Genomic DNA, 55,552 nt, shown 5'->3' with positions numbered 1-55,552 from the left:
CAGACGCTCGCACAACGGCTTCAGCAAATCGACGCTGCGGCCCTCATGGCCAATATGCCGCGGCAGCACATCATCCGGCGTGGTCGCCTTGCCCAGATCGTGCGTCAGCGCGGCAAAGCGCACCGTCAACGCATAGCCGCGCGCGGCCGCATAGTCGAGCACCATCATCACGTGCACGCCGGTATCGACTTCGGGATGGTAATCAGCGCGCTGCGGCACGCCATACAGCGCATCGACTTCCGGCAGAATCCGCGCAAGCGCGCCGCACGCGCGCAGCAGTTCGAACATCCGCGACGGCTTCTTCTCCATCAGCCCGCGCGACACCTCTTGCCACACCCGCTCCGGCACCAGCGCATCGACCTCGCCCGCGTCGACCATCTTGCGCATCAGCACCATCGTCTCGGGCGCCACGGTGAAATCAGTAAAGCGCGCCGCAAACCGCGCGACACGCAGAATCCGCACCGGGTCTTCGAGAAACGCATCGCTGACATGGCGGAACACGCGCGCCTGCAAATCCGCCTGGCCGTTGAACGGATCGATCACCGGCCCGCTCTGTTTGCCGTCGGGCCGCACCTCTTGAGCCATCGCATTGACCGTCAGGTCGCGGCGCGCGAGGTCTTCTTCGAGCGTGACATCCGGCGAGTAGTAAAACTGGAAGCCGTGATAACCGGCGGCCGTCTTGCGCTCGGTGCGCGCGAGCGCGTACTCCTCGCGCGTAACCGGGTGCAGGAACACCGGGAAATCCTTGCCCACCGGCTTGAAGCCCTGTGCGGCCATCTGCTCCGGCGTCGCACCGACCACCACGTAATCGCGATCCTGCACCGGCATGCCGAGTAGTCCGTCGCGGATCGCACCGCCTACAACGTAGATATTCATGCGCAGATTTCGTACTTGTCGATCTGGTGCGGCTCGGCGAGCGCGTCGGCAATCCAGGCGGCCACAGCGGGTGCCGCGGTGACGCGTTGCGCGTAAGCCGCAGCTTCAGCCGACAGCGCCGGCTGCCACGTGTTGAAGCGCATCACGACCGGCGCATACATCGCATCGGCAATGCTGAACTCGCCAAACAGGAATGGGCCGCCGTGTGCGGCGAGGCAGTCGCGCCACAGTTCGTCGATGCGCGCGATATCGGCCAGTGCGCCGGGCGTCGCGCCCTTGCCCGGAAACGACGCGCGGATGTTCATCCACATGTTCGAGCGCAGGTCCATGAAACCCGAGTGCATCTCGGCGCTGATGCTGCGCGCGCGGGCGCGAGCGGATGCATTGCGTGGCCACAGCGGATACTGCGGGAAGCGCTCGGCAAGCGTTTCGGAGATCGCGAGCGAATCCCAGATCGACTGGCCGTCGTCGGTGATCAGGCACGGCACGCGGCCTGACGGCGAATGCTTGAGGATCGATGCAAGCGTATCTGCCTGCGCGAGCTGCACCACGATCTCTTCGAACGGGATGCCGAAGTGCTTCAGCAACACCCATGGCCGCATCGACCACGACGAATAGTTCTTGTCTCCGATAACGAGTTTCATGCCTGAACGAGAGAAAGAGTTAAAGGAACGATGCTCGACAACCCGCGCTAACTACGTGCGTTACAGCCCGCGCTGACCACTCGCGTTAGCGGCCCGCGTTGGCGCGGAACGCATTGAACCGCGAACGTTGCGACGCGCCAGTCAGATAGACCGGTGCGATAGTTTCGATGCTGGCGGGTTCGATATCGAGCTCTGGCGCGATCGGCCCGGTCATCACGGCGTCGACTTTCATCGAATCGAGATTGTCGCGCGAGATCACCGGTTCGCCAGGCGCCATTTCAAAGGTCAGCGCCTGCAGCCGCGCCAGCACATCGGGCAAACGGATGATGCGCGCGTCCTTGCCGATCACGCTGCCGCAATACTTCACCAGTTGCTCGAGCGTATAAACCGACGGACCACCCAACTCGTAGACCCGTCCGTTCGCCGCATCGAGATCGAGCACGCTGACAATCGCCTTCGCCACATCGCCGACGAACACCGGCTGGAATTTCGCATCGGGCATCGCGAGCGGGATCATCGGGAACACGCGCTGCAAGAACGCGAACTTGTTCAGAAAGTCGTCCTCCGGTCCGAACACGACCGATGGCCGGAACACAGTAGTGGCCAGCGTCGACGCACGCACCGCCTTCTCACCATCGCCCTTCGAGCGCAGATACATGCTGGGCCCACTCGGGTCGGCATTCAACGCGCTGACGTGAATCAGCCGATGCACGCCCTTGCCTTCGCAAGCCGCAACGATTTTGGTCGGCAATTCGACATGCATCTTCGCAAACTCGGGACCATACGGATTGCCGCGCCGGCCATTCAGCGTGCCGACCAGATTGATCACCGCGTCCGCATTCTCGATAAAGCTTGCAAGCTGCACCGGATCGAACACGTCGGTATCGATCACGTCGATGGGCAGCAGTGTCAGATGTCGCGCGTTATAACGGCGGCGCGTCGCCACGCGCACCTTCTTGCCGACTTCGACAAGCGCATTGATGAGATGACTGCCGATAAACCCGGAACCGCCGATCACCGCAACGGTTTGATGTCGCATTTCGGACTCCCAGTTGGAAGCCGCGGCAACGGCTGGCTGACGGAATGAACACCGGATCGAGCACCGCCGCATCGTGCATAAGCAGCACGCGCGGCGGCGGCGCGCTGTTACGGTGCGATGTAACCCAGACGCGCCTTCAGCGATTGCGGACGGCCTTCGAACAACGCCGCATAGTAGACCGTGTTGGACAGCACGTTTTTCACGTAGTCGCGGGTTTCCTGGAACGGAATCGCTTCGGCGAAAATCGCGCCTTCGACCGGATGCTGCAACGATTGCCGCCAGTTGCGCGGCCGGCCCGGACCCGCGTTGTAGCCGGCGGTTGCAAGCACAGCGGACCCGTCGAATTCATTGTAGATCATCGACAGGTAGTTCGTGCCGAGCAGGATGTTGGTGTTGATGTCGTTCATCTGCTCGCGCGAGATCGGGCCCAGGCCGATCTTCTTCGCGACCAGCTGCGCGGTGCCGGGCATCAGCTGCATCAGGCCGCTTGCGCCGACTTCCGAGCGCGCATTCATGATGAAGCGCGATTCCTGGCGGATCAGACCATACGCCCATTCGACGTCGAGCCCGTTCGATTGCGCATCGCGCTCGACGATATCGCGGAACGGCGACAGGTAACGCAGCGAAAAGTCGTGCTCGGTCTTCGTGCGATCGGCGGTGTTCACCGCGCGGTCGTACAGCTCGATACGGCGCGCGTACTCGGCGGCCGCCAGCAGCTGACGATCGGTCATCGTACGCAGCGGCCAGTTCCACTCGCGGTTACCTTCCAGCCGCAGATTCAGCTGATAGAAACGCTGCGCCAACGCAAAGCCCGGCGTGTTCGCTGCCTGCTGCACTTCGGCATCGGTCACGGCGGTCTTCGGCGGCACGACGATTTTCTGGCCGAGCTCTTCGCTTGCAAGCTGCCCGTAGTAGTTGAAGTTCTGCGCGATCTGCGCGAATTCCTGGTTGGCTTGTGCGGTGTCGTTGGCCTGCTTCAGTGCGCGTGCATGCCAGTACACCCACGACGGCTGACTGCGCAGCGCCGGCGGCATCTGTTCGATCGACCAGCGCACCATCGTCCAGTCGCCGGCCAAAAGCGCGGTGCGCGTGCGCCATTCGTAAGCCGGCGTCGACAGCGGCGCGTTCGCCGACAGCCGGTACCAGTCCACCGCGCCGGGCATCTGCTTTGCCGCCGCCTGATACGCAATCGTGCCCCAACCGATCGCGCGCTCCGGTGTGGTCAGCGATGGTGCGAGCGAACCGAACGTCGCAGCCGCCATCGCCGGATCGTTGCGCGCCATCCGCGTAATCGCGAGCAATGCAAGCTGATGCGATTGCGGATCTGCGCCGACACCGCGCGCGAGCAACAGCGGCGGCGTAGTCGTAGCCTGGTTGAACAGGTCCGGGTCGGGCCGCTGGTTGCCGAGCCCATCGAGCAGTTTCGACCCGACGCCGGTCTGGTTCTGCTCGTAAGCAAGGCGGATCTGCTGCCACACGTCGTCGTTGCTGAACTGCTGGTTGATCGCAAGCGCGGTGATCAGGTCGACGCAGCCGTCGCCGTAGTTACGCGGCTCGACCAGCAGCGCGCGCGCCGCATCCACGACGTTCTCGCCGCGCGCCGCACGCGATTCGAGCGCGTAGCACTTCACCTGCGTGTCGTCGTTCAGCACGAAGCGCGCGTATTGATCGTCGAAATTGCGCCAGTCGTGGCGCGCGCCGAGTACGGTCAGGTAATCGTTGCGCAGACGGTCCGCGATGGCCTGGCCGTCGTACTTCTGCAGGAACGCGAGCACCGGCGCGTCCGGCGCATCGAGCCGCGCATGGCCCGACGAATCGAACAGCTGCGGCTTCAGCTGGAAGTATTCGATATACGACGGCGCCGGATAATCCGGAATCATCGCGGCAAGTTGCGCGGCACGCACCGGGTCGTTATTGCGCGAGGCCTCGCGCAATTGCACAAAGGTCTGGTCGGCGTTGGTGAGTTGGGAAAGCGGGACAGGCTTGACGGCGGACGCCGTGCTGCAAGCGACCAGCGCCGTAGCGGCCAGCGCCAGACCAACCGCGCGATATACTCGAAATAGGCGTGTGGACATCGTTGTTTCTGGAGCGCGAATTGAACGAAAGCATAGCACGCAACCCTGTCGCGAAATCGAAAAAGGAGCTGCGCCGTGCGCTGCTGGAAACGCGTCTGCAAGCGGCGCGCGAGCCGCTTGCGAACGAGGCTTTGCAGCGGCGTGTAAGCGAGGTTCTACGGCGTTGCGCGCCGCGTTGCGTGGGCTTTTACTGGCCGCTCGACGGCGAGTTCGATGTGCGTGGCGCGCTGTCTGACTGGCTTGCCGAGGACGCTTCGCGCGTGGCCTGTCTGCCGGTGATTACCGCGCGTGGCGCACCGCTGGAGTTTCATGCGTGGTCGCCGCAGATGCCGATGCGCGTCGGTGAGCATCGGATTCAGGAGCCGGCATCGGGGCAGGTCGTGATGCCCGATCTCGTGCTGGTGCCGTGCGTCGGATTCGATGATGAGGCGTATCGGCTTGGTTACGGCGGCGGTTATTACGACCGCACGTTTGCGCAATGGCGCGCGGCGGGCGCTGCACTGCCCCACGCGATCGGCATCGCATACGAAGCGTGCCGCATCGGAGATTTGCAGCGGGAAGCGCACGATATCCCGCTCGACACGATCATCACCGATGCCGGCGGCTACCCACGCGACGCGTGACACGTGACGCGTCAAACCAAGGCACGCACACGCTACAACGAAGCCGCCGCCCGCGCCGCCGTGTCGTACAAGCCCGACGCATTGCGCATCAACTGCGCGGCCTCGCCGATCTGCTGGTTAGTCAGGCCGCTTTCCTTCAGCGTCGCGATCAGACAGCTTTCGCGCACCTCGCGGTATTTCAGGCATAGTGCCCGGCCGGCCTCGGTTGCCGAGAAGAACACTTCCTTGCCGGTTTTTTCGCTTTTTACATACCCTCTAGCTACCAGCTTTTTCAGCGCGTAAGTGGCCACGTGCGTGTCTTCGATGTTGAGCACGAAGCAGATGTCAGCCAGTTTCTTGCGGCGTTCGCGATGGCTGACATGATGCAGCAACGACACTTCGATCGCGGTCATGTCTTTTTCGCCTGCTGCGGACATGCAGCGCACCATCCACCGGTTGAACGCGTTGCCGGCCATGATCAGTGCGTATTCGAGCTCAGAAAGCTCTGCACTTTGCTCGGAAACGAGATGTTCCGATGAGACGATTTTGGTTGGATGACGCGACATGAACAAAGCTCTCGGAAGCTGCTGACCGGTAATTTGATGAGTGTGCGCAGTGTACGACAGCCGTCAGCAACTGAAAGCCTGGCACAAACTCTTATTAGGAAATTGTCGAGAAATTAATGAGAATGTACGCTGTCTCAAAAGCGTGAATGCTGCGGGTGCAACGCTTGCGAGCCCGACCTCCGATCATCGACGAGACACATGAGTCCATCGAAGAGCCCCACCCCAAGCCCGCCGCGCATCTACACGCTCGGCGATTCGGCGCTCGTCTGCGAGTTGCCGCCGCCCGCCACGCTGGCTTGCCAGCAGCGCGTCTGGGCCACTGCGCAAGCGGCACGCGACTGGCCGCATGTGCTGGAAGTCGTGCCCGGTATGAATAACCTGACGCTGGTCCTCGATCCGCTTGCCGCCGATCGCGAGGCGCTGGCCGAACAGTTGCGCGCCGCATGGGACACCGCCGGCGCCGCGTCCACCGCGGGGCGCGACATCGAGATTCCTGTCCACTACGGCGGCAAACACGGCCCAGACCTGGATGCGGTCGCGGCTCACACCGGCCTCACCGCCGACGAAGTGATCCAGCGCCACGCACAGGGCAAATACATCGTGTTCTTTCTCGGCTTCCAGCCTGGCTTCGCTTATATGGGTGGTCTCGAAGCCGCGCTGCATACGCCGCGCCGTTCGGAGCCGCGCGTCGAAGTGCCGGCCGGCTCGGTCGGCATCGGCGGCGCGCAGACCGGCATCTATCCGGCCGTGTCGCCCGGCGGCTGGCAACTGATCGGCCGCACCGACGTGCCGCTGTTCGACCCGACAAGCACGCCGCCGACGCTGCTGCAACCCGGCGACCGCGTCCATTTCACGATCGCGGAGAGCCACGCATGATCGACGTGATCCGCGCAGGCTTGCTGAGCTCCGTGCAAGACCTCGGCCGCTATGGCTTCCGTCATCTTGGCGTCGCGCAAGTCGGCGCGCTCGACCCGTTGTCGCTCGAAGTAGGCAACCGTCTGGTCGGCAACCGGCCTGACGTAGCAGGTATTGAAATCACCTTCGGACCAACCGTGCTGCGCTTCCTGCGTGCGACGCGCATTGCGATCACCGGCACCGAGTTCGGCGCAACGCTCGACGACAAACCCGTCTATTCGTGGTGGAGCCTGCCGGTGCAAGCCGGCCAGCAACTGACGCTGAACGCCGCCAAACGCGGCATGCGCGGCTATGTGTGCGTCGCGGGCGGCGTCGACGTGCTGCCGATGCTGGGCTCGCGCAGCACCGATCTGGGCGCCGGCTTCGGTGGCCTCGGCGGCCGCGCGCTGCGCGACGGCGACCGGCTGCCGATTGGCGTGCCGCCGCCGCGTGCACGCTCGAGCGGCTTTAGCCCCGACGCGCCCGAATTCGGCGTGAAGGCGCCCGCATGGTGCAAGTTCATCCTCGTCGACGAACCGGTGCGGCGCGGCCGGCACGCGACGGGTATCGCATGGGCGCCGCCGATCCGCGTGCTGCGCGGCCCCGAATACGACAATTTCACCGATGCCGCGCACGAAGCGTTCTGGTCCGACGAGTGGCTGGTCACGCCGAACAGCAACCGGATGGGCTATCGCCTCGCCGGCACGCCGCTCGAGCGCAAGCAGAAGAGCGACCTGCTGTCGCACGGTGTGCTGCCCGGCACGATCCAGGTGCCGCCGAACGGCCAGCCGATCATCCTGATGAGCGACGCGCAGACCACCGGCGGCTATCCGAAGATCGGCGCAGTGATTCGCGCGGACCTGTGGAAGCTCGCGCAGATTCGCCTGAACGGTGCGGTGCGTTTCATCCCGACCACCGAACGCGAAGCGCACAACGCGCTGGTCGAGGAACGCAAATACCTGCGGCAAATCGATGTGGCGATCGCCATGCATGACGAACGCTGCGCGCGCGAGATGGCGCCCGCGGCGGTGTAATACCTGGGAGGAAGGAGGAACACGATGGAAATCGACCTGAATGCGGATCTCGGCGAAGGCTGTGGTTCCGACGAAGCGCTGCTCGATCTGGTCAGCTCGGCCAACATCGCGTGCGGCTGGCACGCGGGCGGGCCGAACGCGATGCGCGAGTGTGTGCGCTGGGCGGTGCAAAAAGGCGTGTCGATCGGCGCGCATCCGAGCTTCAACGATCCGGAGAATTTCGGACGCAAGGAGATGGATGTGCCGCCGGCGGATATTTATGCCGGTGTGTTGTATCAGCTTGGCGCGCTGTCGGCGATTGCGCAGGCTGAAGGCGGGCGTATCGCACATGTGAAGCCGCATGGCGCGTTGTACAACCAGGCGACGCGCGATGCGGGTATCGCCGATGCGATTGCGTCGGCGGTGCATGACTTCGATCCGTCGGTGGCGGTGTTTGCGCTGGCTAACAGCGGGCTGGTGACGGCTACGCGTAACGCGGGGCTGGTGGCCGTGGAGGAAGTATTCGCGGATCGCGGCTACCGTGCGGATGGCTCGCTGGTGCCGCGTAAGGAGCCGGGCGCGCTGCTGGATGATGAAGACGAAGTGCTCGAACGCACGCTGATGATGGTACGCGACAAGCGCGTGCAAGCGGTCGATGGCCAGTGGGTGCCGATCAACGCTCAGACCATCTGCCTGCACGGCGATGGTCCGCATGCGCTGGCGTTTGCGCGGCGCATCCGTAGCGCGCTGCAGGACGCGGGGATTGGTGTGCACGCGGCGGTCAGCGGGCGGGATTGACGTCTACAGCGTGCTGCCGATGCGCTGGACTCGTCCGCCGTTGCAACATCCCGCGGTAGCAATAGCAGTCGCAGCAATCCGAAGTTGAAATTGAAGTCACAGTTGCATCGATCACCACCAAGCGGTCTCCAAGAACCGCAATAAGAAGAACGGCGCGTGTCACGTCACGCACACCGGCCGCGCCGCAAATTCATCCGCTTCAAGCAAACCACAAGCGGACCATAAGCGGCACCCATGCCGTATTCATTTGGAGATTCTGATGCAGTCAACCATAAGTCTGTGGCCGCTGATCGGAGTGGCCGTGATCATCGTCGGCTTTTTATTACGGTTTAACCCGATGCTGATCGTCGCAGTCGCCGCCGTTGTCACGCCGCTCGTCGCGCACTTCCCGCCGGACAAAATCCTCGCCGCTATCGGCAGCGGCTTCATCAAGACCCGCAATATCCCGTTAATCATCCTGCTGCCACTCGCGGTCATCGGCCTGCTCGAACGTCACGGCCTGCGCGAGCGTGCGCAAACATGGATCGCCACCATCAAGGCAGCCACCGCCGGTCGCCTGCTGATCGTCTATCTGCTGGTGCGCGAGTTGACCGCGGCAGTCGGCCTGACCGGCCTCGGCGGTCATCCGCAGATGGTGCGTCCGCTGATCGCACCGATGGCCGAAGGCGCAACCGAAAACCGCTTCGGCAAACTGAGCGATGCGGTGCGCTACCGGCTGCGCGCGTTCAGCGCCGCCACCGACAACGTCGGCCTGTTCTTCGGCGAAGACATCTTTGTCGCGTTCGGCGCGATCGTGCTGATGGTTACGTTCCTGAAGGAAGCCGGCATCACCGTCGAACCGATGCATGTCGCGGTAGCGGGCATTCCAACAGCGATCTGCGCGTTTCTGATTCACGGCTTCCGGTTGTATCTGCTCGACCGCAAGCTCGATCGCGAACTCGGGCGCGAGCGCTTGAATGCCGATCAAGGCCAGCGCGCCACCACGCGCGACACGCACGCCGCTCAATCCACCACAGGAGGCGAAGCATGACGCTGACCGTCAACTACCTGTTCTGGCTGCTCGGCATCGTGCTGCTGGTGGTCGGCGGCATGATCGTCACCGACCGCGAGCATCCGCGCCGCTTCGCCGCAGGCGGCTTCTGGATTCTCTATGCACTGATCTTCCTCGTCGGCGACCGGCTACCGCCGGCCGTCGTCGGTGTGCTGGTGATCGCGATGGCGCTGATCGCCGGCTTCGGCGGCGTAACCGCCGGCAAGCCCAAGGTACTGCCCGAAGGCATACGCAAAGCCTCCGCACACAGCCTCGGCAACAGGCTGTTCTTCCCCGCGCTGACGATTCCGCTCGTCACCGTCGTCATCACGCTGGCGGGGCGCTACCTGGTATTCGGCGGCGTGCCGCTCGTCGAGCAGAAGAACGTCACGCTGATCGGCTTCGGCCTCGGCTGCGTGATCGCCCTTGCGTACGCATGCGTGATCACGCGCGACAGCGTCGGCCAGTCGATGAAGGAAGCGCGGCGACTGGTAGACGCGCTGTCGTGGGCCGCCGTGCTGCCGCAGATGCTCGGCATGCTCGGCCTCGTGTTCTCCGACGCGGGCGTCGGCAAGGCCGTCGCGCACGTCACCACCGAATACATCAGCCTCGACTACCGGCTGATCGCAGTCGCGACGTACTGCATCGGCATGGCGCTGTTCACGATGGTGATGGGCAACGGCTTCGCCGCGTTTCCGGTGATGACGGGAGGCGTCGGCGTGCCGATCCTGATCAACGTGTTTCACGGCAACCCGGCGGTGATGGTCGCGATCGGCATGTTCTCCGGCTACTGCGGTGCGCTGATGACGCCGATGGCTGCGAACTTCAACATGGTGCCGGCCGCGCTGCTCGAACTGCCGGACCGGAACATGGTGATCAAGGTGCAGATTCCGACTGCGCTGACGTTGCTGGTTGTGAACATCCTGCTGCTGAACTGGCTGATGTTCCTGTAGCGCGATACACGGGCTCGGCGTCTTTGTGCGAGAGCGTCAGCCGCAGCGACGATCGCACTATCAGAGGCCGGCCGAAAATTAGGATATGTCTGATCGCAGCGCAATGCGCTCGCACATAACCTGACGGGCATCCGAAATCCAGGCGCCGGCAGCCAGTCGCCGGCACGCCACCCGACCTGCGCGATGCCCGATTCCACCGTTTCCGATACCCCTAACGCCACGCACGCCGCTCACGCGCGCCCCTCTGTCCAACCGCCCTCTGCCGTCACCTTGGCCTTCGCGCTCGAAGCGCACCGCGCGGGCCGCCTCGACGAAGCCGAACCGCTGTACCGCGAAGCCCTCGCGATCGTTCCCAATCATCCTCAAGCGCTGCACTACTACGGCGTACTGCGCCATCAACGCGGCGACCACGCGCACGCGTCGATGCTGCTGAACCGCGCGCTGACGCTCGAAGAATCGGACGCGGATTGCTGGAGCAACCGCGGCCTCGTCGCTGCGGCAAGCGGGCAGGATGTGCTTGCGCGGCAATGCTACCGGCGCGCGCTCGCGCTGAAGCCGGACTTCGCCGATGCACACAACAACCTCGGAGTCGCACTGCAAGCGGAAGGTGAATTCGACGAAGCAATCGAACACTACCGCGCCGCGCTGTCGATCGACCCAACGCTCGTCGACGCCCATACCAATCTCGGCACCGCGCTCAACAAGCTCGGCCGCCACGCCGACGCATACGCCTGCTATCGCACGGCGCTCGCCCTCGATCCGCAATCGGCTAACGCGCACTTCAGCGCCGGCAATGCGCAGCAGGCACGCGGCGAGCATGCTTCCGCGATCGAACACTTCCGCCATGCAATCGCGCTGGCGCCGGGCTTCGCCGATGCACACGTGAATCTCGGCACCGCGCTTGGCAAACTCGGCGAATATGCGGCGGCCGAGCAGCACTACCGGCAAGCCATCGCGCTCAAGGGCAATGCGACGAACCTCGTGTGCCTCGGCGCGTCGCTTGGCGCGCAAGGCCGTCACGATGAAGAGGAGGCGTTCTATCGGCACGCACTGGAGCTCGAACCCGAGCAGCCGGATGCGCATCAGAATCTCGCGTGGCTGTATCTGAAGCGCGGCGACTACCGCGCAGGTTGGGCCGAATATGCGCAACGCTGGCGCGCCGCCGATTACGAAGCGATCGCCGTCGAAGGCATTCCCGAATGGCGTGGCGAGCGCCTCACCGGCAAGACGATCCTGCTGGTGCGCGAACAGGGGTTCGGCGATCAGTTCCAGTTTCTGCGCTACGCGCGCGTGCTTGCCGAGCGCGGTGCGATTGTCGATGTGTGTGTGCGCGCTCCGTTGCTCGACATTGCGCAGCGCGTGCCGGGCGCGCGCCGCGTGTGGTCCGGCACGCCGGGCGGCGACTACGACTACTGGATCTCGCTGATGAGCGTGCCGGCCTGCGTCGGCACCGAACTGCACACGATTCCCGCTGACGTGCCGTATCTGTTTGCCGATGCGGCCAAGGTCGAGCACTGGCGCGAACGCGTCACCGCAGCGGCCGCCGGCACGCGAGGCAAGATCGGCCTCGTGTGGGCCGGCAGCCCGACCTTCGGCAACGACCGCTACCGTTCGATGCCGCTCGCCGCGCTCGCACCGCTGTGCGAAATGCGAGACATCGCGTGGTTCAACCTGCAGAAAGGCGCGGCGCACGCGCAACTCGCGGCGTTACCCGAACCGCTGCGCCCACATGATTTCACCGCTGACTTGAATGACTTTGCGGATACCGCCGCGCTGATCGCGAATCTCGATCTGGTGATCACCGTGGATACCGCGCTCGCGCATCTGGCCGGCGCGCTCGGCAAGCCCGTGTGGGTCTTGCTGCCAGCCAATTCCGACTGGCGCTGGCTGCAGGATCGCAGCGATTCGCCGTGGTATCCGAGCGCGCGGCTGTTCCGTCAAGGCACGCTCGGCGACTGGGCGCCGGTCGTGGCCGACGTACTCGGCGCGTTGCAGCAGCATGCATAGCTGCCAGCGCCACGCTACAAGTTGAATTGCGCCCACACCGGCGCGTGATCCGAACTGAAACGCTTGACCGAAGATATCTCCGATTTATCCAGCGTCATACCCCAGGTCGTTTCAACGGTCACGAGCGTGTTGTCGCCGCCTGCGGAAAGCAATTCGAGATCGCGATAAAAGATCGCATCGTAGGGATTGTCGCTGCCGTACGGCTGAACCCGCAGGCTGGTGTCGTTGCTGCATGCGAGCGCCAGATCCGGTTGCAGCGCGGTCTTGACGATACCGGTATCCATGTTGAAATCGCCGCACAGGATAAGCGGGAATCCGATCAACGAAGCGACGATCTTGATGTAACCAATTTCTTTCACATCCATTTCACTCGGGTTCGGCGCGTGATAGACCATCACGACGAACGGCGTCGGATTGGTTACACCGACGCGCGCGAACGGCATCACGCAGGGAACGCGGTTCTTGAACGCCAACGTGGACTGAGTCGTATCCTGGTACACGAGTGTGGGCTGTCCGTACGCCTGCACCCGGCTGCTGCGCCACATAAACGCGTACAGTTCGCCCTTGTTCTGCTCCTTGACCGCATTGCCGCCGCTGAACGCAACCTGCCATTCGTCACCCAGCAGTTGCGCCAGTTGAGCGACGACCAGCGCGCCCTGACTATCGTTGTAGCCCTGATCGAACTGCACCTGCTTCACCGAAGGCCTGACTTCCAGCACCACCAGAATATCAATCGACCGGCTTTCGACAATCTCCTTGATCTGATGCAGCCGCGCAAACTGGCCATCCTCCTCCTTGCTGGGATTGAAATTGAACTGCTTGATGTTCCAGCTCATGACGTTCATTTCGCTCTTCTCCCAGACGATGGCTTGCCCATCAGGATGGTTTCAAGGTGCGCCGCACCGAGCGAATCGTAACTCAGCTCGGCTCGACCACGAACCCGCGCTGCCGCAACAACTGCAGCACGCCATTCGGCCCGCCCAGATGCAACGCGCCGATCGCGACGAACACCGGCTTGTTCGGCGCCGCGATCGCGATCATCCGGGCGACGAAGCGCCGGTTACGGTCGTAAAGAATCTTGTTGTCGATCGACGCCGAAATCCGCTTGTCGCGCGCGAGCTTCTCGGATTTCGCCACTTCCCACGCGGAGATCGCATCGGCATCGCCGACTCGCCATAGCCGGTGCAACGTTTGCACGTCGGCGACGTTTTCAGCCGGCGTCTGCACCAGATCCTGCGCGAGCATTTCGCGCTGCTGCGCGAGCGTGAGCCCAGTGAACGCGCGCATCTGCTCGGCAAGCGTCTCGAGCCCGACGATCTTGCCGCGCTGACGCAAGTAGACGTTCTGCAATTGCGCCTCTGTGCCGTACTCGGTTTGCAGGCCGGCGCTCAGCGAATCGTAGGTTTCGACCAGCAGCGAAGCGAGCCACGGCCGCATCTTGCGGATCTCGTCGAGCGCGGCCGGATTGCCACGCAGACGCATCGACAGCTTGCGCCACAGCGGGTCGGGCAACAGCCGCGGCAGACACGGATAGTTGCACACGCCGTACTTCGATACGTCGTCCTGCGACACCAGCAGATCGTCCGGCGACAGCTCGAGCGCGAGCGTAGGCGACGCAGCGAGCGCCGCGAGAATCGGCGGGCGAAATGGTTGAGCAGCGGGGTAGTCGACGGGATCGCCGACGTGCAGCGTGCCGAGTACGTAGATGGTGGTGGTGCCGCGCGTGGCGACATAGAACGGCATGCGGGCCGGTTCCGGCCGCACCGGTCCGCCGGTGGTGGTAGCGCGCGACGCGCCCGAAGCACCCGACGCGCCGGGCGCGGCCGGCGGTGCGGAGCGCGTCTTCGGCGCAGGCTGGGCGGGTGAGGCCGGCGGATGCGGTAACGGCAGCGTCGGGCGGCCGACCTGCGCATGGATATCCGCCGCCGCGTCCGCCGCCCATGCCGCGGGTAGCAACGGCAACGACGGCAACGACGGCGGCAACGGTGTCAAACCACATAACCCCGCAGCCAGCACCGCACACGCGAACCACCGCACCCGCGCCCGCCATCCGGCGAGCACGCGCGCAACGGCCTGCGTGGACACGACAGCCAACTCCGGCCCGCGCGCCACAGCCTGCATGAACACGACAGCCAGCTCCGCCCCGCGCGCCGGGCAGCGCGCCGCCGGCGCTTCAGGCCGGCGCGTCCCCGACCTCCTCGGCACGGTGACACGACACCTGACGGCCATCCACTTCACGCAGCTTCGGTTCCTCCTGCCGGCACCGCTCGATCGCATACGGACAACGCTGATGGAAAGTGCATCCCGACGGTGGATTCAGCGGCGACGGCATTTCGCCTTGCAGCTTGATCTGGATACGTCGGTCCGCTTCGAAGATCGACGGCGTCGCGGACATCAACGCGCGCGTGTACGGATGCCGCGGCCGTTCGAAGATGGTCTTATTGTCGCCGAGTTCAGCGACGCCGCCGAAATACATCACCATCACGTCGTCGGCGATATGCTCGACCACCGACAGATTGTGCGAGATGAATACGTAACTCGTCTTGTACTGTTCCTGCAGATCCATAAACAGATTGAGAATCTGCGCCTGGATCGACACGTCGAGTGCGGACACCGGTTCATCGGCGACCACGATCTGCGGATCGAGAATCATCGCCCGCGCAATCGCCACGCGCTGCCGCTGGCCGCCGGAGAACATGTGCGGGTAACGCTTCGCATGTTCGGGCCGCAGGCCGACGGTGCGCATCATATGGGCGATGCGTTCGGCGCGTTCGGCTGCGCTTAGTTGCGTGTTGATCGCGAGCGGTTCGCCGAGCGTCTGCTCGACGGTCTTGCGCGGATTCAGCGAGGCAAACGGATTCTGGAACACCATCTGCACGCGCCGGCGCAATGCAGCGATCCGCTCGCGATTGGCGCCGGCCACGTCCTCGCCGTCGATCAGCAGACGTCCGGCAGTGGGTGGTTCGATCATCGTCAGCTGGCGGGCGAGCGTCGATTTGCCGCAACCGGATTCGCCGACCACGGCAAGCGTACGGCCGCGTTCCAGCGCAAACGACACGCCGTTCAACGCCTTCACCGTGCCGTGGCCGAACATGCCGCGCTTCACCTCGTAATGCCGCGCCAGCTGATCGGCAACCAGCACGTGGTCGCCCGGCGTATGGGCCGTCGGGCGCCGTGTTTCGGGTACTGCGTTCATCGGGCGCCTCCGTGTCGAATGGCGTCGGCGGTGAGGTTCAGCGGCTTGATGCAGCGAACCCCGGCCGCTTCGTCATGATTCTGCAATCCGGCGAGCGGCGGCCGCGCCTTCATGCAGTCGTCCACCACGTACTTGCAGCGCGGCGCGAACAGGCAGCCTTTGGGCCGGTCGTCGCGCCCCGGCACCATGCCGGGCAGCGCGGCAAGTCGCACCGCGCCGACGTTGTGCTCGGGAATCGCTGCGAGCAGCGCTTCCGTGTACGGGTGATGCGGCGCCGCGAAGATATCGGGCACGCGGTTGGTTTCGATGATCTCGCCCGCATACATCACCGCGACGCGCTGCGCGACTTCCGAAACCACCGCGAGATCGTGCGAGATCAGCACCAGCGCCATGCCGCGTTCCTTCTGCAATTGCACCAGCAGTTGCATGATCTGCGCCTGGATCGTCACGTCGAGCGCGGTAGTCGGCTCGTCGGCGATCAGCAGCTTCGGATTGCAGGCCACCGCCATCGCGATCATCACGCGCTGGTTCATGCCGCCCGACATCTGATGCGGAAACGAACCAATGCGGTTCTTCGCATCCGGAATGCCGACCTGGTCGAGCAGCCCGAGTGCGCGCCGCTGCAATGCATCGCCGCGCAAACCTTCGTGCAGCTTCAGCACTTCCTTGATCTGATAGCCGACGGTGTAGCTCGGGTTCAGGCTCGTCAGCGCGTCCTGAAACACCATCGCGACGTCCTTGCCGATAATCTTGCGACGCGCGCTCGCGCTCGCTTTCAGCAGGTCCTTGCCGTCGAAGCGGATCTCGTCCGCGGTCACTTTGCCGGGTGCGTCGATCAGGCCCATCAGCGCCATCATCGTCACGCTCTTGCCCGAGCCCGATTCGCCGACCACGCCGAGCACCTCGCCGGGCGCGACGCTCAGGTTGATCCGGTCGACCGCGGGCACACCGCCGAAATTCACCGCCAGATTGCGGATGGTCAATAGATCGCTCATGTCAGGCCAGCCGTTTCAGTTTGGGATCGAGTGCGTCGCGCAGCCCGTCGCCGAGCAGGTTGATCGCAAGCACCGAGATCAGGATGGCAAGACCAGGCATCGTGACGATCCACCATGCGCTGTCGATGTAGTCGCGTGCCGAGGCGAGCATCGCGCCCCACTCGGCGAGCGGCGGCTGGACGCCGAGGCCCAGAAAACCGAGCGCGGCCGCATCGAGAATCGCCGACGAGAAGCCGAGCGTGGCCTGCACGATCAATGGCGCGGTGCAGTTCGGCAGCACCTGCGAGAACATCAGCCGCGGCACGCTGGCGCCGGCCACGCGCGAGGCCATCACGTATTCCTTGTGCAGTTCGCCGAGTGCCGAGGCGCGCGTCAGGCGCACATAGCCGGGCAGTGCAACGATTGCGATTGCCAGCATCGTGTTGATCAGGCCCGGGCCGATGATCGCTACCACCGCGACTGCGAGCAGCAGCGACGGCAGCGCGAGCAGCACGTCCATCACACGCATGATCGGTGTGTCGGCCCACTTGCCGAAGAACGCGGCGATCAGGCCGAGCACGACGCCCGGAATCAGCGCCAGCACCACCGATACGCAGCCGATCCACATCGACAACCGCGCGCCGTACATCAGCCGCGAAAGAATGTCGCGGCCGGCTTCGTCGGTGCCGAGCAGGAATTTCGCGTTGCCGCCGTCGAGCCACGCGGGCGGAATCTTGACGAAGTCGCGGTATTGCTCGATCGGGCTGTGTGGCGCGATCAGCGGCGCGAAGATCGCGATCAGGATCAGCGCCAGCACGATGATGCCCGCGCCTACCGCACCGCGGTTGCGGGAGAAGTTGGTCCAGAATTCGCGGGCGGCGAGTGCTCGGCCGCTTGGCGGGGTGACCGCCTGGGGGACTGTATTTTGTAGGTCGGCCATCATGCCTCCCGCCGAGCCGCCTCAAGGGAGGCATGCGCCCCCTCGGGGGGCAGCGAACGAATGTGAGCGTGGGGGTACATTTTTTACCTCGTATGGCGAATGCGTGGGTTCAACACGCCGTACAACAGATCGACGACGAGGTTCACAACGATTACCAGCGTTGCGATCAGCAAAATACCGCCCTGCACGACCGGGTAATCGCGCCGGCTGATCGCATCGATCAACCACTTACCGATGCCCGGCCACGAGAACAATGTCTCGGTCAGCACTGCACCCGCAAGCAACGTACCGATCTGCAGCCCGATCACAGTGACCACCGGAATCAGCGCATTACGCAGCGCATGCACAACGATCACCCGCGCCGGCGACATACCCTTCGCGCGCGCGGTCCGGATGTAATCCTCGCGCAGCACTTCGAGCATCGACGAACGCGTCATCCGCGCAATCACCGCCAGCGGAATCGTACCGAGCACGATGGCCGGCAAAATCAGATGGCTAACCGCCGACGTAAACGAGCCTTCATCGGTACCCGGCAGCAGCGAGTCGATCAGCATGAAGCCGGTGACGTGCGGAATGTCGTATTCAACCGCAATGCGGCCCGACACCGGCGTCCAACCGAGCTTCACCGAGAACAGCATGATCAGTATCAAGCCCCACCAGAAAATCGGCATCGAATAACCGGTGAGCGCGGTGCCCATCACGCCGTGATCGACCGCGGTGCCGCGCTTTAACGCAGCGAACACCCCCGCAGGCAAACCGACGATCAACGCGAACGCCATCGCGCAGATCGACAACTCGACGGTAGCCGGAAACCGCGCAAGGAATTCATCCATCACGCCGGTATTCGTGATGATCGACATGCCGAGGTTGCCGTGCAACGCCCGGCCGACGTAATGCACATACTGCATCGGCAGCGGCTCGTCGAGCCCGAGGCGGTGTAAAGCCGCGGCATGCAAGGCCGGATCGACGCCGCGCTCGCCCATCATCACTTCGATGGGGTCGCCGGGGATCAGGTGGATAAGCGCGAACGCAAGAATCGTAATGCCGATGAAAGTCGGTATCACCATCCCGATGCGGCGCAAAGCGAAGCGGAACATGGATCGTCCCTATGGTCTGGATGGAAAAAACGCAACCGGCGACAAGGGCTTGTGGCCCCGTCGCCGGACAATTTTCGACCAGTCTTATAACCGTGCGAAAAACTTACTGCGCAATGAGCTATCGAAACGCCCGGCCTGTTACTTCAGGCCGACGCCGTCGAACCGCGTATAACCGAGCGATTCGATGCGCATGTCGGTTACCTTGTTGCTGGTCGGTTGATAAACCGTCGAGTGTGCGATCGGCGAGAACGGCAGTTGTTCCGCAAAGATCTGCTGCGCCTGCACATACAGCTTGGTGCGAGCGTCCTGACCGTTGGTTTCGCGGCCCTTCTTGATCAGATCGTCGAACGGCTTGTAGCACCACTTCGAGAAGTTGTTGCCGTTCACCGCGTCGCAGCCGAGCAGCGTGCCGAGCCAGTTGTCCGGATCGCCATTGTCGCCGGTCCAGCCGATCAGCATCGTATCGTCTTCACCCGCATGCGCACGCTTGATGTACTCGCCCCACTCGTACGTAACGATCTTCGCCTTCACGCCGATCTTGGCCCAGTCCGCCTGAATCATTTCCGCCATCAGACGGCCATTCGGGTTATACGGACGTTGAACCGGCATCGCCCACAGCGTGATTTCGAAGCCGCTCGGGAAACCCGCCTTGGCGAGCAGCGCCTTGGCCTTTTCCGGATCGTAGCTGGCTACTTTCAGCGACTTGTCATAGGACCACTGGGTCGGCGGCATCGGGTTGGTCGCGGCCTGGCCGGCGCCCTGATACACCGAATCGACGATCGCTTTCTTGTTGATCGCCATATCCAGCGCCTGGCGCACTTCGACCTTGTCGAGCGGCTTGTGCGTGACGTTATACGCGAGGTAGCCGAGGTTGAAACCGGCCTGCGACGGCATCGACAGATTGCTGTCGGCCTTCAGCGGCGCAATGTCGGCCGGGCTCGGATAGCTCATCACCTGGCATTCGTTGCGCTTGAGCTTCTGCACGCGCACGCTGGCGTCCGGCGTGATCGAGAAGATCAGCTTCGACACCTTCACCGTATTCGGCTTCCAGTAGTCCGGATTGCCGTCGTAACGGATCGTCGCGTCTTTGGTATAGCTGCGGAAAATGAACGGGCCCGTGCCGACCGGCTTCTGGTTGATGTCGGCGGCCTTGCCGTCCTTCAGCAACTGGTCTGCATACTCGGACGACAGGATCGATGCATACTCCATCGCCATGTTCTGGATGAACGGGGCATTCACTTCAGCCAGCGTGAATTTCACCGTGTACGGGTCGACTTTTTCGATCTTGGTGATCAGCTTGTCGAGGCCCATGTCGGTGAAGTACGGGAACTGCACCGGGTAAGCTTTATGGAACGGCTGGTTCGGATCCAGCATGCGCTGGAAACTGAACACCACATCGTCCGCGTTGAATTCGCGGGTCGGCTTGAAGTATGCGGTGGTCTGGAATTTGACGCCGTGGCGCAGATGGAACGTATAGGTCTTGCCATCCGGCGACACGTCCCACTTCTCGGCGAGGCCCGGTTCGACCTTGGTGCTGCCGCGTTCGAACTCAACCAGACGATTGAAGATCGTGAAGGTGTTCGCGGTAAAGTCCGTACCCGTCGTGTATTGCGCCGGATCAAAACCCGCCGGGCTGCCTTCTGAGCAGTAAACCAGGGTTTTGTTTGGAATATCGGCAGCGTTCGCCAGTTGGGCACCCGCTATCGACGCCGCTGCGACGGCCCCCAGCGTCGTGAGCCGGAGCGCGCGCAACAGGTTGTTTTGTTTCATGTTTCCTCCGAGTTATAACCGGTCAAAACCAGCGTAGCGCGATATTACTGAGCTTTGCTGGCCCCCACAAGCGGACGAAATTCCGTGTGGTGCAAATGAGGAAACACGTATAGGAGAAAGGCGGCGGCGGGGGCGGGCTTAAGGGCTTAGGGTCGCTCGCAGGCCGCCGCCGTTGTTCTACAGTTTGAGACGCTCGCAGATTGTTTTGGTACCCGCAGCGTTATTGAGCGTGTAGAAATGCAAACCCGGCACGCCCGCATCGACCAGACGCCGGCACAGGTCGGTCACCACGTCGAGGCCGAACGCACGAATCGCTTCGCGATCGTCGCCAAAGCTTTCCAGCCGGCGTGCAATCCAGCGCGGCACTTCGGCACCGCACATTTCCGAAAAGCGCATCAGCTGCGAGAAGTTCGTGATCGGCATGATGCCAGGCACGATCGGCACGTCGACACCGAGCTTGCGCGCATCGTCGACAAAGCGGAAATACGCATCCGCATTGAAGAAGTACTGCGTGATCGCCGAGTTCGCGCCAGCCTGCACCTTGCGCGCGAAGTTCTCGAGATCGTGTTTCGGCGAGCGCGACTGCGGATGGTATTCCGGGTACGCGGCCACTTCGATACTGAACCAGTCGCCGAATTCGGCGCGAATGAAGCTGACCAGTTCCGACGCGTAGCGCAGTTCGCCGACTTCGCCCATGCCCGAAGGCAGATCGCCGCGCAACGCGACGATATGGCGAATGCCGTGCGAGCGATACTCGCTCAGGATCGCGCGCAGGCTGGCCCGCGACGAGCCGATGCACGATACATGCGGCGCGGCCTCGAGACCTTCGGCCGCCATTTCGACGACCGTATCGAGCGTGCCTTGTTGCGTCGAGCCGCCGGCGCCGAACGTGCAGGACACGAATTTCGGCTTCAGCGGGACCAGTTGCGCGCGCGTGGCGCGCAGTTTTTCGACGCCTTCCTGCGTTTTAGGCGGGAAGAATTCGAATGAGAGTTCGATGGGGTTCATGATCCGATGGACATCGACGGACGGCCGCTTGCACTAGCCGAACGTGCGATTGCCGAGAATAAGCGCGGACAGCAGCCACGACACGATGCTATACAGAATCGAGCCGAAGAACGCCGACCAGAAACCGGACACTTCGAAGCCTTTCAGCAGCGATGCGCACAGCCAGAAGCACAGCGCATTGACCACCAGAATGAAGAGCCCGAGCGTGAGAATCGTGACGGGCAGCGTCAGCAGAATCAGCACCGGCCGCAACACCGTGTTGATGAGCCCGAGCACCACCGCGACGATCAACGCCGTACCGAAACTGCGGATATGGATTGACGGAACGAGGTACGTGATGATCAACAGCGCGAGCGCGTTGATCAGCCAGGTCAACAGCAGGGACATGAGAGGCTCCTTTGGGCGTGCAATCCGGTTCGACGTAATAGCGCAACAGCAGCGTACACCGCGTATGCGACACGAGGCGATACGAGACGGCCATGCCGCCCCGTGCGCTGCGCGAGCCGCGCTGCCGCGCGGCGGCGCGCTTTAGTAGCGGTAGTGATTCGGCTTGAACGGGCCGTTCTTGTCGACGCCGATGTAGCCGGCCTGCTCGGTCGACAGCACCGTCAGGTTCACACCAATGCGCGCAAGGTGCAGACGCGCCACCTTCTCGTCGAGCTGCTTCGGCAGTACGTACACCTTGTTCTCGTACTTGCCGCCCTGCGTGAACAGTTCGATCTGCGCGAGCGTCTGGTTGGTGAACGAGTTCGACATCACGAACGACGGGTGGCCGGTCGCGCAGCCGAGGTTCACGAGACGCCCCTCAGCCAGCAGGATCACGCGCTTGCCGTCCGGGAAAATGATGTGGTCGACTTGCGGCTTGATGTTTTCCCACTCGTACTGGCGCGTCGATGCGACGTCGATTTCCGAATCGAAGTGACCGATGTTGCAGACGATCGCGTTGTGGCGCATCGCCTTCATGTGGTCGTGGCCGATCACGTGATAGTTGCCGGTCGCCGTCACGAAGATGTCGGCCTTGTCGGCCGCGTATTCCATCGTCACGACGCGGTAGCCTTCCATCGCTGCCTGCAGTGCGCAGATCGGATCGATTTCGGTGACCCACACCGTCGCGCCCAGACCGCGCAGCGATTGCGCGCAGCCCTTGCCCACGTCGCCATAGCCGGCCACCACCGCGATCTTGCCGGCGATCATCACGTCGGTCGCACGCTTGATGCCGTCCACCAGCGATTCGCGGCAGCCGTACAGGTTGTCGAACTTCGACTTCGTCACCGAATCGTTGACGTTGATCGCCGGGAACGGCAGGCGCCCTTCCTTTTCCATCTGATACAGACGGTGCACGCCGGTGGTGGTTTCTTCGGTCACGCCCTTGATGTGCGCGAGACGCGTCGAGTACCACGTCGGATCGGCGTCCAGATGTTGCGCGATCGACTTGTACAGTGCGGTTTCTTCTTCGTTGGTCGGCTTGCTGATGACCGAGCGGTCTTTTTCAGCCTTCGAACCGAGGATCAGCAGCAGCGTTGCGTCGCCGCCGTCGTCGAGAATCATGTTGGCGAACTCGCCGTTCGGCCATTCGAAAATGCGGTGCGAGAACTCCCAGTATTCGTCGAGCGACTCGCCCTTGAATGCGAACACCGGCGTGCCGCCATTGGCGATCGCGGCAGCTGCATGGTCTTGCGTCGAGAAGATGTTGCACGACGCCCAGCGCACGTCGGCGCCGAGGGCCTTCAGCGTTTCGATCAGCACGCCGGTCTGGATCGTCATGTGCAGCGAACCTGCGATGCGCGCGCCTTTCAGCGGCTGCTGCACCTTGTATTCGTCGCGGATCTGCACGAGACCGGGCATTTCGGTCTCGGCGATGTTGAGTTCCTTGCGGCCCCAGCTGGCCAGCGACAGGTCCGCTACGACGAAATCTTTCGAGCTATTGGAATCGTAAACTGCGGCGTTCATCACGCCCTCCTTTGTAAAAAATAGAAGATGACGTGAGCGCGGTTCGATGGGGCAGCCGGAAGCACACAGCGCATTCGGGCCAACCAATTGACCATCTCCGAGCCTGGCGGGCCGGGCCCGTCGCAACGCTCCTCGAAGACGAGCGCCGATTGTAGCAAATCACGTTGAAGCTTGGCACCGGGGATTTTCGGCGGGTGTAACTGGGGGGTTACACGGCGGGAACGGGTTTATGTGCGCGGTGTGGGTGGGGGGCTGGGTGTGCCCGGTGCGGCCGATGTGTCCGGTGCGTTCGGTGCGTCCGGTGCGTTCGGTGCGGCGGCCGGCGCGTCGAACGCACGCAGCGCTGCAACGCCGGCCACCGCGCGCGCGGCGCATCGCTGCGACAGCGCCGCCATTTGCTCGAACAACCGCGCCGGCAGCGCCTGCATACCCATCGAAATACGGAAGTAACGCTCCGCGTGGATTCCCGGGTGGTAATGCATCCGCACACGCTTTGCATCGGCAAGACGCGGATTGCCGAATGCGCTGCGCAGCGCGAGCGCCAGCGGACCGTCTTCGCCGCCATGGCGTCGAAAAAACTCATCGGGCGGAAAACCGCCGAGCGCCGCGAAGGCCTCACGGCGGATCACGAGACTGCTCGGCACGGTGTTCGACAACTGCGCGCCAAGCGAAGCGAACAAAGGATGCGCAGCGATCTGCGGCGGGAAATCCGCGAATTCGACGTCGAGCCGCACCGACGCCTGGCGCGGATGCTGGCCTAGAAACGTGCTCGTTGCGGCAAGGGCGCCGGGTAGATATTCGTCGTCGGCATCGAGGAACGCGACGAGCGGCTGCGTGGCGTGCTGCGCTGCCCAATTGCGCGCACGGGCCGCGCCGCCGTTCAACGGCATCGGCAGCAATTCGATGCGAGCGTCGTGCTGCGCGTAATGGCGGACCACATTGGACGACGCGTCGGTGGAAGCGTCGTCGGCCACCAGAATCTGCGCGGCCTCGGGCTGTGCAATGCAACTGTCGAGCGCGCGCGCCAGCGTATGCGCCGCGTTGTAGCAGGGAATGACGACGGTGACGGTAAGCATCGCGTTTCGATCAGGGCCTGAGAGCAGAGCGAGCCGCTGATCATAGGCGGGACGATCGCAAACGCATCCTGAAAATGTGCGCGAACGGTTGAGGCTAGTCGCGTCAGCGTTGCAGCTCGAGCTTGCTTAGCGCCGTGCGTCGCACGTCGCGCATCGGCCCGCGCATCAATTCGCCCGCAACGCCATCAATTCGTCCGCGACGCGCAGCGATTTGCAACGCGCGCCGCCGCGACGTCAAATCGGCAGCAAATCGAGCATCGGCGCGATCAGCACCATCACGACGCCGGCAATCATCATCGTCAGGCTGGACACCACGCCCTCCTCGCTGCCCAGTTCGCGCGCCTTTGCGGTGCCCACGCCATGCGCCGCCGCGCCGAACAGCGCGCCGCGCGCGAGGCGCGAACGCAGCGGCAACACCGCCAGCACCAGCTCGCCGAACAACATGCCGCACACGCCCGTGGCGATCACGAACAACGCGGTGAGGTCCTTCGGCGCGTGAATCTTGTCGCTGACGGCCAACGCGAACGGCGTCGAAATGGAGCGCGTCATCAGGCTGCGCTGCAGGTCCGGCGAAAGATGCAGCAACTTCGCCAGCACCAGCGAACCACCGACGGCGACCACAATGCCCACCGTCACGCCAACCATCAACGACAGCCAGTGCCGCGCGATCAGCTCGCGGTATTCATAGATCGGCACCGCGAACGCAACCGTCGCCGGCCCGAGCAGCCACATCAGCCAGCGCGTGTCCCGAAAGTAGACCGGATACGGAATATGCGCGAACGCGACCACCAGCACCAACACGATCGGCACCGCGACCAGCGGTGTGAACCACGGCGTCTTGACGCGCGCATACAGCGCCTTCGACGCGAAGTACAGCGTGACGGTCAGCACGAAGCAGCCTGCCGCGATCAACCGCGACGCGTCATCGGCGAACAGCGACGCATAGAAGCCGCTCATCAGAACACCCGCGGTCGCGCCGCCGCACGCCGCTCAGCGAGCTGGGCCGGATGCAGTTCAACCGGCACGCGGCGCAGCGCGAGATGCCGTTCGAGACGCGACGCCTGCTCGACTGCAAACGCCACCGCCACCATCACCATCAGCGTGCCGCCCGCGACGACCAGCGCGAGCCGCCAGCCGTCTTCGCGAAACAGCCCGCCGTACTGGACCGCAGCCACCGCGGCGGGAATGAAAAACAGCAGCAGTTCCGACAGCAGCCAGTCCGCGCCCGCCTTCACAAAGCGCGGCGCCACGCCGCCGCACAACAACAGCACCAGCAGCAGGCCCAGCCCGACCACCCCACCCGGCACCGGCAGCCCAATGCTGCGCACCGCGAAATCGGCGACAAACCACACGCCTGCCAGCACCGCGCATTGCGCGACGATGCGAAGCCCGCGAGCAACCGGCTGCAGCGCGCCCGAACGTGCACTCAAGGCAAGCTTTCTAGCGGTAAGGTTCATCGTTGTGGCTCCTGGTGACATGCAGTGGAGCCGAGTATAGGGTTTCCCCCAATATAAATATAATGACTTAAAACCATTAAAATCATTCCAGATTGGAATCCCGGAGCTGTCATGGAACTGCGCGCCCTTCGTTACTTCGTCGAAGTTGTCCGGCAGCGGAGTTTCACCGCGGCCGCCGAGCAGTTGTTCGTCACGCAGCCGACCATCAGCAAGATGGTCAAATCGCTCGAGGACGAGATCGGCTCGCCGCTGCTGCTGCGCGATGGCCGCCAGATGGTGCTCACCGATGCCGGCCGCATCGTTTATCAGCGCGGCCTGGACGTGCTGGCGGCGCACGCGCAGCTGCAGGCGGAACTGGACGACCTCAGCACGCTAGGCCGCGGCCAGCTGACGATCGGCATTCCGCCGATGGGTGGTGCGCTGTTCACGCCGGCCATCGCAGGCTTCCGGCAGCGTTATCCGAAGGTCGAGCTGAAGCTGATCGAACAGGGTTCGCGCGCGGTGGAAACCGCGCTGCTCGATGGCGAAATGGAGCTCGGCGGCGTGCTGCTGCCGGTCGATCCGGACACCATCGACACCTTGCCGATGACCCGCCAGCGCCTGTGGCTGGTAGCGCGCGCCGGCTCGCGCTGGGACCCCGTGCAGCAGGTAACGCTCGCGGATCTCGCGCAGGAGCCGTTCGTGTTTTATGGCAAAAGCCTCGCGCTCAACGACATCGTGCTGAACGCGTGCAGCAACGCCGGCTTCGCGCCGACCATCGTCAGCCGCAGCGAGCATTGGGATTTCATGGTGGCGCTGGTGCTGGCGGGCGTCGGCATTGCGCTACTGCCGGCGCCGTATTGCCGGCATCTCGACAGCACGCAGTTCACCTGCCGGCCAGTGGTGGAACCGGAGATTCTGTGGGAGATCGCGGTGGGTTGGCGGCGCAACGGCTACCTGTCGCATGCGGCACGCGCGTGGCTCGACGTGGCGCGCGAATCGCTGCGTGGGCAGAGCGGCGACGATTTCATGAATGCGCCGGCGCTTGGCATTGTGATGGGCGGTAGCGCGACGCCGCCGCGATGAATTCCGCCGCGCGCTCGGCGATCATCACCGTTGGCGCATTGGTATTGCCGCCGATCAACGTCGGCATCACCGAAGCGTCGACCACCCGCAACCCTTCCACGCCACGCACGCGCAGCAGCGGATCGACTACCGAGCCCGTATCGCCCCCCATCCGGCACGTGCCCACCGGGTGATAAATCGTGTCCGCGTGCGCAGCGATCGCCGCGCGCAATTCGGCATCGCTGTGGCCCGCCCGCGTGTAGAGTTCGCGCCCGCCGCACAGCGCCAGCGACGGCGCATCGAGAATGCGCCGCGCGAGATGCGCCCCCTCGACCAGCAGGTCGAGATCGCGCGCATCGCTCAGATAGCGAGGGTCGATCACCGGCGCCACACGCGCGTCTTTGCTCGCGAGCGTCACCGAACCGCGGCTATGCGGCCGCAGCACGCACACATGCAGCGAATAGCCATGCCCCCAATGCAAGCGGCGGTTGTGATCGTCGACCATTGCGGTGCAAAAGTGCATCTGCAGATCGGGCCGCGCGAGCGTCGGCCGGCTGCGCAGGAACGCGCCGGCTTCCGCGACATTGCTCGTCATCATGCCGCGCCCATGCCGCATGAATGCGAACAACTGCGGCACCATCTTCGCGAAGCCGCGCAGCGAATAACCGTTGAGTTGCGTCGAGCGCACGCGCTTGTTGATCGTGAAATCGATGTGGTCGATCAGATTGCTGCCCACTTGCGGCGCGTCATGCAACACCGGCACGCCATGTTCGCGCAGATGCGCCGCCGGGCCGATGCCCGAACACATCAGCAGTTGCGGCGAGTTGAACGCGCCGGCGGCCAGCACGACCTCCGCGCGCGCTTCGATGGTGTCGACGCGCCCGTTGCGCACTACTTCAACGCCGGTCGCGCGCTTGCCCGCGAACACCACCCGCAGCACCGTCAGATCGGCGAGCAGATGCAGGTTCGGCCGCGCACTGCCATACAGGTAGGCCTGCGCCACACTGCAACGCCGGCCTTCGCGCTGCGTGACCTGATAGAAACCGACGCCCTCCTGCCGAGGCCCATTGAAGTCGCTATTCGGCGCAAAACCCGCTTCAATCGCCGCACGCACGAAGCGTTGCGAAAACGGATTGCGAAACCGCAGATCGGCCACCGCGAGCGGCCCATCCGCGCCATGCAGCGCATCCGCGCCGCGCTCGTTGCCTTCGGCACGGCGGAAATACGGCAGCACGTCGGCCCAGCTCCATCCGCTGCAGCCGAGCTGCGCCCATTCGTCGTAGTCGAGCGGATGACCGCGCGTGTACACCATCGCGTTGATCGCACTCGAACCGCCGAAACCGCGGCCGCGCGGCTGGTAGCCGCGCCGTCCGGCCAGCGCAGGTTGCGGCGCGGTTTCATAGCCGTAGTTGGTGGCGAGTTTGAAAGGCACGGCCGCCGCCACGCCGAGCGGCATGTTGACCAGCAGATTGCCTTCGGTATGCGGCCCGGCCTCGAGCAGCGCGATGGTCGCATCCGGGCACGATTGCGCGAGGCGCCCGGCCAGCGCCGCGCCACCCGAACCCGCCCCGACGATCACGTAGTCGTATTGCACCCTGCTCCTCCTGTAACGCGCGCGCCGCGCTTCGCGGCCCGTGTGTCGTGCATACTGGGGCACGGCGTTTTTTTGCGCATTGTAGGGACGCAGCGCCCGCGCATACAGGCCCGCGCAAGAGCGAAACCTCTAAACGGAACCGCTGCAGCGCCCCTATGATGAATGGCGCCGCGCGGGCCGCCGGCATGGCGCGCGCACCATTCAAACAGCGCGTTTCGCGCCACGCCGTACCGCATCGCATCGGCGCCCCGCGCTCAAACGGCAGGCGGTACAAACGGAGTGGTACAGCCGCAGCGATGCAAGCGAAGCCGTACCCCTTCCGGCACACGTCCGCAGACGGAGACAGCAAATGGAAAGTTTCGCCCCCGGCGTCACGCACGAGGTGAGCAACCAGGTGCCGCTGCTTACCGGCTACAACCTGTTTTCGAGCGATCCGGCGCTGGTCGCCGCGCTCGAGCGCGAAGGCGCCGGCTGGCACCGCGCGGCGCTGCAGCGCGACGGCGCGGCGCTCACCGAACCCGACGTGCTGGCGCTCGCCGATCTGGCCAACCGCCATAGCCCCGAACTGTTCACACACAACCCGCGCGGCGAGCGTATCGACGCGCTGGAGTTTCATCCCGCGTGGCATACGCTGATCGCGCAACTGCGCGGCGCCGGCCTGCAGGCATTGCCGTTTTCCGATCCTCAGCCGGGCGCGATGGTCGCACGGTGCGCGGCTTATCTGCTGCATGCGCAACTCGAATCGGGCGCGCTGTGTCCAGTGACAATGACCTTCGCCAGTATTCCGGTGCTGCAGCGCGAGCCCGCGTTGTTCGCCACGTTGCGCGACAAGCTTTACGCCCGCACGCACGATCCGCGCGACGTGCCTCTCGCCGACAAGCAATCGGCGATGATCGGCATGGGCATGACCGAAAAGCAAGGCGGCTCGGACGTGCGCAGCAACCGCACGCGCGCGGTCGCCGCCAATGGCAACAGCGCAGGCCGCGGCGGCGAGTACCGCTTGCTCGGCCACAAGTGGTTCTTCTCCGCGCCGCAGTGCGACGCGCATCTGGTGCTCGCACGCACCGATGACGTCGAAGGCGTGTCGTGTTTCTTCGTGCCGCGCTTCACGCCGGACGGCGGCAAGAACGCGGTGCGCGTGCAGCGTCTGAAAAACAAGCTCGGCAACCGTTCGAACGCGAGCAGCGAAGTGGAATTCTTCGACGCCTACGGCGTGATGATCGGCGACGAAGGCCGTGGCGTGCCGACCATCATCGAAATGGCGAACTACACGCGGCTCGATTGCGCGCTCGGCAGCGCCGGCCTGATGCGCGCGGCGCTGGTGCAGGCGATCCACCATGCGCGGCATCGCAGCGCATTCGGCCGCCTGCTCGCGGAGCAGCCGCTGATGCGCAACGTGCTGGCCGACCTCGCGCTCGAATCGGAAGCCGCCACGGTGCTGACCCTGCGCGTCGCGCGCGCGTTCGAAGACACCGCCGGCGCAGCGGAAGAACGCGCGTGGCGACGGCTCATCACCCCCGCGGCGAAATACTGGATCTGCAAGCGCGCCCTCGAATTCACCGGCGAAGCGATGGAAGTGTGGGGCGGCAACGGCTACGTCGAAGAAGGCCCGATGGCGCGCTTCTATCGCGAGGCGCCGGTCAATTCGATCTGGGAAGGCTCCGGCAACGTGATGTGCCTGGACGTGCTGCGCGCGCTCGAACGCGAACCGGAAGCCGCGCAGGCGCTGCTCGGCGCATGGCGCGCGGTGGCGCAAGGCCATGCGCCGCTCACCGCGGCGCTCGACAGGCTGCTGGCGCTGCTCGGGGCTCCAGCGGAACAACGCGAAGCGTCCGCGCGCCGCATCGCGCAGCAACTCGTGCTGATCGCGCAAGCGGTGCTGCTGGTGCAACATGCGCCGGCGCTGGTCGCCGATGCGTTCATTGCGACGCGGCTCGCCGACGGTTCCGGCGACCACGGCCGCGTATACGGCACGCTACCCGCCACCTTCGACCACGCGGCACTGGTCGAGCGCGCATTTGCAGGCTGACCCGGCACAGCCGCCGCCATCAGCCGCGCCACGCGCTTGCGGCGGGCAGCTGACGGCCACAACAAAACCAGGGGAACGGCGATGAAAAACGATCTGCCCGGCACGACCGCACTCGAACTCGATACGCTGCTGCGCGACCAGAAATCGGCATGGCTGCGCGAACCGTATCCATTGTGGGAAACACGCGCCGCGCATCTGAAAGCACTGCGCCGCATGCTGCTCGAACACCGCGACGCGCTGGCCGCCGCGATGCACGCCGACTTCGGCAACCGCTCGAAAGAAGAAGTGCTGCTCGCGGAGTTCATGCTCGCGAAACATGAAATCGACGCCGCGTTGCGGCACGGCAAGCGCTGGATGAAACCGCAGCGCCGCACTGTGAACAAATGGCTGCTGCCGGCGCACGCGAGGGTCGTGCCGCAGCCGCTTGGCGTGGTGGGCATCATCGCGCCGTGGAACTACCCTGTGCTGCTGGCAGTGGGGCCGTTGATCAGCGCACTCGCCGCAGGCAATCGCGCGATGCTCAAGATGTCGGAGCTGACACCGCGCACGGCGGCGCTATTCGAACAGTTGATCGCGCAGACCTTCGCGCGCGACCACGTGGCCGTGGTCAACGGTGACGCCGGACTGGCAGCCGCCTTCAGCGCGCTGCCGTTCGACCATCTGCTGTTCACCGGGTCGACGAAAATCGGCTACGACGTGATGCGCGCCGCCGCCAATAATCTGACGCCGGTCACGCTCGAACTGGGCGGCAAGTCGCCGGTCATCATCGGGCCCGATGCGCGCTTCGGGTATGCAGTGGAAAGCATCATGCTGGGCAAGACGCTCAACGCGGGGCAAACCTGCGTCGCGCCCGACTACGTGCTGGTGCCGCGCGGCAAGGAGGCGGCGTTTATCGAGCGCGCGCGGGCCTGCATCGCAAGGCTGTATCCGGACTTCGCGCGCAATCGCGACTTCACGTCGATCATTTCGGCGCGCCACTTCGAGCGGCTGCAGCATCTTGCGGACGAAGCGCAGGCCGCCGGCGCGCAATTGCATCCGCTCACCGATGCGCCGGCCGATCCGCTGACGCGCCAGTTCGCACCGCTTGCGGTGACGAACGCACCTGCGCACACCACAGTGATGCAGGAGGAAATCTTCGGCCCGCTGTTGCCGCTCGTGCCGTACGACACGCTCGACGAGGCGATCGCGTGGATCAACGCGCGGCCGAGACCGCTGTCGCTTTATCTGTACGACGACAACCCGGCCACCGTCGAACGCGTCACGCGCGAAACGATTGCGGGCGGCATGGCGGTCAATGAAACGCTGCTGCATCTGGCCTGCGAGAACCTGCCGTTCGGCGGCGTCGGTGCGAGCGGCATGGGCGCGTATCACGGCCACGACGGCTTCGTCACGTTCTCGCAGATGAAGCCGGTGTTCACTCAGGCGCGCTTCAATGCGCGCGGCCTGATTACGCCGCCGTACGGCAAACGGGTGGATGCGCTGCTGCGTTTGATGTTGCGGATTTGAGTGCGCACCCGCGGTAACGCAAAGCAACAGCGCTGGGCGACTTACTTGAGCCAGCGGGTCGCCGGAATATCGCCGCGCGGCAGACGCGCCGCCGCTGCATCGGTTTCGGGCTGCGCGCGCGGCGGCGCCTGTACGCCAGCCGCCGGATCGTACGCGGCCTTGGTCACCGGCACATCCGCCGCGCCGCTTTCGAGCCGATGCAGCCACGCCAGCAATTCCGCCACCGCCTGATAAAGCTGCGGCGGAATATGCGAATCCAGATCGACCTGCATCAGCAGCGACACCATCTCCGGCGCCTCGTGCACATACAGGCCGGCTTCCTTGGCGCGCTGCACGATCATCTCGGCGACCAGCCCGTAGCCCTTCGCCACCACGCGTGGGGCGCCGGGCTGTTGCTCATCGTAGGAGAGCGCTGCGGCACTCTTGCGGCGCGAACGGCTCACAGCAGCACGTCTCCGTCGAACAGATCCGCCGAGCGTCCGCCATGGCGGCGCGCATCGCCGTCGCTGGCGGCATTCGCCGCGGCAGCCGAACGCGCATAGACATGCGCAGCGTGCGCGGCCGTCGCGCCATCGAGCGGCGAGCCGCCGGCGATCTCGCGAATCGACAGCACGTTGAGTGCAATGCCCACCGCCGCCAGCCGCTGCTTGAAGTATTCACCTTGCGACGCGAGCCGTGCCGCGCCCGCCGCGCTCGCCTGCACGCGTGCGGCCAGTTGCGAGCCGACCAGCGTCAGTTCCGCGTCGACCGTACCGAGCAGCGGCAGCGACAGCGTCAGGCGCGTGCGCCACGGCTGCGTCGCCGCTTCGTCGTCGCCCGGACTGCCGCCGCGCGACCAGCGGTCGACGCCTTCTTCGACGGTCCAGTCGAGCCGCGCGCCGGGCCACGCCTCGCCGCTCCAGCGGAACTGGCCGGTGGCCAGCAGATCGAGTTGCTGCCGCACCAGCGTGACGGTCGCCGGATGCACCGAGGCAGCCATCGACTGCGTCGAGTTCTGTACCTGCGCCTGGGCGGTGTTCGCCTGGCTGTTGCCCGCGTTGTTGCCGTCCAGGCCGTCGCGCGCGGTTTGTCCCTGCGCGCCACCACCGAAGGCTTCTCCAGCGAATTCCTGCACCGCCGCGGCAAAGCGCGACAGCGGCGCCGCGTTCGCTGCCCCCTGATGCGCAGCCGCTTCATTCTGCTGCGCCGCGCCGCCCGCTTGCGTCGGCGTGCCGCCGCGCCACCACGACGCGAGCCCTTCGTCGGCCCCGTCGTCGATGGCCCAGTTGAGCGGCAATTGCGTCGATTCGGCTACCAGCCGGTTCTGTGGCTCGTCGGCGAGCGACGCGGGCGGGCGCTGCCCGCTCAGCCATTCGGCAAGGTGAGATTCGTAGAACAGTCCGCTTTCGGAGACGGTCTGGCGCAGTGCGGCAGCAAGCGCATCGACCGGTACGGTGACCGCGGCGGGCGTCACGCCCGCTGCGCCTTGCGCGCCATTGGCCTGCGCCGGAGTCGCCGCGCCCGTCGACGTCGAAGGACCGCCGCCTGCAGCCGCACCGGCGGACTGATTGCCGCCATCCGCGCCATCGGCCGAAAGAGGCGTACCCGCCTGCGCGCCGCCCGCATCGAGCGCCGGCACCACCGGCCAGATCGGCCATTGGCCAACCATCGAAGGCGTCGCATCGCCGCCCGAGCGCATGATCGCGTCGAGGGTCAGCGCAATCGCGGAAAGAACGGTTTGAGCGGAGGCTTGCGGCTGGTTACTGAGTAACGACACCGTGGTGCTGGACGCACCCGGTGTATCGACGGTCAACGCGGACGTGCCGGTCTGCGCCGTCGTCGCGTTGCTGCGCGAACCGATCGACAAAAGGCTGTCGACGCGGCTTCCGAGCAGCGCAGCAACAGCCGTGTCGATGTTCGTCATGCATTCTTCCTGTCGTCTGTCGCAGCTGGCAGCCTGTGAAAGCGGGGGATTTCGCCGGTTACGCCGGAACCGGGCCGGAGCCTGAACAGGAAAGGCAAACCGCCGCCGGCATCCGTGCGCCGGCGGCTAGCCTGTCTCACCGCGCCCCGTAGATCTCTTTCAAAACCTTGGTCTGGCGGCCCGCGAACAACGCGGACAGCTTGGCCAGACGCGGATTCGCGAGATCGCGAATCTCGGCGTCGTTGGCGAGAATCTCGCGAATCAGTTCGTACTTGCGGCCGCGCTCGCCGTCGTCGAGTTGCACGCCTACTTCGGCATCCTTCAGACCGTCGACCAGATCGCGGTATTCGTCCTGCATGTGCGCCAGCTCGCTCCACAATGCGTCGCGCGCCGCGCCGAGCATCCGGCACGAAATCGCCGCAATCGCCTCGTAACGCGCAAAATAAGCCTGGTTGCGAGTCATCTGCTTGTTTCCGCGGATGTCTGTGCCGCCATCCGCGCCACCTCGGGTCCAATACCCCGCCATGCTTCCTCGATCGTTGCCAGCAAACCGTCTACTTCAATCAGCATCGCTTCGCTGCTCTTCACATTCGCTTCCAGCAGGCGCCGCGTCATGTAGCCATACAGCGCGTGCAGCCGGTCGGCAACGTCGCCGCCCGCACTGCGATCGAGCGACAACTGCAAACCGCTCTCGATGATCGAGATCGCCTTGCCGATCGTCTCGCCGCGCTGCGGCACGTTGCCCATCTGCACATGCATGCGCGCCTGCGCAATCGCCTTGCGCGCACCTTCGAACAGCATGGCGATCAAGCGGTGCGGACTCGCGCCCATAACCCCTGTCTCGACACCTACACGCGCATAGGCGTTGGCTCCAGCGTGTCCTGGGGAAAACATCGGCGCTCCTCCTGTGTGATGCGTATTGCGGTTGGAACAAAAGCCGGCCCCGTCGCCGCACAGTGCAGCGTCGCGAAGGCTGTGTCCTGGTTATCGGACGGCCCGGGCAAAGCTTTAGGGTGCAGTCTGGCGACCCTGCCAGAGCGGATAGCCCGATGCTACGGGGCCGATGAGAGGCACGCGCCGGTCGGCGCGGCTCAGACCTGCATCTGCATGATGTCGTTGTAGGCGCTCACCAGCTTGTTGCGCACCTGCAGCGCGAACTGGAAGCCGATACCGGCTTTCTGCCCGTCGATCATCACGTCGTTCAACGATACATTCGGCGCGCCGATTTCGAACGCCTTGCCTTCGTTGTCCGCTGCGATCTGATCGTTGCTGACCTTGTCGAGCGACGCCTTCAGCGCGGCGCCGAAGCTGCCGGACTCCTGCGTACCGGCGGCCATGCCCGGGCCGGCGGGATCGCCGGCGGCTTCCGTCGCCATCGACTGGAGCTGCTGCAGCGCGGAAGTGAGCGGATTGACGACAGTCATGGTTTCTCCACGGATAAGTACCGGCGGCGCATGAACGGAATTCGACTGCTATGCCGGATTGACGGGAAGCATAAACGGCGGCCCGCGTCCGACAGTCGTGAAAGTAGAGGGGAAACCCGGCTCTATTCGGCCAATCGCGTTGCACCCCGGAGTGGAAAATGCCCAACGTGAAAGTCTCTGTCCGCGCGCCCCCGCATTTTTCGGCGCGGCCCCCGCGGATCGAGCCCAGGCATCCCCGGAGATCCCCGAAGCATGGATTCGACAGCTAACTCTTTGATCAACCCCGACAGCCGCAACGTCGGTCTCGCCGCGCAGCCCGCCACTGCGGGCGCCGCAGGCGCCGGCCAGGCTGACCTCGGCGGCCTCGGTGGCGGCATGGGCGGCCTCGGTGGCCTCGGTGGCAATAACAACAACTTCGCGCAGCGGCTGTCGTCGTTCCCTTCTTCGATTACCCAGATGCGCGGCAACCCGCGCGCGCCGCTGATCGTCGCGCTGGCAGTGCTGATCGCGGTGGTGGTTGGGCTCGTGCTGTGGTCGCGGGCGCCGGACTACAAGGTGCTTTACAGCAACCTTTCGGATCGCGACGGCGGTGCAATCGTGGCCGCGCTGCAGCAGGCGAACATTCCGTACAAGCTGTCCGAAGGCGGCGGCGCGATCATGGTGCCGGCCGATCAGGTGCATGAAATGCGGCTGCGCCTCGCGCAGCAGGGTCTGCCCAAGAGCGGCTCGGTCGGCTTCGAACTGCTCGACAACCAGAAATTCGGCATCAGCCAGTTCGCCGAGCAGGTGAACTATCAGCGCGCGCTGGAAGGCGAACTCGAACGCACGATCGAAGCGATCTCCACCGTGCAGTCCGCCCGCGTGCATCTGGCCATTCCGAAGCAGTCGGTGTTCGTGCGCGACGCGGAAACGCCGTCGGCCGCGGTGATGGTCAATCTGTTCCCGGGCCGCATGCTCGACGAGAGCCAGGTGATCGCGATCACGCACATGGTCGCCTCCGCCGTGCCGCAGTTGTCCGCGCGCAGCGTGACGATCGTCGACCAGGACGGCAACCTGCTGACCCAGGCCAACGCCGGCGCCGGGCTCGATGCGAGCCAGCTCAAATACGTGAAGCAGGTCGAACACGACACGCAGCAGCGCATCGACCAGATCCTCGCGCCGCTGTTCGGCGCCGGCAATGCGCACTCGCAGGTCAGCGCCGACGTCGATTTCTCGAAGACCGAACAGACCGCCGAAACCTACGCGCCGAACGGCACGCCGGCCCAGGCCGCGATTCGCAGCCAGCAGTCGAGCACCGCCGTCGAACTGCAGCAGCCGGGCGCTTCGGGCGTGCCGGGCGCACTGTCGAACCAGCCGCCGCAGTCCACCCAGGCGCCGATCGACGCACCGAACGGCGCCAGCGGCGCGGCCGCGTCGACGCCGGTCAGCGATCACAAGGATTCGACCACCAACTACGAGCTCGACAAGACCGTACGCCACTTCCAGCAAGGCGCGGGCAATGTCCGCCGGCTGTCGGTCGCGGTGGTGGTCAACTACATGCCGCTCGCCGACGGCAAGGGTCACATGACGATGCAGGCGCTGCCGGCCGACAAGCTGGCGCAGGTCGAGCAACTGGTGAAGGACGCAATGGGCTTCGACGCGAAGCGCGGCGACTCGGTGAACGTGGTGAACAGCCAGTTCTCGGTGCCGGTCGACCCGAACGCGAACCTGCCGTGGTGGCGCACGCCGGACATGATCGCGCTCTACAAGCAGCTCGGCACGTACCTCGGCATCGCCGCCGTCGCGCTGTTCCTGTACTTCGTGATGGTGAAGCCGGCCCTGCGCCGCGCCTTCCCGCCGCCGGTCGAAACCGCCGCCGCCGCGCTGCCAGGCGTGTCGGCGGCCGACGAGCCGATGCTGCTCGACGGCATCCCGGCCTCCGAAAAGGGCGAAGACGCGGCAGATTCGGCGCTCGTCTCGTTCGAAAACGAAAAGCACCGCTTCGAAAAGAACCTCGAATACGCGCGTCAGATCGCGCGCCAGGATCCGAAGATCGTAGCCACCGTCGTCAAGAATTGGGTGTCCGATGAACGCTGAAGGCATAACCAAGAGCGCGCTGTTGCTGATGTCGATCGGCGAGGAAGAAGCGGCGCAGGTATTCAAATTCCTCGGCCCGCGCGAGGTGCAGAAGATCGGCGTCGCGATGGCCGCGCTGCGCAACGTGACGCGCGAACAGGTCGACGACGTGCTGCAGGAATTCGCGCGCGAAGCCGAACAGCACACCGCGCTGTCGCTCGATTCGAGCGACTACATCCGCTCGGTGCTGAACAAGGCGCTCGGCGAAGACAAGGCCGGCGCGATCATCGACCGGATCCTGCAAGGCAGCGATACCAGCGGTATCGAAGGCCTGAAGTGGATGGATTCGGCGGCCGTCGCCGAGCTGATCAAGAACGAACACCCGCAGATCATCGCGACCATCCTGGTCCACCTCGACCGCGATCAGGCTTCGGAAATCGCCGCGTGCTTCACCGAGCGGCTGCGCAACGACGTGCTGCTGCGGATCGCGACGCTCGACGGCATCCAGCCGGCCGCGCTGCGCGAACTCGACGACGTACTGACCGGCCTCCTGTCTGGCAGCGACAACCTGAAGCGCAGCCCGATGGGCGGTATCCGCACCGCGGCGGAAATCCTCAACTTCATGCCGAGCAACCAGGAAGAATCGGTGCTCGAAAGCGTGCGCCAGTACGACTCGGAGCTCGCGCAGAAGATCGTCGACCAGATGTTCGTGTTCGAGAACCTGCTCGATCTCGAAGACCGCGCGATCCAGCTGCTGCTGAAGGAAGTCGAATCGGAAGCGCTGATCATCTCGCTGAAGGGTGCGCAGCCGGCGCTGCGCCAGAAGTTCCTGTCCAATATGTCGCAGCGGGCCGCCGAACTGCTCGCCGAAGACCTCGATGCGCGCGGTCCGGTGCGCGTGTCGGAAGTCGAGACGCAGCAGCGACGTATCTTGCAGATCGTGCGCAATCTGGCCGAAAGCGGCCAGATCGTGATCGGCGGCAAGGCGGAAGACGCCTATGTCTGAACGCGATCCCGCACGCGAAGGCGTGTCGGCCTATCAACGTTGGGAGATGGCATCGTTCGATCCGGTGCCGCCGCCCGAACCGGTCGACGAACACGACTTCGAAGCCGAGCTGCAGTTGCTGCGCGACGCCGCGCACGCGGAAGGCGTGGCGACCGGCCATGTGGCCGGCCAGGCGCTCGGCTATCAGGCCGGTTATGAGCAGGGCCACGCAAAAGGCCTCGAACAGGGCCGCGCCGAAGCACACAAGGAAGCGGCACGCGTGACCGCGATTGCCGACACCTTCACCGGCGCGCTTGGCGCCGCGCAAAACGAAGTGTCCGAAGTCCTCATCGCGCTGGCGCTCGACATCGCGCAGCAGGTGGTGCGTCAGCACGTGCAGCACGATCCGACTGCGCTGCTCGCCGCCGCGCGCGAAGTGATCGCAGCGGAGCCGGCGCTATCCGGCGCACCGCAACTGATCGTCAGCCCGGCGGATCTGCCGGTGGTCGAGGCGTACCTGATGGACGAACTGCGTACGCGCGGCTGGAACGTGCGCACCGACCCGGCGATCGAGCGCGGCGGCTGCCGCGCGCATGCGGCGACCGGCGAAGTGGACGCCTCCATCAGCTCGCGCTGGGAGCGCGTAGCCGCCGCACTCGGCAAGGTGAGCACATGGTGACGCCGCGCGTCGACGAGATCGTCACCAGCGACCTCACGCCGCTCGAGCGCGAACTCGCGCTGGCGTCGTTCGGCACCCAGGCACCGCAAGCGCGGCCTGAAGCAGGCCCGAACAACCCGCATCTGCAGGCGTGGCAAGAGCGCCTCGACGCGTTGCGCACGCGCAATGCGATTGCCAAACCGCTGCGCGCCTGCGGCCGGCTGACGCGCGCCGCCGGCCTCGTGCTCGAAGCAGTCGGGCTGCGGCTGTCGGTCGGCTCCGAAGTGATGATCGAGCTGCCGCTCGGCAGCACGCTGGCGATGGCCGAAGCCGAAGTGGTCGGCTTCTCCGGCGACCGGCTGTTCCTGATGCCGACCACCGAAGTGCACGGCCTGCTGCCGGGCGCGCGCGTCTACCCGCTGGAAACCGCGCCGATCGAAGACCCGATGGCGGGCGCCAAGCGCCTGCCGGTCGGCTGGGGGTTGCTCGGCCGCGTGCTCGATGCATCCGGCAAGCCGCTCGACGACCTCGGCCCGCTCGAAACCGTGACCGACGCGCCGCTCACCGCGCCGACCATCAACCCGCTGCACCGCGAACCGATCCACCAGGTGCTCGACGTCGGCGTACGCGCGATCAATGCGCTGCTGACGGTCGGCCGCGGCCAGCGGATGGGCCTGTTCGCAGGCTCCGGCGTCGGTAAATCGGTGCTGCTCGGCACGATGGCGCGCTACACCAGCGCCGAAGTGATCGTGATCGGCCTGATCGGCGAACGCGGCCGCGAAGTGAAGGAATTCATCGAACAGATTCTCGGCAAGGACGGCCTTGCGCGCTCGGTGGTGGTGGCCGCGCCGGCCGACGTGTCGCCGCTGCTGCGGATGCAGGGCGCCGCCTACGCGACGTCGCTCGCCGAATATTTCCGCGATCAGGGCAAGCACGTGCTGCTGCTGATGGACTCGCTGACCCGCTACGCGATGGCGCAGCGCGAGATCGCGCTGGCCGTCGGCGAGCCGCCGGCCACCAAGGGCTACCCGCCGTCGGTGTTCGCCAAGCTGCCGGCGCTGGTCGAGCGCACCGGCAATGGGCCAGCAGGCGGCGGTTCGATCACCGCGTTCTACACGGTGCTGACCGAAGGCGACGACCAGCAGGACCCGATCGCCGATTCGGCGCGCGCGATTCTGGACGGCCATATCGTGCTGTCGCGCTCGCTTGCCGAAGCCGGCCACTATCCGGCCATCGACATCGAAGCGTCGATCAGCCGGGCAATGACCGCGCTGATCGACGACAAGCATCTGGAAAAGACACGTATGTTCAAGCAGATGCTGTCGCGCTACCAGCGCAACCGCGACCTGATCAACGTCGGCGCGTATTCGAGCGGACGCGATGCGCTACTCGACCGCGCGATCGCACTGTATCCGCGCATTGAAGCGTTCCTGCAGCAAGGTTTTCGCGAATCTGCCGCTTTCGCTCCGAGCCTCGCGGCGCTCGGCTCGCTGTTCAACGAAGGAGTTTGACGATGGCGCACCCCTCTCCGATCGCGAAGCTGATCGAACTGGCGCAGGACGAACTGGACGCGGCCGCGCAACGCCTCGGCCGCGCGCAGCGCGAGCGCGGCGAAATCGAAAAGCAGCTGACCGCGCTGATCGAATACCGCAACGAGTACTACACGCGCTTTACGACGTCAGCGCAGCTGGGAATGGCGGCGGGCAACATGCGCAATTTTCAGGCGTTCATCGATACGCTCGATGCGGCGATCGAACAGCAGCGCCGCTTGCTGGCCAACGCCAGCGCGCGCGTCGAGGCCGCCAAGCCCGAGTGGCAGAAGCAAAAGCAGAAGCTCGGTTCGTACGAAGTGCTGCAGGCACGCGGCGAGGCAGTCGAAGCGCGCAACTCGGCGCGCCGCGAACAGCGCGATTCGGACGAATTCGGCGCACGCATATTGAGGATGCGCACCGGTAACGCATAACGCGGCCAGGCGCTGTGGACCAACGGTTCAGCCGCCGCGCATGCCGCGGTGTGGACCGACCGACGGGGAAACACTATGTCGAATATTTCACTGATCGATTCACTGTTCGGCGCGGCGCAAGGCGCGGCGGCTTCGAACACGGCGGGCGCGAACAGCGCGGCGCTGTTTGCGCAGACGCTGCAGCAAAGCATCGCCGCGCAGCAGAGCGCGGCCAATGCCGCGCCGCAGCCACAGCAGCAGCCGCAGCCGTCCCAGCCGCCGTCGGGCGGCACCGTGCACACGCCCCAGCCCGGCAATAGCAGCCAGAGCGCGGCGAGCGGCGCGCAAGGCAGCGACAGCACCAAAGGCTCGTCGCAACCGGATGCGGCGCAGGATGCGTCAGGCAAGCCGGCTTCGTCGCCTGCGGACGGCACCCAGCAGGCCAACGGCAAATCCGGCGACGACAAGAACGGCGACTCGAAATCGAAGGATTCGCAGGCGTCGGGTGCAGCGGATTCGTCCGCTGCGGCTACGGCCGCGGCGGCAGCCGCCGCCGAGGCGCAGGCGCGCGCCAATGCCGCGACCAACGCGCAGAACGCCGACGCGGCCGCAGCGGCGAGCGCCGCGGCCGACGCAGCGGGCGCCACCCCAGGCGGCACGACCAAGACCGCGGACGGCACGACCGATCACAAGAGCACGACCAAAGCTACCCAACAGTCGTCGGATTCGGCGCTTGCCGCACTGAGCAACCGCCAGGACATCAACGCGATGCCGCTGCAGAACTACGCGATGAACGCGGCCGGCACGGCGATCAGCAACAAGGCAAACGCGCAATTGTCCGGCGGCGTGCGCGGCGCGGACGGCAAGGGTTCGGCCACCGCCGCGCTGTTCGGCAACGGCAAGAGCACCGACGGCATGAAGCCGATGGGCGACGCCAGCAGCCAGGCGGCAGTGACCACCGCGGCCGCGCAGGCGGCCCAGGGCAACCCCAACGCAGGCGCCGCTGCGGCTGCGGCGGCAGCGGCCGCCGATGCGGCCAGCAGCATGCCTTCATCGAACGAAAACAATGACGCGCTGAACGCGGCGCTGGCCGCCGTGCAGGGCGGCGCCGCGGCCACCGGCAACGCGCTGGCGGCGCAGGCGACGAAATCGGGCGCGGCCTCCTCCGCCGCTGCCGCGCTGGCACCGGAAGTCGGCACGCAAGACTGGGACGAAGCGCTCAGCCAGAAGGTGGTGTTCATGTCGAATGCGCATCAGCAAAGCGCAGAACTGACGCTGAACCCGGCCGACCTCGGGCCGCTGCAAGTGGTGCTGCAGGTGGCGGACAACCACGCGCACGCGCTGTTCGTGTCGCAACACCAGCAGGTGCGCGAGGCGGTTGAAGCCGCGTTGCCGAAGCTGCGCGAAGCGATGGAACAAAGCGGTATTGGTCTGGGCAGCACCAGCGTCAGCGACGGTTTCGCGCGGCAGACCGGCCAGCAGGAACGTCAAGGCAGCGGTAATGGTGGCGCCGGTCGCGGCGCTTATGCCGATGCAGTCGACGGCGCGGGCACGGCGTCTACCGTGTCGGTGCCGACGCGCCGCAAGGTCGGGTTGGTCGATACGTTTGCGTAATACGCACGGGCAGGCGGCATCTGCGGCAGCGCGGTCGCTGCGCATCGCAGATCGTCTGCCAGTGCGGGTTTCGGACGCTCGCCGCGCCCGCAGCGCCTCTTTGCCCGCTCCAAACCATCTAGAGAAGCACGGCGCAGCACGACGTCCGCCCATGCACGGGCGCCACTCGCCACTCGCCGCGCGCCCTCGCGGCCTGCCCGCCCGTGCCGCTACGGCGTGACGCAGCGCTGCACAGCCCACGGCTCCCGTTCCCCTCAAATCCGCGCTCAAGCCCGACGCCAATCCAGCCGATAACGAAAGAGCAGGACCAGCGTCGCTGATCGGGAACCCAAACCCGTGAGCTAACCGCGAATCCCCCTTCTTTTCGACCCATCGCGTTGCCTGCGTTTCACCAACAATGCACGCTAACCAATTGACCTCAAGCTGACTCGCGCGAGCCGCAGCCCTCACAGACACGACACATGGCCACCACGACCGCAAACCCGCAAGCCGCCGCGAAGCCGCGCTCGCCCGGGCTCATCAAACGAATGCTCTTGATCGCGCTGATCGCGCTCGGCGCCGCCGGCATCGCGGGCGGCGCCACCTGGTTCTACATGAGCCGTCACGAAAGCGCGCCCGCCCAGGCCGCGCAGGCGAAGCCGGCGCCCGCGCCGGTGCCGGTGTTCTTCGCGCTCGACCCGATGACCGTCAACCTGCTGTCGGACGACGGCGAGCAGCACTATCTGCGCATCGGCCTCACGCTGAAGCTGAACGACCAGCCGACCCAGGAACATCTGACCGCGCACATGCCGGAAATCCGCAGCCGCGTGCTGCTCGCGCTGTCGAACAAACACCCGGAGGAGCTCTCGTCGCTCGACGGCAAACACGCGCTCGCGAAGGAGCTCGCCACGCTGATCGGCCAGCCGACCGAAAGCACCGGCGCGCCGGTGCATGTCGAAGACGTGCTGTTCACCGAATTCGTCGTGCAGTGACGCCGCGCGTCCGCGCCAGCTTGCGCACCTCCCAACCGCGTACAGACGCACGAGGAACCTAGGATGGGCCACGAAGAGTTCATGTCTCAGGAGGAGGTCGATGCCCTCCTGAAAGGCGTCACCGGCGAGCACGACGATACCTCCGAGCAGGCCTCGCGGGAGGGGGTACGGCCGTACAACATCGCGACCCAGGAACGGATCGTCCGTGGCCGGATGCCGGGCCTCGAGATCATCAACGAGCGTTTTGCGCGGCTGTTGCGGGTCGGTATCTTCAACTTCATGCGGCGTACCGCGGAAATCTCGGTCGGCCCGGTGAAGGTGCTCAAGTACAGCGAATTCACCCGCAACCTGCCGATCCCGACCAACCTGAACCTGGTGCACGTGAAGCCGCTGCGCGGCACCTCGCTGTTCGTGTTCGATCCGAACCTGGTGTTCTTCGTGGTCGACAACCTGTTCGGCGGCGACGGGCGCTTTCATACGCGCGTCGAAGGCCGCGACTTCACGCAGACCGAGCAGCGCATCATCGGCAAGCTGCTGAGCCTCGTGTTCGAGCACTACACGAATGCGTGGAAAAGCGTGCGCCCGCTGCAGTTCGAATTCGTGCGCTCGGAAATGCATACGCAGTTCGCCAACGTCGCGACGCCCAACGAAGTGGTGGTGGTCACGCAGTTCTCGATCGAATTCGGCTCGACCGGCGGCACGCTGCACATCTGCATGCCCTACTCGATGATCGAGCCGATCCGCGACGTGCTGTCGTCGCCGATCCAGGGCGAGGCGCTCGAAGTGGACCGCCGCTGGGTGCGCGTGCTGTCGCAGCAGGTGCAGGCCGCCGAAGTCGAACTGACCTCGGATCTCGCGCAGATCCCGGTCACTTTCGAGAAGATCCTGAACATGAAGGCAGGCGACGTACTGCCGCTCAACATCCCCGAATTCATCACCGCGAAAGTGGACGGCGTGCCGGTGATGGAATGCGGTTACGGAATTTTTAACGGTCAATACGCGCTGCGCGTCCTGAAGATGATCAGCGCCGCGGACACGATGAAGGAAGGCGGATATGAGTGATCTGAACACGACCCCCACCCCGAACCCCAACCCGGTGACGATGCCGTTGCCGGAGCTCGCGCCGGACCCGGCCGATGCGGCCGCCGACCCGACCGACGCGATGATGGACGACTGGGCGAGCGCGCTGGCCGAGCAGAACGGCAATGAAGCGACGCCCACCGCGGCGGCCGGCGTGTTCCAGCCGCTGTCGAAGACGACGTCGGGCGCGACCCGCAACGATATCGACATGATTCTGGACATTCCCGTCCAGATGACCGTCGAACTGGGCCGCACGAAGATCGCGATCCGCAACCTGCTGCAGCTCGCGCAGGGCTCGGTAGTGGAACTCGACGGCCTCGCCGGCGAACCGATGGACGTGCTGGTCAACGGCTGTCTGATCGCGCAGGGCGAAGTGGTGGTGGTGAACGACAAGTTCGGCATCCGCCTGACCGACATCATCACGCCGTCCGAGCGGATCCGGAAGCTGAACCGATGAAATCCGTAGTCGCCGCAGCCGCTGCTGCTGGTGCCGTATTCGCGCCCTACGCTGCCCACGCGGCAGACATGAACGCGATCAACCGCGCCGCGCAGGTCGCCTCGAACGTCGGCGCGGGCACTGCGGTGCCGGCGCTCGGTGCGGGCGCCGTGCTGCAAACCCTGCTCGCGTTGGTGGTCGTGATCGGCCTCGTGTTTGGCTGCGCGTGGCTCGCGCGGCGTCTCGGCCTGCAGCCGGGCAGCCAGCGCGGCGGCCTGATCAAGACCGTCGGTGCAACCTCGCTCGGCGGCAAGGAGCGGGTTGCGGTGGTCGAGATCGGCGATCGCTGGCTGGTGCTCGGCGCCGCGCCGGGTAACGTGCGGCTGCTGTACGACATGCCGGCCGGCAGCGCCCACGGCGGGCGCGGCGGCGGCGGTGGCAGCGTTGGCCCCGAGTTCGATCCGGCCACTGGCGCACCCTCAACGGCAAGCGGAAGCGGCCTGCAAGGCAGCTTCGGCCAGCGCTTTCGCGACGCGCTGAAAAGCGAAACGGCAAAGCGCCTGCAACGTCAGAGCGGCGGAGAGCGGTAAATGCAAGCGAATCGAAATGCCCTGCGCTCACGCGGCGCGGCCCGAGTATTGTCCGCAGTTTGTGCGTTTGCACTGCCCGCGCTGATGCTTGCGCTGCCGTCGCTGTCGCACGCGCAGGTTGCCGGCCTGCCGGCCCTGAACGCCACCCCCGGCCCCGGCGGCAGCACCACCTATTCGCTGAGCGTGCAGACGATGCTGCTGCTCACGATGCTGTCGTTCCTGCCGGCAATGGTGCTGATGATGACGAGCTTCACGCGCATCATCATTGTGCTGTCGCTGCTGCGCCAGGCGCTCGGCACCACCACCACGCCGCCTAACCAGGTGCTGGTCGGCCTGTCGCTGTTCCTGACGCTGTTCGTGATGTCGCCGGTCATCGACAAGGCCTACAACGACGGCTACAAGCCGTTTTCGGCCGGCACGCTGTCGATGGAAGATGCGGTGTCGCGAGGTGTCGCACCGTTCAAGACCTTCATGCTGCGTCAGACCCGCGAGACCGATCTCGCGCTGTTCGCCAAGATCGCGCACACGCCGCCGATGCAAGGCCCCGAAGACGTGCCGCTGTCGCTGCTGGTGCCCGCGTACGTGACGAGCGAGCTGAAAACCGGTTTCCAGATCGGCTTCACGATCTTTATTCCATTCATCATCATCGACCTCGTGGTGGCCAGCGTGCTGATGTCGATGGGCATGATGATGGTGTCGCCGGTGACGATTTCGCTGCCGTTCAAGCTGATGCTGTTCGTGCTGGTCGACGGCTGGCAGCTGCTGATCGGTTCGCTGGCGCAAAGCTTCACCTGAGCGCGGCACGGCCAGCGCCCTTATTTTTTCGAGTTCGTTTATCGAATTCCACCCCGGAGCCCGACGCGATGACCCCTGAAACCGTCATGACCCTGTCGCACGATGCGATGCGCGTGACCATGCTGCTCGCCGCGCCGCTGCTGCTGATCGCGCTGGTGGTGGGCCTCGTCGTCAGCCTGTTTCAGGCCGCGACGCAGATCAACGAAAGCACGCTGACCTTCATTCCGAAGCTCGCCGCGATTGCGATCACGCTGGTGATCGCCGGGCCGTGGATGCTGACGACGATGATCGACTACATGCGTCAAGTGCTGATGAACATACCGAACGTCGCGAATTGACGCAGCGGATCCGGCGCGCCGCCAGGCACGCTGGATCCTCATCCTCCCACGCCGCCCCTCTTCCTCCGCCGATCCATGTTCACCGTCACCTACGCGCAACTGAACGCATGGCTCACCGCGTTCCTGTGGCCGTTCGTGCGCATCCTCGCGCTAGTCGCGACCGCGCCGGTGCTCGGCCATACGTCGGTGCCGATTCGCGTGAAGGTCGGGCTCGCCGGCTTCATGGCGGTGATCATCGCGCCGACGCTCACCGCCATGCCGCAGGTCACGGTGTTTTCCGCGCCCGGCGTGTGGATTCTCGTCAACCAGGTTCTGATCGGCGCCGCGCTCGGCTTGACGATGCAGATCGTGTTCGGAGCGGTCGAAACGGCGGGTGGGGTGATCGGCCTGAGCATGGGGCTCGGCTTCGCCACGCTGTTCGACCCCACCTCGCACGGCTCGACCGACGTGCTGTCGATGCTGCTCAACATGATCGCGATGCTCGCGTTTCTCGCGCTCGACGGCCACCTGCAGATGATCGGCGCGCTGATGATGACCTTCCAGTCGCTGCCGGTCAGCGCCGACGTGCTCGGCGCGTCGGGCTGGCGCACGCTCGCCGACTGGGGCATGACGCTGTTCGCGGGCGGCATGATGCTGGCGCTGCCGGTGGTCACGGCGCTGCTGATCGCGAACCTGTGTCTGGGCATTCTGAACCGCGCAGCGCCGCAGATCGGCGTGTTCCAGGTCGGTTTTGCGTTGACGATGCTGGTCGGCCTGCTGCTGATCCAGTTGATGCTGCCGAACATGATTCCGTTCTTCGCGCGCATGATCGGCGGCGGCATCGACGAGATGGGGCGCGTCGCGGCGGCGTTGCGGCCGGCGCCGTAGCGCTTTGGTGCTGTAGTTCGTAGCAGCGGTGGCTGCGGTGTGCGGGGCGCGTCCGCGCCGCGCCTACGCCCCGCGTGCAACCTGTGCCCCGAGACCGCCCCTGCGCCGACACGGCAAGCCCACAAACACAAAGGGCGCGACACCCATGCCACGGCGCCGCGCCCTCCCCCCAAACTGCCAGCAAACCGTTACGGGTTGATCACCTGGAACAGGCTCAAACTCGAAGCCGCCGCGAAGGTCTTCTGCGCCGCGGTCAGCGCGTTCTGCACCAGCACGAACTGCGACAGCACCGTGGCCGGATCGACGTTGACAACGTTCGCCATGTTGTTTTTGGTCTGCGTCGTCTCGTTGCTGTTGATCGAAATCATCGCCTTCAGCTGCTGCTCGCGGCCCCCCACCGACGCTTGCACCGTGGATACGTTGCTCATCGAGTTGCCGAGCTCGGTCGCGGCTTTCGTGACCGCATTGCTTAGCGTGGCAGTCGCGGCCTGATTACCGTCCACCGGCTGCTGCAGCGCCGAGATCACCGAGTCGATGGTCGAGAACACATCCGTGTTGCCTTGCGCGGCCGGCGTCACCGTGAACGAATCGCCGGCGGCCGGCGTCCCGCTGATCGCGACGCTCATGCCGCTGCTGAGGGTGATAGGCTGGCCTGCCGTGTACGGCTGGTTCGTGCTGATCGAGGTCGCCGGGGAGGTCGACGTGTCGTTCACGCTATAGGTCGGCGCGCCCGTCGCATCCGTGCCGAAGGTGATCGAGTAGGAATCGTTGTTGCCCGGTACACCCGCCTGCGTAATCGTCACTGCAGGGGAGTTCGGGAAGGTACCCGTGCCGGTATTCGTCGCCGCGCTGGCCGGTACCGGTTGCGCGACGCCCGACAGTACGCTCATGAACACCGACGCGCCGCTATCGCTGGTTTGTATGGTCGTCGAATCCGCAATCTGCACCTGCTGCGCACCCGTATCACCGTTGTACGTGACACCGCCGTTCGACTGGTTCGTGAACGGCGCCGTGCCGCCCTGAAAACCCGAGAAGATGTGATTGCCACTGCTGTCGGTGGTGTTCGCGAGCGACAGCAGCGTGTCGCGCAAGCCTTGCAGCTGTTTCGCCTGCGCCTGACGGTTGGCGTCGTTCAGCGTGCCGTTGTTGATCGACGTCAGCAGCGTGTTGATCTGCGTCAGCACACCGCTGACGCTCGTCAAGGTCTGGTCTTCGATGCCAAGCGAAGCGGTCGCGGCGGTTTGATTGGACGAGTACTGCGACAGTGCGGCGCCGCTTTGCGACAGCTGCACCGCCTGCGCGGCGCCGAGCGGATCGTCGGCGGGCGTCAGCAGCTTTTTGTTAGTCGAGATCTCCTGCTGCAATTGCGCAAGAGTCGACTGCTGGTTATCCATGCTCTGGATCGTGTTCTGGAAAATCAGTGAAGATGCGATTCGCATGACTCAACGCCTTAATTGATGGCTTGCAGGATCGTGTCGAACAGCGAATCCGCAGTCTGGATCACTTTACTGTTCGCCTGATAGAGCTGCTGGTACATCACGAGGTTGGTCGCTTCCTCGTCGAGGTTCACACCGGAAACCGATTGCTGCTGCTGGGTGATCTGCGACACCAGCGTGCCTTGCGCCGTGCCCGCCGCGGTGACCTGGCTCGCGGTATTGCCGACGTTGTTCACGTAGTCGGCGTACGAGTCGGTCAACGTCGAGCCGCCCAGCGCCGTGCTCGATACGAGGTTCGCCATCGCCAGCGCGTTGCTGCCGTCGAGCGTGCCGCCGGTGTTCGGGCCGATCGTGAACGTGTCTTTGTCTTGCGGCGTGCCGTTCAGCGTGAACGAAATGCCGTTGGGCGAAGTCGGCGGCGTTGTGTTGACCGTGAAGGTGTTGCCGCTTGCCGCGTCGTACGGCACCTCGGGATTGGTTGCGCTGATCGTGTAGGATTTCGGCGGCGTGGTGTTGACCGTCACCGTGCTGCCCATCGGAAAGCCTGACAGCATGCCCGTCGTGCCATCGTACGCCACCGTGAACGGCGACGAGATCACGAAGCCCGCGCTCGCCGCGTTGATCGTCGCCTTGCCGGTGCCAAGGTTGGCACTGCCGTTCGACGCAATCGCGGGCGATGCCGCGGCGATCTGCCTAGGGTCGGTCGCCGTCTCCTTGAAGCTGTTCAGCGCGCCGCGGGTCGGCTCGATCGTGAACGAATCGCCCGCTGCCATCGTGCCGGTCATCGTCAGCGCCACACCGCCGATCGTAGCGGGCGAGGCCAGCGGCATCGGCGACGTGCCGAGCACCTTGCCGCTCGACGCGTCGGTCAGCGTGTAGGTGGTGCCGTCGAAGCTCAGCTTCATGTCGCCGGTCGGCGGCGAGGTCGGGTCGGTCAGTGTGGCCGTCAGCGACGCGCCGCCGGTGTTGTTCAGATTGGCGATCACGGTCGGCGCCGCAACCGCGAACAGGTCGCCGCCGGGGTTGTTTTGCTGGTCGAGACCGAGCGCGTTCTGCGCATTCACCTGGGCAGCGAAGCTGGTCGCGATCGCGCCGAGTTGCGCCTCGGCCGGATCGAGCGTCTGGCTGCGGAACGCAAGCGCGCCGCCGAGCGAGCCGCCGGTCACCGCCGCGTCGGGCAGGATCGAGGTGATCGTGTTCGACGGATTGGTCGAATCCTGTTGCTGGTAGCCGACCACCAGCTCGGTCGGATCGCTCGGCGACTTCACCGCGGTCAACTGGTAGCTCTGGCTGCCGGACACGAGCGGCTCGCCGTTCGCGAGCACTATGGTGACGCTGCCGTTGCTTTGCTGGATCGAACTCACGCCGACCAGCTGGCCGAGCTGCGAGACCGCCGCATCGCGCGCGTCGAGCAGCTGGTTCGGCGGCTGGCCGGTCGAGGTCGCGGCGGCGATCTGCACGTTCAGCTGCGCGATCTGCTTCGTGATGTCGTTGACCTGCGAAACCGTGCTGGAGACCGTCGTGTTGACGTTCTGGCGCAGCTGGTCGAACTGCTGGCCCGCCTGGTTGAGCAGGCTGGCGAGTGTATTTCCGTTGCTCAGCGCGGTCGAACGCGTGGCCGAGGTGTTCGCAGAATTGGCGACGTCGTGCAGGCCGGAGAAGAACGCGCTCATCGCCGACGAAATTCCCGCGCTCGGGTCGCCGACCAGGTTGTTCAACTGCGCGATCAGCGTCCCATACGAGGTCAGCGATGCGCTTTGCGACTGCGCATTGTTGAGTTCGTTGTTGAGCGTCTGGCTGTACTGGCGCTGGATCGTCGTCGTATTGACGCCGCCGCCGATAAAGCCGGCACCGGTGGCGATCCCGTTTGCTTCGGACAGCACCAGAAGCTCGCGCGAGTATCCGGGCGTCGCCGTGTTGGCGATGTTGTTGCCGGTCGTCGTGATGGCGAGCTGTGCTGAATTCAGTCCGCTCAGGCCGATGTTTAATAGGCTGGATGTCATGCGTGATCCTGGGAGGCGGGCTGGCAACGGCCGCCGGTTGCGTGAACAAGCGGTATATCGGCGCCGCGTGCCTAAAATTTAGGGGTTGAGCCGATTACGGTGAGCCAAATTACGGCGCGGCCCTCTTCGGCGCGCGAGTCGCCGACATCAGACGCACTGGCCGACGTTGCATTATTGGCGCGTGTTGCGCGAGGCAAAGCGCGGAAGAAACGGCAAATCGGGTGCTATATCGCGCGCGGTTTGCGCTTGGGTCGCAGCCGCGGGTCGCAGAGGCGGCTGGCAAGCGACTTCCAGACAGCGCCAGTCCGCCATTCGGCTGCTGGTCAACGCAGGGGAGACCCGATATAATTGCGCCCAAGTAGATTTTTCGGGGTTCCGCGAGGGACGTCTACCTACCGCCTGCTTCGCAGGTTCCGGCCGTGCCGGTTAGCCCTGGTTCTCCAGGCAAGCGTACCCGCGATACTTCGAGGCCCCCACGTGGGGCCTCGCCTATTTCAGCGGGCGGTATTTCAGCCCGCCGTTCTTCAGCTCACCGGTTTCTGGCCGGATCGCGAATCGGTTCGCCGCGCAACACCTTGGCCGCCATCACCGGAAACTTGATCCGCCCACGGCGATTGCGCGGAATGCTGGCTTTGCCTTTGTCCGCATCCCGTACGTACGCGCTCTCCACCACCAGCCGCAGCGTATGCGGTGCATCCCCGCGTCTCAGGCGGAAGAACACTTCGTATTCGCTGCGCTTGCCTTCGTTGTCGATGCTCTCGATCACCAGCCAGTTTTCCCGGCCGGTGAAATAGCAGGTGTGCGTGTCGAGCTTGCTGATCACCTGCGGCAATTGCAGCGAACAGCGATGGCGCTCGAAACAGAACACCCGCTCGACACCGCGATGATCGTGCACGCGCCGCGCGGGCCCCAGCACAGCGAAATCGAATGGCTGCCCGTTGGCCGGCGGCCCATAGCTGACGCAATGCGACGTGTATTCGACGCGCATGCTGACCACGAGACGCGGGTACTTGTCCGACGGCGGAATGGTGAACTCGACGACGCTGCCAAGCAGATGCGTGAGGTCGTAACGCTTGCCGTCGACCTGAAGATGACCTTGTTTGAGTAGTTGGTGCCACTGCATTGCGCGAACCGGAATTCGAAACGAACATTCTGGCGAACGTCGTGGTTCGAAAACAGTTCGGCCAATCGGCCAGGGGGTTCGAGGCGCCGGCGCGCACCATGCCGCGCGATGCCGAGCGCTTCAGGCGACGCGCGGTTTCACATCGCGAAGCCGCGCGTGCCGGGGTGGCTGTACAGATGTGACCTGGCGTCAGGCCCGCACCAGCGAGCGGCGTTTCATCTCGAGCTGCGTGATGAGCCGCTGCAGCGTGTTCTCGGCACTGCCCGGCAACGACATGAAGCGCAGCCCGAGCAGGTAGCGCGTGCCGGAGCCGTGCGGCATCGGCGTCGCGCGCACTGACACGATCTGCAGATCGAGCGACAGCATGCCGCCACTGTTCAGATTCACTTCGACGTCCGGCAGCACGGTGCTGAGCGGCAACTCGGCGACCCGGTCGTCGTTGGTGCGCAAGCCGATGCCGCCCAGCGACAGGTCGTGGATCTCGAAGCGGAACGTATCACCCTCCGGCAGCACGCCGCTGCAGAAGTACGGATTCAGGATCGGCGTTTCGACGCGGAAATACTCGCGCCGCTGGATGTAGTACAGCACCTCCGGGAACGGCGCCTCGAAAGCCGGCCGGCCTTCGAAGGTAGTCTCGCGGGGCGTGCCGGTGCCGAACTCGACGCGCACGCCTTCGGGCGCGGCAAGGAAATGGCAGTGCGGCGCGGCCAGCAGGCCGCGGTTTTGCTCAGCCAGCGCGCCCCAGTCGAACATGAAGGTTTGCGCGCGCACGTCGACGTCGAGAATACGCGTTACCAGCTGACCGCCTTTGTACTGCACGGTAAGAAAGTCGCCTCGGTTAAAGAGGTTGCGCAGCTGAACGCCGATTTCCAGCGGATTGCGCCGTCCGAAGTGCTCGGTTTGATCGGCGTCATCCGTCCGGTCGGTCGACAGATTGGGTTCCATGAGCTTGTCGGTATGAGGCGTAGTCTCTCGGTGCGCGTCGCCGGCCCCGCGGGCGCCACGCATTCTATGTATGCGGTTCGGCCGGCGAATTTCTCCGGCCAATCGATCTATTCGCTATAGCGGCAATTATCCGACGAAGTTTAGAGTAAGCCGGAAATAATTTTCGCGCGAGCGAACGCGGGCCGGCTGCAAACGCCGCCGGCCCGGTAAATTATGCAAAATGCGTGGCCTGCGGCAGGCGCCGCGAGGCTCAAGCCACTCAGCTCATCTGCTGCATGATCGACATCAGTTTTCGCGCGTAGTGCGGATCGGTTGCGTAGCCGGCCCGCTGCATGCCGGCCGCGAAGCCGGCCGCGCCCTTGCCGCGCGACGCGCTCACCACCGCGGCGTAGCGTGGGTTGCTGGTCAGCATGTTGGCGTAATCGGTCATGGCTTCCTGATACGAGCCGTACGAACGGAATTTCTCGACGCGGCGTTGCGCCTTGCCGTCCACGTATTCGGTCGTGACGGTCGACACCGTATCGCCGGTCCAGTCCTTGGTCGCCTTGATGCCGAACACATTGTGGCTGGTGGTGCCGTCCGCCTTCTTGATCTCGCTCTTGCCCCAGCCCGATTCGAGCGCCGCCTGGCCGACGATGAAGCGCGCCGGAATGCCGGTGGCCGCACTGGCCGCCTGCGCCGGCGCCGCCAGCTTGTTGACGAACGCGTCGACCTTCGGCGAAGCGCCGTTGCCGCGCAGCGGCGGCGTCAGCGCGCTATTCGCGCTGTAGCCCTGGCCGCTCGCCAGCGCACCGTTGGCCGCCGGATTCGCATAGGCGCGCGCCAATGCGTTGAACGCCGCGGTCGAGCCGGCGCTGCCGGAACCGCCGCCGAAGGCGCCGCCAAGGCCGCCCGCGGCGCCGCCGAGGCTCGCGCTGTCGTCGCTGATATGTGCGTCGCGCATCAGCTGCTTGATCATCATGTCGGCGACACCGATGCCCTTCTTCGACATCTGCTGCGACAACTGCTCGTCCATCATCGACATGAACTGGTCGCCTTCATGCGAATCGAGCGGGCCGTCGTGCGGCGTCGCGTCGCGCATGCTCTTGAGCATCATCTGCGTGAATACCGCGTCGAACTGGCGCGCGGCGACTTTCACGCCGGCCGCCGGCGAAGCCTTGACCTGGGCGCGCAGCGCATCGAAACCCTGCACGTCGAGCGCGAAGCGCTGGTCCAGGTCGCCTGTGGCTTTGGGAGAATCCGCGTTCATCGGTCGTGCCCCCGCTTAAATGATTTCAAGGTCGGCGCGCAGGGCGCCCGCCGCCTTCATGGCCTGCAGAATCGACATCAGGTCGGCCGGCGTCGCGCCGAGCGCGTTAAGCGCCTTGACGACCTCGGCGAGGTTCGCACCTGCCGTCACGTAGCGCAGCGCGCCGTTGTCCTGCTTCAACTGGATCTGCGACTGGCGCGCGGCGACCGTCTGGCCGTTCGAGAACGCGCCCGGCTGGCTGACCACCGTCTGCGTATTGACGATCACCGACAAATTGCCGTGCGCCACCGCGCAGCTCTCGAGCGTGACCATCTGGTTCATCACGATCGAACCGGTGCGTGCGTTCAGGATCACCTTCGCGGCGGCCTTGGCCGGTTTGACCTCGAGGTTTTCGAGCTGGGCCAGAAACGACACCTGCGACGCGGTATCGGTCGGCGCGCGCAGCTGGATCGTGCGGCCGTCGAGCGCGGTCGCGGTGCCACCGCCGAATGCATTGTTCACGGCCGCGGCGATCTTCTGCGCGTTGTCGTAATCCATGTCGTTCAGGTTCATTTCGAGCAGGCCGCCCGGCTGCGCGATCGTGACCGGCAGCGCCCGTTCGACGGTCGCGCCCGACGCGATGCGCCCGGATGCCAGCTGGTTCACCTGCACGCGGCTGCCGTTGGCGCTGGCGCCGGCGCCGCCGACCGCGAGGTTGCCTTGCGAGAGTGCATACACCTGGCCGTCGACGCCCTTCAGCGGCGTGAGCAGCAGCGTGCCGCCGCGCAGGCTCTTGGCGTTGCCGAGCGACGAAACCGTCACGTCGATCGCTTCGCCGGGCCGCGCGAACGGCGGCAGCGTGGCCGTCACCATCACGGCGGCGACGTTCTTCAGCTGCATGTTGGTGAGCGGCGAGACGCCGCCATTGGTCGCACCGGCCTGCTGGTTGTTGATGCCGATGCCCAGGTTCGCGAGCATGTTCGCGAGGGTCTGCGTGGTGAACGGCGTCTGCGTGGTCTGG

General features: G+C 65.0%; 54 protein-coding genes and 1 riboswitch (2 of these 55 only partly in view). Of the genes, 24 read left to right on the top strand and 30 right to left on the bottom strand.

Annotated elements, in window-relative coordinates:
- From ACYVNQ_RS01455 to ACYVNQ_RS01440, 4 genes are all read right to left on the bottom strand, one after another.
- Positions 1–876: the 5' portion of a multifunctional CCA addition/repair protein gene (locus ACYVNQ_RS01455; protein WP_460900358.1), read on the bottom strand. The gene continues 372 nt to the left of window position 1, outside the view; only the first 876 of its 1,248 coding nucleotides appear in the window; it begins with the start codon at positions 874–876; its stop codon lies off the left edge, out of view.
- Positions 873–1,520 (bottom strand): glutathione S-transferase family protein, encoded by a 648-nt coding sequence (locus tag ACYVNQ_RS01450; protein ID WP_460900357.1) that lies wholly within the window; start codon positions 1,518–1,520, stop codon positions 873–875. The genes ACYVNQ_RS01455 and ACYVNQ_RS01450 overlap by 4 nt, the downstream gene beginning before the upstream one ends.
- An 85-nt stretch (positions 1,521–1,605) precedes the next feature.
- Entirely contained in the window at positions 1,606–2,559 is a 954-nt protein-coding gene (locus tag ACYVNQ_RS01445; protein WP_460900356.1) for a complex I NDUFA9 subunit family protein, read from the bottom strand.
- Positions 2,560–2,666: 107 nt separating this feature from the next.
- Positions 2,667–4,634 carry a lytic transglycosylase domain-containing protein gene (locus tag ACYVNQ_RS01440; protein ID WP_460900354.1) on the bottom strand — a complete coding sequence of 656 codons (1,968 nt, stop codon included), beginning with the start codon at positions 4,632–4,634 and terminating at the stop codon, positions 2,667–2,669.
- 20 nt (positions 4,635–4,654) lie between these two features.
- On the opposite strand from ACYVNQ_RS01440, the gene ACYVNQ_RS01435 reads away from it, so the two are divergent.
- Positions 4,655–5,257: a 5-formyltetrahydrofolate cyclo-ligase gene (locus ACYVNQ_RS01435; protein WP_460900353.1), complete on the top strand. Its 603-nt coding sequence runs from the start codon at positions 4,655–4,657 to the stop codon at positions 5,255–5,257.
- Positions 5,258–5,289: 32 nt separating this feature from the next.
- Here ACYVNQ_RS01435 and ACYVNQ_RS01430 read toward each other — a convergent pair whose 3' ends face one another.
- Complete coding sequence (locus tag ACYVNQ_RS01430; RefSeq protein WP_460900352.1) at positions 5,290–5,802, bottom strand: winged helix DNA-binding protein; 513 nt, start codon at positions 5,800–5,802, stop codon at positions 5,290–5,292.
- Between the two features lie 198 nt (positions 5,803–6,000).
- Between ACYVNQ_RS01430 and pxpB the strand changes: the two genes are divergently transcribed.
- The 6 genes from pxpB (at position 6,001) to ACYVNQ_RS01400 (ending at position 12,497) form a co-directional block, all read left to right on the top strand.
- Positions 6,001–6,678 carry a 5-oxoprolinase subunit PxpB gene (pxpB, locus tag ACYVNQ_RS01425; protein WP_460900351.1) on the top strand — a complete coding sequence of 226 codons (678 nt, stop codon included), beginning with the start codon at positions 6,001–6,003 and terminating at the stop codon, positions 6,676–6,678.
- A complete protein-coding gene (locus ACYVNQ_RS01420) occupies positions 6,675–7,730 on the top strand; it encodes a 5-oxoprolinase subunit C family protein (protein WP_460900350.1) in 1,056 nt (351 codons plus the stop codon). The genes pxpB and ACYVNQ_RS01420 overlap by 4 nt, the downstream gene beginning before the upstream one ends.
- Positions 7,731–7,754: 24 nt before the next feature.
- Positions 7,755–8,507, top strand: coding sequence for a 5-oxoprolinase subunit PxpA (gene pxpA / locus ACYVNQ_RS01415; protein WP_460900349.1), 753 nt, complete (start codon positions 7,755–7,757; stop codon positions 8,505–8,507).
- A 259-nt stretch (positions 8,508–8,766) separates the two neighbouring features.
- A complete protein-coding gene (locus tag ACYVNQ_RS01410) occupies positions 8,767–9,537 on the top strand; it encodes a DUF969 domain-containing protein (protein WP_460900348.1) in 771 nt (256 codons plus the stop codon).
- Positions 9,534–10,490, top strand: coding sequence for a DUF979 domain-containing protein (locus tag ACYVNQ_RS01405; protein ID WP_460900347.1), 957 nt, complete (start codon positions 9,534–9,536; stop codon positions 10,488–10,490). The genes ACYVNQ_RS01410 and ACYVNQ_RS01405 overlap by 4 nt, the downstream gene beginning before the upstream one ends.
- Before the next feature lie 183 nt (positions 10,491–10,673).
- On the top strand, positions 10,674–12,497 hold the full coding sequence (locus tag ACYVNQ_RS01400) for a tetratricopeptide repeat protein (RefSeq protein WP_460900346.1): 1,824 nt from the start codon (positions 10,674–10,676) through the stop codon (positions 12,495–12,497).
- Between the two features lie 14 nt (positions 12,498–12,511).
- On the opposite strand, the gene ACYVNQ_RS01395 is transcribed toward ACYVNQ_RS01400, so the two are convergent.
- From ACYVNQ_RS01395 to ACYVNQ_RS01335, 13 genes are all read right to left on the bottom strand, one after another.
- The gene (locus tag ACYVNQ_RS01395; RefSeq protein ID WP_460900345.1) at positions 12,512–13,342 is read right to left on the bottom strand and encodes an exonuclease/endonuclease/phosphatase family protein; all 831 of its coding nucleotides are present in this window, start codon (positions 13,340–13,342) and stop codon (positions 12,512–12,514) included.
- A gap of 73 nt (positions 13,343–13,415) precedes the next feature.
- Positions 13,416–14,726, bottom strand: coding sequence for a TraB/GumN family protein (locus ACYVNQ_RS01390; protein ID WP_460900490.1), 1,311 nt, complete (start codon positions 14,724–14,726; stop codon positions 13,416–13,418).
- The gene (locus ACYVNQ_RS01385) at positions 14,671–15,693 is read right to left on the bottom strand and encodes a peptide ABC transporter ATP-binding protein (RefSeq protein ID WP_460900344.1); all 1,023 of its coding nucleotides are present in this window, start codon (positions 15,691–15,693) and stop codon (positions 14,671–14,673) included. Before ACYVNQ_RS01385 ends, ACYVNQ_RS01390 begins: the two co-directional genes overlap by 56 nt.
- Entirely contained in the window at positions 15,690–16,688 is a 999-nt protein-coding gene (locus tag ACYVNQ_RS01380; RefSeq protein WP_460900343.1) for an ABC transporter ATP-binding protein, read from the bottom strand. Before ACYVNQ_RS01380 ends, ACYVNQ_RS01385 begins: the two co-directional genes overlap by 4 nt.
- 1 nt (position 16,689) lies before the next feature.
- Positions 16,690–17,607 carry an ABC transporter permease subunit gene (locus tag ACYVNQ_RS01375; protein WP_460900342.1) on the bottom strand — a complete coding sequence of 306 codons (918 nt, stop codon included), beginning with the start codon at positions 17,605–17,607 and terminating at the stop codon, positions 16,690–16,692.
- An 83-nt stretch (positions 17,608–17,690) separates the two neighbouring features.
- The gene (locus ACYVNQ_RS01370; RefSeq protein ID WP_460900341.1) at positions 17,691–18,704 is read right to left on the bottom strand and encodes an ABC transporter permease subunit; all 1,014 of its coding nucleotides are present in this window, start codon (positions 18,702–18,704) and stop codon (positions 17,691–17,693) included.
- Positions 18,705–18,842: 138 nt separating this feature from the next.
- Positions 18,843–20,474, bottom strand: coding sequence for an ABC transporter substrate-binding protein (locus ACYVNQ_RS01365; RefSeq protein WP_460900340.1), 1,632 nt, complete (start codon positions 20,472–20,474; stop codon positions 18,843–18,845).
- Between the two features lie 177 nt (positions 20,475–20,651).
- The gene (gene metF / locus ACYVNQ_RS01360; RefSeq protein WP_460900339.1) at positions 20,652–21,482 is read right to left on the bottom strand and encodes a methylenetetrahydrofolate reductase [NAD(P)H]; all 831 of its coding nucleotides are present in this window, start codon (positions 21,480–21,482) and stop codon (positions 20,652–20,654) included.
- 33 nt (positions 21,483–21,515) lie between these two features.
- Positions 21,516–21,869, bottom strand: a complete 354-nt coding sequence (locus tag ACYVNQ_RS01355; protein WP_460900338.1) for a phage holin family protein — start codon at positions 21,867–21,869, stop codon at positions 21,516–21,518.
- Positions 21,870–22,010: 141 nt separating this feature from the next.
- On the bottom strand, positions 22,011–23,432 hold the full coding sequence (gene ahcY, locus ACYVNQ_RS01350; RefSeq protein WP_460900337.1) for an adenosylhomocysteinase: 1,422 nt from the start codon (positions 23,430–23,432) through the stop codon (positions 22,011–22,013).
- Positions 23,433–23,459: 27 nt separating this feature from the next.
- Positions 23,460–23,572, bottom strand: a riboswitch (S-adenosyl-L-homocysteine riboswitch).
- A gap of 87 nt (positions 23,573–23,659) precedes the next feature.
- Positions 23,660–24,508: a glycosyltransferase family 2 protein gene (locus ACYVNQ_RS01345; protein ID WP_460900336.1), complete on the bottom strand. Its 849-nt coding sequence runs from the start codon at positions 24,506–24,508 to the stop codon at positions 23,660–23,662.
- Between the two features lie 234 nt (positions 24,509–24,742).
- A complete protein-coding gene (locus tag ACYVNQ_RS01340; RefSeq protein ID WP_460900335.1) occupies positions 24,743–25,465 on the bottom strand; it encodes an LrgB family protein in 723 nt (240 codons plus the stop codon).
- Complete coding sequence (locus ACYVNQ_RS01335) at positions 25,465–25,965, bottom strand: CidA/LrgA family protein (RefSeq protein ID WP_460900334.1); 501 nt, start codon at positions 25,963–25,965, stop codon at positions 25,465–25,467. Before ACYVNQ_RS01335 ends, ACYVNQ_RS01340 begins: the two co-directional genes overlap by 1 nt.
- Before the next feature lie 111 nt (positions 25,966–26,076).
- Here ACYVNQ_RS01335 and ACYVNQ_RS01330 point away from each other — a divergent pair, with 111 nt between their 5' ends.
- On the top strand, positions 26,077–27,030 hold the full coding sequence (locus tag ACYVNQ_RS01330) for a LysR substrate-binding domain-containing protein (RefSeq protein WP_460900333.1): 954 nt from the start codon (positions 26,077–26,079) through the stop codon (positions 27,028–27,030).
- Here the strand turns inward: ACYVNQ_RS01330 and ACYVNQ_RS01325 are convergent.
- Positions 26,972–28,603 (bottom strand): GMC family oxidoreductase, encoded by a 1,632-nt coding sequence (locus ACYVNQ_RS01325; RefSeq protein WP_460900332.1) that lies wholly within the window; start codon positions 28,601–28,603, stop codon positions 26,972–26,974. The genes ACYVNQ_RS01330 and ACYVNQ_RS01325 overlap by 59 nt on opposite strands.
- Positions 28,604–28,952: 349 nt before the next feature.
- Here ACYVNQ_RS01325 and ACYVNQ_RS01320 point away from each other — a divergent pair, with 349 nt between their 5' ends.
- Entirely contained in the window at positions 28,953–30,632 is a 1,680-nt protein-coding gene (locus tag ACYVNQ_RS01320; protein WP_460900330.1) for an isovaleryl-CoA dehydrogenase, read from the top strand.
- Positions 30,633–30,713: 81 nt separating this feature from the next.
- The gene (locus ACYVNQ_RS01315; protein WP_460900329.1) at positions 30,714–32,138 is read left to right on the top strand and encodes a coniferyl aldehyde dehydrogenase; all 1,425 of its coding nucleotides are present in this window, start codon (positions 30,714–30,716) and stop codon (positions 32,136–32,138) included.
- A 41-nt stretch (positions 32,139–32,179) separates the two neighbouring features.
- Here the strand turns inward: ACYVNQ_RS01315 and ACYVNQ_RS01310 are convergent, their stop codons facing one another.
- From ACYVNQ_RS01310 to fliE, 5 genes are all read right to left on the bottom strand, one after another.
- On the bottom strand, positions 32,180–32,581 hold the full coding sequence (locus tag ACYVNQ_RS01310; RefSeq protein WP_460900328.1) for an EscU/YscU/HrcU family type III secretion system export apparatus switch protein: 402 nt from the start codon (positions 32,579–32,581) through the stop codon (positions 32,180–32,182).
- Complete coding sequence (gene fliK, locus ACYVNQ_RS01305) at positions 32,578–34,041, bottom strand: flagellar hook-length control protein FliK (RefSeq protein WP_460900327.1); 1,464 nt, start codon at positions 34,039–34,041, stop codon at positions 32,578–32,580. Before fliK ends, ACYVNQ_RS01310 begins: the two co-directional genes overlap by 4 nt.
- Before the next feature lie 136 nt (positions 34,042–34,177).
- On the bottom strand, positions 34,178–34,504 hold the full coding sequence (locus ACYVNQ_RS01300; RefSeq protein ID WP_460900326.1) for a flagellar protein FliT: 327 nt from the start codon (positions 34,502–34,504) through the stop codon (positions 34,178–34,180).
- On the bottom strand, positions 34,501–34,935 hold the full coding sequence (gene fliS, locus ACYVNQ_RS01295; RefSeq protein ID WP_460900325.1) for a flagellar export chaperone FliS: 435 nt from the start codon (positions 34,933–34,935) through the stop codon (positions 34,501–34,503). Before fliS ends, ACYVNQ_RS01300 begins: the two co-directional genes overlap by 4 nt.
- A gap of 197 nt (positions 34,936–35,132) precedes the next feature.
- Complete coding sequence (gene fliE, locus ACYVNQ_RS01290) at positions 35,133–35,465, bottom strand: flagellar hook-basal body complex protein FliE (protein ID WP_460900324.1); 333 nt, start codon at positions 35,463–35,465, stop codon at positions 35,133–35,135.
- A gap of 252 nt (positions 35,466–35,717) precedes the next feature.
- Between fliE and fliF the strand changes: the two genes are divergently transcribed.
- The 13 genes from fliF to fliR all read left to right on the top strand — a co-directional run bounded on the left by fliF (position 35,718) and on the right by fliR (position 47,796).
- Positions 35,718–37,541: a flagellar basal-body MS-ring/collar protein FliF gene (fliF, locus tag ACYVNQ_RS01285; RefSeq protein WP_460900323.1), complete on the top strand. Its 1,824-nt coding sequence runs from the start codon at positions 35,718–35,720 to the stop codon at positions 37,539–37,541.
- Positions 37,531–38,526 carry a flagellar motor switch protein FliG gene (fliG, locus tag ACYVNQ_RS01280; RefSeq protein ID WP_460900322.1) on the top strand — a complete coding sequence of 332 codons (996 nt, stop codon included), beginning with the start codon at positions 37,531–37,533 and terminating at the stop codon, positions 38,524–38,526. Before fliF ends, fliG begins: the two co-directional genes overlap by 11 nt.
- A complete protein-coding gene (gene fliH, locus ACYVNQ_RS01275; RefSeq protein WP_460900321.1) occupies positions 38,519–39,184 on the top strand; it encodes a flagellar assembly protein FliH in 666 nt (221 codons plus the stop codon). Before fliG ends, fliH begins: the two co-directional genes overlap by 8 nt.
- Positions 39,178–40,674, top strand: a complete 1,497-nt coding sequence (fliI, locus tag ACYVNQ_RS01270) for a flagellar protein export ATPase FliI (RefSeq protein ID WP_460900320.1) — start codon at positions 39,178–39,180, stop codon at positions 40,672–40,674. The genes fliH and fliI overlap by 7 nt, the downstream gene beginning before the upstream one ends.
- Positions 40,675–40,676: 2 nt before the next feature.
- Positions 40,677–41,126 carry a flagellar export protein FliJ gene (gene fliJ, locus ACYVNQ_RS01265; RefSeq protein ID WP_460900319.1) on the top strand — a complete coding sequence of 150 codons (450 nt, stop codon included), beginning with the start codon at positions 40,677–40,679 and terminating at the stop codon, positions 41,124–41,126.
- A gap of 75 nt (positions 41,127–41,201) precedes the next feature.
- The gene (locus ACYVNQ_RS01260) at positions 41,202–42,719 is read left to right on the top strand and encodes a flagellar hook-length control protein FliK (protein WP_460900318.1); all 1,518 of its coding nucleotides are present in this window, start codon (positions 41,202–41,204) and stop codon (positions 42,717–42,719) included.
- A gap of 461 nt (positions 42,720–43,180) precedes the next feature.
- The gene (gene fliL / locus ACYVNQ_RS01255) at positions 43,181–43,690 is read left to right on the top strand and encodes a flagellar basal body-associated protein FliL (RefSeq protein ID WP_460900317.1); all 510 of its coding nucleotides are present in this window, start codon (positions 43,181–43,183) and stop codon (positions 43,688–43,690) included.
- 63 nt (positions 43,691–43,753) lie between these two features.
- On the top strand, positions 43,754–44,752 hold the full coding sequence (gene fliM, locus ACYVNQ_RS01250) for a flagellar motor switch protein FliM (protein ID WP_460900316.1): 999 nt from the start codon (positions 43,754–43,756) through the stop codon (positions 44,750–44,752).
- Positions 44,745–45,227, top strand: a complete 483-nt coding sequence (fliN, locus tag ACYVNQ_RS01245; RefSeq protein WP_460900315.1) for a flagellar motor switch protein FliN — start codon at positions 44,745–44,747, stop codon at positions 45,225–45,227. The genes fliM and fliN overlap by 8 nt, the downstream gene beginning before the upstream one ends.
- Entirely contained in the window at positions 45,224–45,796 is a 573-nt protein-coding gene (fliO, locus tag ACYVNQ_RS01240) for a flagellar biosynthetic protein FliO (RefSeq protein WP_460900314.1), read from the top strand. Before fliN ends, fliO begins: the two co-directional genes overlap by 4 nt.
- An 84-nt stretch (positions 45,797–45,880) precedes the next feature.
- Positions 45,881–46,591, top strand: coding sequence for a flagellar type III secretion system pore protein FliP (gene fliP, locus ACYVNQ_RS01235; protein WP_460900489.1), 711 nt, complete (start codon positions 45,881–45,883; stop codon positions 46,589–46,591).
- A 68-nt stretch (positions 46,592–46,659) separates the two neighbouring features.
- Entirely contained in the window at positions 46,660–46,929 is a 270-nt protein-coding gene (gene fliQ / locus ACYVNQ_RS01230; RefSeq protein ID WP_460900313.1) for a flagellar biosynthesis protein FliQ, read from the top strand.
- 75 nt (positions 46,930–47,004) lie between these two features.
- Positions 47,005–47,796: a flagellar biosynthetic protein FliR gene (gene fliR / locus ACYVNQ_RS01225; RefSeq protein ID WP_460900312.1), complete on the top strand. Its 792-nt coding sequence runs from the start codon at positions 47,005–47,007 to the stop codon at positions 47,794–47,796.
- A 188-nt stretch (positions 47,797–47,984) separates the two neighbouring features.
- Here the strand turns inward: fliR and flgL are convergent, their stop codons facing one another.
- The 3 genes from flgL to ACYVNQ_RS01210 form a co-directional block, all read right to left on the bottom strand.
- The gene (gene flgL, locus ACYVNQ_RS01220) at positions 47,985–49,235 is read right to left on the bottom strand and encodes a flagellar hook-associated protein FlgL (protein ID WP_460900311.1); all 1,251 of its coding nucleotides are present in this window, start codon (positions 49,233–49,235) and stop codon (positions 47,985–47,987) included.
- Between the two features lie 11 nt (positions 49,236–49,246).
- The gene (flgK, locus tag ACYVNQ_RS01215) at positions 49,247–51,235 is read right to left on the bottom strand and encodes a flagellar hook-associated protein FlgK (protein ID WP_460900310.1); all 1,989 of its coding nucleotides are present in this window, start codon (positions 51,233–51,235) and stop codon (positions 49,247–49,249) included.
- Between the two features lie 529 nt (positions 51,236–51,764).
- The gene (locus ACYVNQ_RS01210) at positions 51,765–52,358 is read right to left on the bottom strand and encodes a hypothetical protein (RefSeq protein ID WP_460900309.1); all 594 of its coding nucleotides are present in this window, start codon (positions 52,356–52,358) and stop codon (positions 51,765–51,767) included.
- Between ACYVNQ_RS01210 and ACYVNQ_RS01205 the strand changes: the two genes are divergently transcribed.
- Positions 52,358–52,540 (top strand): hypothetical protein, encoded by a 183-nt coding sequence (locus tag ACYVNQ_RS01205; RefSeq protein ID WP_460900308.1) that lies wholly within the window; start codon positions 52,358–52,360, stop codon positions 52,538–52,540. The genes ACYVNQ_RS01210 and ACYVNQ_RS01205 overlap by 1 nt on opposite strands.
- 7 nt (positions 52,541–52,547) lie before the next feature.
- Here the strand turns inward: ACYVNQ_RS01205 and ACYVNQ_RS01200 are convergent, their stop codons facing one another.
- From ACYVNQ_RS01200 to ACYVNQ_RS01190, 3 genes are all read right to left on the bottom strand, one after another.
- The gene (locus ACYVNQ_RS01200; RefSeq protein WP_460900307.1) at positions 52,548–53,303 is read right to left on the bottom strand and encodes a flagellar brake protein; all 756 of its coding nucleotides are present in this window, start codon (positions 53,301–53,303) and stop codon (positions 52,548–52,550) included.
- A 259-nt stretch (positions 53,304–53,562) separates the two neighbouring features.
- Positions 53,563–54,552: a flagellar assembly peptidoglycan hydrolase FlgJ gene (gene flgJ / locus ACYVNQ_RS01195; RefSeq protein WP_460900306.1), complete on the bottom strand. Its 990-nt coding sequence runs from the start codon at positions 54,550–54,552 to the stop codon at positions 53,563–53,565.
- 15 nt (positions 54,553–54,567) lie between these two features.
- Positions 54,568–55,552 carry the 3' portion of a flagellar basal body P-ring protein FlgI gene (locus ACYVNQ_RS01190; protein WP_460900305.1) on the bottom strand. Its footprint extends 251 nt past the window's final position, so only the last 985 of its 1,236 coding nucleotides appear in the window; its start codon lies off the right edge, out of view; its stop codon occupies positions 54,568–54,570.

The sequence above is a fragment of the Paraburkholderia jirisanensis genome, from assembly GCF_054782355.1.
Note: the sequence above shows the minus strand (reverse complement) of the source record. Positions and strands in the feature narration are given on the sequence as shown.

What these genes read in the sequence shown, in the direction of transcription:
- fliO (WP_460900314.1), top strand. Translation starts at nt 45,224, where the DNA reads ATGAAATCCGTAGTCGCCGCAGCCGCTGCTGCTGGTGCCGTATTCGCG.
- fliE (WP_460900324.1), bottom strand. Translation starts at nt 35,465, where the DNA reads ATGACTGTCGTCAATCCGCTCACTTCCGCGCTGCAGCAGCTCCAGTCG.
- fliN (WP_460900315.1), top strand. Translation starts at nt 44,745, where the DNA reads ATGAGTGATCTGAACACGACCCCCACCCCGAACCCCAACCCGGTGACG.
- fliL (WP_460900317.1), top strand. Translation starts at nt 43,181, where the DNA reads ATGGCCACCACGACCGCAAACCCGCAAGCCGCCGCGAAGCCGCGCTCG.
- ACYVNQ_RS01300 (WP_460900326.1), bottom strand. Translation starts at nt 34,504, where the DNA reads ATGACTCGCAACCAGGCTTATTTTGCGCGTTACGAGGCGATTGCGGCG.
- ACYVNQ_RS01320 (WP_460900330.1), top strand. Translation starts at nt 28,953, where the DNA reads ATGGAAAGTTTCGCCCCCGGCGTCACGCACGAGGTGAGCAACCAGGTG.
- ahcY (WP_460900337.1), bottom strand. Translation starts at nt 23,432, where the DNA reads ATGAACGCCGCAGTTTACGATTCCAATAGCTCGAAAGATTTCGTCGTA.
- ACYVNQ_RS01375 (WP_460900342.1), bottom strand. Translation starts at nt 17,607, where the DNA reads ATGGCCGACCTACAAAATACAGTCCCCCAGGCGGTCACCCCGCCAAGC.
- ACYVNQ_RS01410 (WP_460900348.1), top strand. Translation starts at nt 8,767, where the DNA reads ATGCAGTCAACCATAAGTCTGTGGCCGCTGATCGGAGTGGCCGTGATC.
- flgK (WP_460900310.1), bottom strand. Translation starts at nt 51,235, where the DNA reads ATGACATCCAGCCTATTAAACATCGGCCTGAGCGGACTGAATTCAGCA.
- fliH (WP_460900321.1), top strand. Translation starts at nt 38,519, where the DNA reads ATGTCTGAACGCGATCCCGCACGCGAAGGCGTGTCGGCCTATCAACGT.
- fliM (WP_460900316.1), top strand. Translation starts at nt 43,754, where the DNA reads ATGGGCCACGAAGAGTTCATGTCTCAGGAGGAGGTCGATGCCCTCCTG.
- ACYVNQ_RS01200 (WP_460900307.1), bottom strand. Translation starts at nt 53,303, where the DNA reads ATGGAACCCAATCTGTCGACCGACCGGACGGATGACGCCGATCAAACC.
- pxpA (WP_460900349.1), top strand. Translation starts at nt 7,755, where the DNA reads ATGGAAATCGACCTGAATGCGGATCTCGGCGAAGGCTGTGGTTCCGAC.
- ACYVNQ_RS01400 (WP_460900346.1), top strand. Translation starts at nt 10,674, where the DNA reads ATGCCCGATTCCACCGTTTCCGATACCCCTAACGCCACGCACGCCGCT.
- ACYVNQ_RS01260 (WP_460900318.1), top strand. Translation starts at nt 41,202, where the DNA reads ATGTCGAATATTTCACTGATCGATTCACTGTTCGGCGCGGCGCAAGGC.
- ACYVNQ_RS01345 (WP_460900336.1), bottom strand. Translation starts at nt 24,508, where the DNA reads ATGCTTACCGTCACCGTCGTCATTCCCTGCTACAACGCGGCGCATACG.
- ACYVNQ_RS01440 (WP_460900354.1), bottom strand. Translation starts at nt 4,634, where the DNA reads ATGTCCACACGCCTATTTCGAGTATATCGCGCGGTTGGTCTGGCGCTG.
- ACYVNQ_RS01370 (WP_460900341.1), bottom strand. Translation starts at nt 18,704, where the DNA reads ATGTTCCGCTTCGCTTTGCGCCGCATCGGGATGGTGATACCGACTTTC.
- ACYVNQ_RS01340 (WP_460900335.1), bottom strand. Translation starts at nt 25,465, where the DNA reads ATGAGCGGCTTCTATGCGTCGCTGTTCGCCGATGACGCGTCGCGGTTG.
- ACYVNQ_RS01315 (WP_460900329.1), top strand. Translation starts at nt 30,714, where the DNA reads ATGAAAAACGATCTGCCCGGCACGACCGCACTCGAACTCGATACGCTG.
- metF (WP_460900339.1), bottom strand. Translation starts at nt 21,482, where the DNA reads ATGAACCCCATCGAACTCTCATTCGAATTCTTCCCGCCTAAAACGCAG.
- fliG (WP_460900322.1), top strand. Translation starts at nt 37,531, where the DNA reads ATGAACGCTGAAGGCATAACCAAGAGCGCGCTGTTGCTGATGTCGATC.
- ACYVNQ_RS01380 (WP_460900343.1), bottom strand. Translation starts at nt 16,688, where the DNA reads ATGAGCGATCTATTGACCATCCGCAATCTGGCGGTGAATTTCGGCGGT.
- pxpB (WP_460900351.1), top strand. Translation starts at nt 6,001, where the DNA reads ATGAGTCCATCGAAGAGCCCCACCCCAAGCCCGCCGCGCATCTACACG.
- ACYVNQ_RS01365 (WP_460900340.1), bottom strand. Translation starts at nt 20,474, where the DNA reads ATGAAACAAAACAACCTGTTGCGCGCGCTCCGGCTCACGACGCTGGGG.
- fliS (WP_460900325.1), bottom strand. Translation starts at nt 34,935, where the DNA reads ATGTTTTCCCCAGGACACGCTGGAGCCAACGCCTATGCGCGTGTAGGT.
- ACYVNQ_RS01405 (WP_460900347.1), top strand. Translation starts at nt 9,534, where the DNA reads ATGACGCTGACCGTCAACTACCTGTTCTGGCTGCTCGGCATCGTGCTG.
- ACYVNQ_RS01335 (WP_460900334.1), bottom strand. Translation starts at nt 25,965, where the DNA reads ATGAACCTTACCGCTAGAAAGCTTGCCTTGAGTGCACGTTCGGGCGCG.
- ACYVNQ_RS01210 (WP_460900309.1), bottom strand. Translation starts at nt 52,358, where the DNA reads ATGCAGTGGCACCAACTACTCAAACAAGGTCATCTTCAGGTCGACGGC.
- ACYVNQ_RS01385 (WP_460900344.1), bottom strand. Translation starts at nt 15,693, where the DNA reads ATGAACGCAGTACCCGAAACACGGCGCCCGACGGCCCATACGCCGGGC.
- flgJ (WP_460900306.1), bottom strand. Translation starts at nt 54,552, where the DNA reads ATGAACGCGGATTCTCCCAAAGCCACAGGCGACCTGGACCAGCGCTTC.
- ACYVNQ_RS01420 (WP_460900350.1), top strand. Translation starts at nt 6,675, where the DNA reads ATGATCGACGTGATCCGCGCAGGCTTGCTGAGCTCCGTGCAAGACCTC.
- ACYVNQ_RS01445 (WP_460900356.1), bottom strand. Translation starts at nt 2,559, where the DNA reads ATGCGACATCAAACCGTTGCGGTGATCGGCGGTTCCGGGTTTATCGGC.
- fliP (WP_460900489.1), top strand. Translation starts at nt 45,881, where the DNA reads ATGCTTGCGCTGCCGTCGCTGTCGCACGCGCAGGTTGCCGGCCTGCCG.
- ACYVNQ_RS01355 (WP_460900338.1), bottom strand. Translation starts at nt 21,869, where the DNA reads ATGTCCCTGCTGTTGACCTGGCTGATCAACGCGCTCGCGCTGTTGATC.
- ACYVNQ_RS01330 (WP_460900333.1), top strand. Translation starts at nt 26,077, where the DNA reads ATGGAACTGCGCGCCCTTCGTTACTTCGTCGAAGTTGTCCGGCAGCGG.
- fliR (WP_460900312.1), top strand. Translation starts at nt 47,005, where the DNA reads ATGTTCACCGTCACCTACGCGCAACTGAACGCATGGCTCACCGCGTTC.
- fliK (WP_460900327.1), bottom strand. Translation starts at nt 34,041, where the DNA reads ATGACGAACATCGACACGGCTGTTGCTGCGCTGCTCGGAAGCCGCGTC.
- ACYVNQ_RS01390 (WP_460900490.1), bottom strand. Translation starts at nt 14,726, where the DNA reads ATGGCCGTCAGGTGTCGTGTCACCGTGCCGAGGAGGTCGGGGACGCGC.
- fliF (WP_460900323.1), top strand. Translation starts at nt 35,718, where the DNA reads ATGGATTCGACAGCTAACTCTTTGATCAACCCCGACAGCCGCAACGTC.
- fliQ (WP_460900313.1), top strand. Translation starts at nt 46,660, where the DNA reads ATGACCCCTGAAACCGTCATGACCCTGTCGCACGATGCGATGCGCGTG.
- fliJ (WP_460900319.1), top strand. Translation starts at nt 40,677, where the DNA reads ATGGCGCACCCCTCTCCGATCGCGAAGCTGATCGAACTGGCGCAGGAC.
- ACYVNQ_RS01450 (WP_460900357.1), bottom strand. Translation starts at nt 1,520, where the DNA reads ATGAAACTCGTTATCGGAGACAAGAACTATTCGTCGTGGTCGATGCGG.
- fliI (WP_460900320.1), top strand. Translation starts at nt 39,178, where the DNA reads ATGGTGACGCCGCGCGTCGACGAGATCGTCACCAGCGACCTCACGCCG.
- ACYVNQ_RS01395 (WP_460900345.1), bottom strand. Translation starts at nt 13,342, where the DNA reads ATGAACGTCATGAGCTGGAACATCAAGCAGTTCAATTTCAATCCCAGC.
- ACYVNQ_RS01430 (WP_460900352.1), bottom strand. Translation starts at nt 5,802, where the DNA reads ATGTCGCGTCATCCAACCAAAATCGTCTCATCGGAACATCTCGTTTCC.
- flgL (WP_460900311.1), bottom strand. Translation starts at nt 49,235, where the DNA reads ATGCGAATCGCATCTTCACTGATTTTCCAGAACACGATCCAGAGCATG.